Source organism: Flavobacterium gelidilacus DSM 15343 (assembly GCF_000422685.1).
Lineage (GTDB): Bacteria > Bacteroidota > Bacteroidia > Flavobacteriales > Flavobacteriaceae > Flavobacterium > Flavobacterium gelidilacus.
Genome location: NZ_KE383903.1, coordinates 538775 through 591042 on the forward strand (window position 1 = coordinate 538775; position 52268 = coordinate 591042).

General features: G+C 28.2%; 48 protein-coding genes and 1 tRNA gene (1 of these 49 cut by a window edge). 13 read left to right on the forward strand and 36 right to left on the reverse strand.

The window, feature by feature from the left end:
* Window positions 1-520: the 5' portion of a DUF4254 domain-containing protein gene (locus tag G507_RS0112175; protein ID WP_026717740.1), read on the reverse strand. The gene continues 86 nt to the left of window position 1, outside the view; the window shows 520 of its 606 coding nt (coding positions 1-520); its start codon is at window positions 518-520; its stop codon lies off the left edge, out of view.
* Between the two features lie 74 nt (window positions 521-594).
* Here G507_RS0112175 and upp point away from each other — a divergent pair, with 74 nt between their 5' ends.
* Complete coding sequence (gene upp, locus G507_RS0112180) at window positions 595-1248, forward strand: uracil phosphoribosyltransferase (RefSeq protein ID WP_026717741.1); 654 nt, start codon at window positions 595-597, stop codon at window positions 1246-1248.
* Here the strand turns inward: upp and G507_RS0112185 are convergent.
* Window positions 1243-2172, reverse strand: a complete 930-nt coding sequence (locus G507_RS0112185; RefSeq protein WP_026717742.1) for a DUF6427 family protein — start codon at window positions 2170-2172, stop codon at window positions 1243-1245. The two genes, upp and G507_RS0112185, sit on opposite strands and share 6 nt — an antisense overlap.
* A gap of 47 nt (window positions 2173-2219) precedes the next feature.
* Between G507_RS0112185 and G507_RS0112190 the strand changes: the two genes are divergently transcribed.
* Complete coding sequence (locus G507_RS0112190) at window positions 2220-2450, forward strand: DUF6341 family protein (RefSeq protein ID WP_026717743.1); 231 nt, start codon at window positions 2220-2222, stop codon at window positions 2448-2450.
* Here the strand turns inward: G507_RS0112190 and purD are convergent.
* Window positions 2442-3716: a phosphoribosylamine--glycine ligase gene (purD, locus tag G507_RS0112195; protein ID WP_026717744.1), complete on the reverse strand. Its 1275-nt coding sequence runs from the start codon at window positions 3714-3716 to the stop codon at window positions 2442-2444. The genes G507_RS0112190 and purD overlap by 9 nt on opposite strands.
* Before the next feature lie 150 nt (window positions 3717-3866).
* Between purD and G507_RS0112200 the strand changes: the two genes are divergently transcribed.
* Window positions 3867-5177 (forward strand): phenylacetate--CoA ligase family protein, encoded by a 1311-nt coding sequence (locus G507_RS0112200; protein ID WP_026717745.1) that lies wholly within the window; start codon window positions 3867-3869, stop codon window positions 5175-5177.
* Here G507_RS0112200 and G507_RS0112205 read toward each other — a convergent pair.
* From G507_RS0112205 to G507_RS0112240, 8 genes are all read right to left on the reverse strand, one after another.
* A complete protein-coding gene (locus G507_RS0112205) occupies window positions 5174-5926 on the reverse strand; it encodes a glycosyltransferase family 2 protein (protein ID WP_026717746.1) in 753 nt (250 codons plus the stop codon). The two genes, G507_RS0112200 and G507_RS0112205, sit on opposite strands and share 4 nt — an antisense overlap.
* Entirely contained in the window at window positions 5926-7284 is a 1359-nt protein-coding gene (locus tag G507_RS0112210) for an undecaprenyl-phosphate glucose phosphotransferase (protein WP_026717747.1), read from the reverse strand. The genes G507_RS0112205 and G507_RS0112210 overlap by 1 nt, the downstream gene beginning before the upstream one ends.
* A 4-nt stretch (window positions 7285-7288) precedes the next feature.
* Entirely contained in the window at window positions 7289-8272 is a 984-nt protein-coding gene (locus G507_RS0112215; RefSeq protein WP_026717748.1) for a UDP-glucuronic acid decarboxylase family protein, read from the reverse strand.
* Between the two features lie 11 nt (window positions 8273-8283).
* Complete coding sequence (locus G507_RS0112220) at window positions 8284-9594, reverse strand: O-antigen ligase family protein (protein ID WP_026717749.1); 1311 nt, start codon at window positions 9592-9594, stop codon at window positions 8284-8286.
* Between the two features lie 95 nt (window positions 9595-9689).
* Window positions 9690-10640, reverse strand: a complete 951-nt coding sequence (locus G507_RS0112225; RefSeq protein ID WP_026717750.1) for an NAD-dependent epimerase/dehydratase family protein — start codon at window positions 10638-10640, stop codon at window positions 9690-9692.
* 80 nt (window positions 10641-10720) lie between these two features.
* Complete coding sequence (locus G507_RS0112230; protein WP_026717751.1) at window positions 10721-11461, reverse strand: WecB/TagA/CpsF family glycosyltransferase; 741 nt, start codon at window positions 11459-11461, stop codon at window positions 10721-10723.
* 40 nt (window positions 11462-11501) lie between these two features.
* Window positions 11502-12464: an NAD-dependent epimerase/dehydratase family protein gene (locus G507_RS0112235; RefSeq protein ID WP_026717752.1), complete on the reverse strand. Its 963-nt coding sequence runs from the start codon at window positions 12462-12464 to the stop codon at window positions 11502-11504.
* Entirely contained in the window at window positions 12465-13214 is a 750-nt protein-coding gene (locus G507_RS0112240; RefSeq protein WP_026717753.1) for an FkbM family methyltransferase, read from the reverse strand.
* A gap of 247 nt (window positions 13215-13461) precedes the next feature.
* Here G507_RS0112240 and G507_RS0112250 point away from each other — a divergent pair, with 247 nt between their 5' ends.
* Together G507_RS0112250 and G507_RS0112255 are read left to right on the forward strand one after the other, a co-directional pair.
* On the forward strand, window positions 13462-14640 hold the full coding sequence (locus tag G507_RS0112250; protein ID WP_026717754.1) for an O-antigen ligase family protein: 1179 nt from the start codon (window positions 13462-13464) through the stop codon (window positions 14638-14640).
* Window positions 14637-15716: a glycosyltransferase gene (locus G507_RS0112255; protein ID WP_026717755.1), complete on the forward strand. Its 1080-nt coding sequence runs from the start codon at window positions 14637-14639 to the stop codon at window positions 15714-15716. Before G507_RS0112250 ends, G507_RS0112255 begins: the two co-directional genes overlap by 4 nt.
* 62 nt (window positions 15717-15778) lie before the next feature.
* Here G507_RS0112255 and G507_RS0112260 read toward each other — a convergent pair whose 3' ends face one another.
* The 6 genes from G507_RS0112260 to G507_RS17910 form a co-directional block, all read right to left on the reverse strand.
* A complete protein-coding gene (locus tag G507_RS0112260) occupies window positions 15779-16291 on the reverse strand; it encodes a hypothetical protein (protein WP_026717756.1) in 513 nt (170 codons plus the stop codon).
* A gap of 66 nt (window positions 16292-16357) precedes the next feature.
* Entirely contained in the window at window positions 16358-17353 is a 996-nt protein-coding gene (locus tag G507_RS0112265; protein ID WP_026717757.1) for a glycosyltransferase, read from the reverse strand.
* The gene (locus G507_RS0112270; RefSeq protein ID WP_026717758.1) at window positions 17353-18594 is read right to left on the reverse strand and encodes an oligosaccharide flippase family protein; all 1242 of its coding nucleotides are present in this window, start codon (window positions 18592-18594) and stop codon (window positions 17353-17355) included. The genes G507_RS0112265 and G507_RS0112270 overlap by 1 nt, the downstream gene beginning before the upstream one ends.
* 10 nt (window positions 18595-18604) lie before the next feature.
* Window positions 18605-19267 carry a class I SAM-dependent methyltransferase gene (locus G507_RS16945; RefSeq protein ID WP_051191677.1) on the reverse strand — a complete coding sequence of 221 codons (663 nt, stop codon included), beginning with the start codon at window positions 19265-19267 and terminating at the stop codon, window positions 18605-18607.
* Window positions 19268-19499: 232 nt separating this feature from the next.
* Window positions 19500-19688: a hypothetical protein gene (locus G507_RS17905; RefSeq protein WP_245575618.1), complete on the reverse strand. Its 189-nt coding sequence runs from the start codon at window positions 19686-19688 to the stop codon at window positions 19500-19502.
* Window positions 19689-19871: 183 nt separating this feature from the next.
* Window positions 19872-20039, reverse strand: coding sequence for a hypothetical protein (locus G507_RS17910; RefSeq protein WP_245575619.1), 168 nt, complete (start codon window positions 20037-20039; stop codon window positions 19872-19874).
* Here G507_RS17910 and G507_RS18000 point away from each other — a divergent pair.
* Window positions 20005-20628 carry an O-antigen ligase family protein gene (locus G507_RS18000; protein WP_415776870.1) on the forward strand — a complete coding sequence of 208 codons (624 nt, stop codon included), beginning with the start codon at window positions 20005-20007 and terminating at the stop codon, window positions 20626-20628. The genes G507_RS17910 and G507_RS18000 overlap by 35 nt on opposite strands.
* Here G507_RS18000 and rfbD read toward each other — a convergent pair.
* The 8 genes from rfbD to G507_RS0112320 all read right to left on the reverse strand — a co-directional run bounded on the left by rfbD (window position 20597) and on the right by G507_RS0112320 (window position 28959).
* Window positions 20597-21445 (reverse strand): dTDP-4-dehydrorhamnose reductase, encoded by an 849-nt coding sequence (gene rfbD, locus G507_RS0112285; RefSeq protein ID WP_026717760.1) that lies wholly within the window; start codon window positions 21443-21445, stop codon window positions 20597-20599. The two genes, G507_RS18000 and rfbD, sit on opposite strands and share 32 nt — an antisense overlap.
* A complete protein-coding gene (gene rfbC / locus G507_RS0112290; protein ID WP_026717761.1) occupies window positions 21439-21990 on the reverse strand; it encodes a dTDP-4-dehydrorhamnose 3,5-epimerase in 552 nt (183 codons plus the stop codon). The genes rfbD and rfbC overlap by 7 nt, the downstream gene beginning before the upstream one ends.
* 1 nt (window position 21991) lies before the next feature.
* Window positions 21992-22855 (reverse strand): glucose-1-phosphate thymidylyltransferase RfbA, encoded by an 864-nt coding sequence (rfbA, locus tag G507_RS0112295; RefSeq protein ID WP_026717762.1) that lies wholly within the window; start codon window positions 22853-22855, stop codon window positions 21992-21994.
* A 9-nt stretch (window positions 22856-22864) separates the two neighbouring features.
* A complete protein-coding gene (locus tag G507_RS0112300) occupies window positions 22865-23824 on the reverse strand; it encodes a hypothetical protein (protein ID WP_026717763.1) in 960 nt (319 codons plus the stop codon).
* A gap of 5 nt (window positions 23825-23829) precedes the next feature.
* Complete coding sequence (locus G507_RS0112305; protein WP_026717764.1) at window positions 23830-25518, reverse strand: DUF6909 family protein; 1689 nt, start codon at window positions 25516-25518, stop codon at window positions 23830-23832.
* A 40-nt stretch (window positions 25519-25558) separates the two neighbouring features.
* Window positions 25559-26431 carry a carboxypeptidase-like regulatory domain-containing protein gene (locus G507_RS0112310; protein ID WP_026717765.1) on the reverse strand — a complete coding sequence of 291 codons (873 nt, stop codon included), beginning with the start codon at window positions 26429-26431 and terminating at the stop codon, window positions 25559-25561.
* Window positions 26432-26438: 7 nt separating this feature from the next.
* Window positions 26439-27926 carry a GH3 auxin-responsive promoter family protein gene (locus G507_RS0112315; protein WP_026717766.1) on the reverse strand — a complete coding sequence of 496 codons (1488 nt, stop codon included), beginning with the start codon at window positions 27924-27926 and terminating at the stop codon, window positions 26439-26441.
* A 166-nt stretch (window positions 27927-28092) separates the two neighbouring features.
* On the reverse strand, window positions 28093-28959 hold the full coding sequence (locus tag G507_RS0112320; protein ID WP_026717767.1) for a murein hydrolase activator EnvC family protein: 867 nt from the start codon (window positions 28957-28959) through the stop codon (window positions 28093-28095).
* Between the two features lie 129 nt (window positions 28960-29088).
* Between G507_RS0112320 and G507_RS0112325 the strand changes: the two genes are divergently transcribed.
* The gene (locus G507_RS0112325) at window positions 29089-29292 is read left to right on the forward strand and encodes a twin-arginine translocase TatA/TatE family subunit (RefSeq protein WP_026717768.1); all 204 of its coding nucleotides are present in this window, start codon (window positions 29089-29091) and stop codon (window positions 29290-29292) included.
* A 76-nt stretch (window positions 29293-29368) separates the two neighbouring features.
* Here G507_RS0112325 and G507_RS0112330 read toward each other — a convergent pair whose 3' ends face one another.
* The 7 genes from G507_RS0112330 to rpiB all read right to left on the reverse strand — a co-directional run bounded on the left by G507_RS0112330 (window position 29369) and on the right by rpiB (window position 37031).
* The gene (locus tag G507_RS0112330) at window positions 29369-31492 is read right to left on the reverse strand and encodes a Tex family protein (RefSeq protein WP_026717769.1); all 2124 of its coding nucleotides are present in this window, start codon (window positions 31490-31492) and stop codon (window positions 29369-29371) included.
* Between the two features lie 78 nt (window positions 31493-31570).
* Entirely contained in the window at window positions 31571-32389 is an 819-nt protein-coding gene (locus tag G507_RS0112335) for an NAD(P)H-hydrate dehydratase (protein WP_026717770.1), read from the reverse strand.
* Between the two features lie 29 nt (window positions 32390-32418).
* Window positions 32419-33561, reverse strand: a complete 1143-nt coding sequence (locus G507_RS0112340) for an ATP-binding protein (protein ID WP_026717771.1) — start codon at window positions 33559-33561, stop codon at window positions 32419-32421.
* Window positions 33562-33758: 197 nt separating this feature from the next.
* Window positions 33759-34310 carry a M15 family metallopeptidase gene (locus G507_RS0112345; RefSeq protein ID WP_415776869.1) on the reverse strand — a complete coding sequence of 184 codons (552 nt, stop codon included), beginning with the start codon at window positions 34308-34310 and terminating at the stop codon, window positions 33759-33761.
* 163 nt (window positions 34311-34473) lie between these two features.
* Window positions 34474-35526, reverse strand: a complete 1053-nt coding sequence (locus G507_RS0112350) for a hypothetical protein (protein WP_026717773.1) — start codon at window positions 35524-35526, stop codon at window positions 34474-34476.
* Window positions 35527-35576: 50 nt separating this feature from the next.
* Window positions 35577-36479, reverse strand: a complete 903-nt coding sequence (locus G507_RS0112355) for a cation diffusion facilitator family transporter (RefSeq protein WP_026717774.1) — start codon at window positions 36477-36479, stop codon at window positions 35577-35579.
* 120 nt (window positions 36480-36599) lie between these two features.
* A complete protein-coding gene (rpiB, locus tag G507_RS0112360) occupies window positions 36600-37031 on the reverse strand; it encodes a ribose 5-phosphate isomerase B (protein WP_026717775.1) in 432 nt (143 codons plus the stop codon).
* 727 nt (window positions 37032-37758) lie between these two features.
* Between rpiB and rnr the strand changes: the two genes are divergently transcribed.
* The 5 genes from rnr (at window position 37759) to G507_RS0112385 (ending at window position 43105) form a co-directional block, all read left to right on the forward strand.
* Window positions 37759-39936, forward strand: a complete 2178-nt coding sequence (gene rnr, locus G507_RS0112365) for a ribonuclease R (RefSeq protein ID WP_026717776.1) — start codon at window positions 37759-37761, stop codon at window positions 39934-39936.
* A gap of 402 nt (window positions 39937-40338) precedes the next feature.
* Window positions 40339-41004 carry a head GIN domain-containing protein gene (locus tag G507_RS0112370; RefSeq protein WP_026717777.1) on the forward strand — a complete coding sequence of 222 codons (666 nt, stop codon included), beginning with the start codon at window positions 40339-40341 and terminating at the stop codon, window positions 41002-41004.
* A gap of 46 nt (window positions 41005-41050) precedes the next feature.
* Window positions 41051-41620 carry a hypothetical protein gene (locus G507_RS0112375; protein ID WP_026717778.1) on the forward strand — a complete coding sequence of 190 codons (570 nt, stop codon included), beginning with the start codon at window positions 41051-41053 and terminating at the stop codon, window positions 41618-41620.
* Window positions 41621-41743: 123 nt separating this feature from the next.
* Complete coding sequence (locus G507_RS0112380) at window positions 41744-42442, forward strand: LysE family translocator (protein ID WP_026717779.1); 699 nt, start codon at window positions 41744-41746, stop codon at window positions 42440-42442.
* Window positions 42443-42451: 9 nt separating this feature from the next.
* The gene (locus G507_RS0112385) at window positions 42452-43105 is read left to right on the forward strand and encodes a GldM family protein (RefSeq protein WP_026717780.1); all 654 of its coding nucleotides are present in this window, start codon (window positions 42452-42454) and stop codon (window positions 43103-43105) included.
* A 30-nt stretch (window positions 43106-43135) separates the two neighbouring features.
* Here the strand turns inward: G507_RS0112385 and G507_RS0112390 are convergent.
* Window positions 43136-43206 (reverse strand) — tRNA-Cys (locus G507_RS0112390).
* A 130-nt stretch (window positions 43207-43336) separates the two neighbouring features.
* On the opposite strand from G507_RS0112390, the gene G507_RS0112400 reads away from it, so the two are divergent.
* Window positions 43337-45259 (forward strand): LTA synthase family protein, encoded by a 1923-nt coding sequence (locus G507_RS0112400; RefSeq protein ID WP_026717781.1) that lies wholly within the window; start codon window positions 43337-43339, stop codon window positions 45257-45259.
* Here G507_RS0112400 and folB read toward each other — a convergent pair.
* The 3 genes from folB to G507_RS0112415 form a co-directional block, all read right to left on the reverse strand.
* Window positions 45256-45615 (reverse strand): dihydroneopterin aldolase, encoded by a 360-nt coding sequence (folB, locus tag G507_RS0112405; RefSeq protein ID WP_026717782.1) that lies wholly within the window; start codon window positions 45613-45615, stop codon window positions 45256-45258. The two genes, G507_RS0112400 and folB, sit on opposite strands and share 4 nt — an antisense overlap.
* Before the next feature lies 1 nt (window position 45616).
* A complete protein-coding gene (locus G507_RS0112410) occupies window positions 45617-46570 on the reverse strand; it encodes a PorP/SprF family type IX secretion system membrane protein (protein WP_026717783.1) in 954 nt (317 codons plus the stop codon).
* Between the two features lie 6 nt (window positions 46571-46576).
* Window positions 46577-52268: T9SS type B sorting domain-containing protein (locus G507_RS0112415; protein ID WP_026717784.1), on the reverse strand; the 5692-nt coding region annotated here is incomplete at its 5' end.

Genomic DNA, 52268 nt, shown 5'->3' on the forward strand with positions numbered 1-52268 from the left:
CATTTTCATAGTCAACGATTAATTGGTCAATCGAACTAAACATATCGCTTTTTTGATCTAAAAGAACATTCAGTTTTTCTTGACATTTTGCTCTATGTTCTGCTGAAGCTTCTGTTCTTGTAGCTTCTTCATTCATATGATAAATTTTTAAAGCTAAAATTGACAAACGATCCATTGCCCAAGCAGGACTTTCAGTGTTTATCTTAGCGTCATCTTTTACTTTAACTTCACTATATTTTTGAAGAAAATAACTATCAATATATTCAACCATATCGGTTCGAACTTGATTTGATGCATCAATTTTTCTCTTTAAAGTTAATGCTGCAACTGGATCAATTTGTGGATCACGAATAATATCTTCGTAATGCCATTGTACTGTATCAACCCAATTTTTGGCATACAATAAATGCTCAATTTGGTCTTTTGGATAAGGATTATTTATTAGTTGATCTACACTATCATGTACATGATAATCATTGATACTTTGTTCAAAAATGGTAAATGCAAATTTCGCAAACATAATTATATGGTGTTAATTTGTACAAAAATAGAGAATTTTTATACTTTTAACCTGAAAATCTAAATAATATTCCAATGCACATTCATTATATCTCTGAAGAAAACAGTATTCTAAATCATTTTTTAACGCAATTAAGAGATGTCCACATTCAAAAAGACAGCATGCGTTTTAGAAAAAACATTGAACGTATTGGCGAAATTATGGCTTATGAATTAAGCAAAACACTTGAATATAAAGACATTAAAGTTCAAACTCCATTAGGTATTAAAGAAACTACAACTGTTGCGGACAATGTGGTTTTATGTTCTATTTTAAGAGCTGGCTTAGCTTTGCATCAAGGATTTATGAACTTTTTTGATGATGCAGAAAACGGATTTGTTTCTGCTTACAGACATCATTATAACAACGATGATAATTTCGAAATATTAGTTGAATATCAAGCAGCACCTTCTTTTCAGAATAAAAATTTAATTTTGATTGATCCAATGTTAGCAACTGGTCAATCTATTGTAGCTGTTTTAAAGAAATTACATTTAGAACAAAAGCCCAAAGAAATTCACATTGCAGTAGTTATTGCTGCTCCAGAAGGAATAGCTTATTTAGAAGAACATCTTCCTAAAAACTGTCATTTGTGGGTTGCAGCTTGTGATGAAAAACTTAATGAAAAAAACTATATTGTTCCAGGCTTAGGTGATGCAGGTGATTTAGCTTACGGAAGTAAATTATAACTGTAATAAAAACATGGTAATTGAAACGAAGACTAATAAATAAAGTGTTGTTTCTTTCATCCAAATGGTCTTGATGGTTTCGATAAAATTAGCTCCTAATATAGCTAAAGGAGCTAAACTAAATATTAGATAACTGTTGTTTTTATGGTCGGATAAAACATAAATTAAAACACCTAATAAAAAAGCAAACAGTATTTTTTTATAAGTTGATTGTTGGTTTAAAGGTTTATTCTGTACCTCAGTTATTTGAGTAGAAAAAAACAACAAAGCCACTGAACTAAATACTGCTAAAGCTATGTTTTGATATATGTTTTCAAAATAACTAAAGTTAAAACTTGTGTTGATTTCACTATAAAGATCAGATATCAAATTGTTGTCTAAAATTAAGTCTACTAAAACACTTAAAATTGCAACTGCAAACAATGCTAATATTGGAATAATCCAGTTTTTGTAATTTCCAGACACGTGAAAAATAATAGAAATAAACACTAAAATTATAAATGAAATACACCAAAAATGAAACAAAGTTGCTACAAATATCCAAAAAGAAGCGTCAAAAATTTTTTCTTTAGTGTTTTTTAAGTTTTGCAAAGAAATTAGTCTCCTAAGTGCTAATAACAATAAAAAATTAGCAATTATTACGTTGGGCGTTTTAAAAATTAAAGGAAAAAGAAACAAAAAAATGGAGAACAAAAGAATAGTATAATTATTCGATTTGGTTAAGTTATTTTTTAAGGTCAAGAAATTAAGTAGAAAATAAGAGGCAAATAAAAACAGAAACAAACCAATCTTTTGAGCTATTTGCCAACCATCATTTGTCCAACTTGTTTCTTTAAATTGATACAAACCATATAAGAATAAAGTTATTATTCCTAATATTAAATAATTTATTGGTCTTGTTTTACTAAAAACACTTGCTATCATAAAGATATTTATTACTTTTGTGGTGTAAATATAACACTATTAAAAAAATGAAAGCATTTTTTGAAGGATTCGCATCTCTTTTTGTTGATTTTTTATTCAAACCTTTTGACTGGTTAAGAGAACTAGAGTTAACAAATTGGTGGATAGCAAACATTATAAACTGGGTATTTATCATCATTTGTATTGTCGCAATGGTCTATTGGACTAAAAAATTAAATATCTTCAAAAGCAATGGTGAAGATAATGATGATACAACAGCTCATTCATTCTTAGGTTAAATCGAAACCTATATCTTTTCGATAATTCATCTTATCAAAATGTAATTTATTTATGTTTTGATAAGATTTTTTTATGGCTTCATCGAAGGAATTTCCATAGGATGTAATGGCTAAAACTCTTCCTCCATTTGAAACAACTTTACCATCTTCAAGTTTAGTTCCTGCATGAAACACTAAGGAATCTTCAATAGTCTCTAAACCTGTAATCTCTTTCCCTTTTTCGTAGGCTTCAGGATAACCACCGGAAACTACCATAATTGTAGTTGCACTTCTTTCGTCAATTTCTAAAGTAATTTTGTCTAATTCCTGTTTTGCAATCGCATCAAAAATTTCAACTAAATCTGATTTTAATCTTGGCATAACCACTTCTGTTTCTGGGTCACCCATTCTTACGTTATATTCAATAACTATTGGTTCGCCCTTCACATTGATTAATCCTATGAAAACAAATCCTTTGTAATCAATATTGTCATTTTGGAATCCTTGAATAGTTGGTTTTACGATTCTAGTTTCAATTTTTTCTAATAAAACTGAATCTGCGAATGGAACTGGAGAAACTGCTCCCATTCCACCTGTATTTAAACCAGTATCACCTTCACCGATTCTTTTATAATCTTTCGCAGTAGGAAGGATTTTGTAATTTTTTCCATCTGTCAATACAAAACAACTTAATTCAATTCCATCTAAAAACTCTTCGATAACAACTTTTGAACTTGCAGTACCAAATTTAGCATCAACCAACATACTTCTTAATTCGGTTTTGGCTTCTTTTAAGTCATTTAGGATTAAAACTCCTTTTCCTGCCGCTAATCCATCTGCTTTTAAAACGTATGGTGCTTCTAAAGTTTCTAGGAATTTATAACCTTTTTCAACAGTTTCGGCCGTAAAGCTTTCATATTTTGCGGTTGGAATATTGTTTTTAACTAAAAACTCTTTGGCAAATTCTTTACTTCCTTCTAATTGAGCTCCAATTTTTGATGGTCCAATTACTGGAATTTGATTAATTTCAGAATCATTTTGAAAAAAGTCATAAATACCATTTACTAAAGGATCTTCTGGCCCAACAACAACCATGTTGATTTTATTTTGAAGAACTATTTTTTTAACAGCTTCAAAATCATTTGGATCTAAATCGATGTTCGTTGCAATTTGACTTGTTCCGGCATTTCCTGGAGCAACATATAAATTTTGACATTTATCGCTTTGTAACATTTTCCAAGCTAAAGCATGTTCTCTTCCTCCTGAACCTAATAGTAAAATATTCATTTTTGTTGTGTTTAATCTGAACTTGTTTCAGATTCTCATCTTAGTTAGTTCGGTTTAGTTGTTACGGCAAAAATACTTTGTTTTGTTTTTAAAATATAATTTTCGTTTAAAAAGTTTTAGTTTTCTTATTTTTGATAAAATTTACAAAACGTGTTTAAATTATTTGATTTTTCATTACGATTAAATGGTTTTCCAATAAAGAAAGCTACAACTGTATTTGAAAAAATTTTAGCAATTTCAGAAGGAAAATTTGAAACTTATGTAACAAAAAAACGCAATGAAATTGTAAATTTTCATCTTCAAAACAATACGTTTTATCAAAAATTAGTTGGGAAAGCTGAAATTGAAAATTGGAATACTTTACCAGTTTTAACTAAGAAAGATTTACAACAACCTTTAGCCGAAAGACTTTCAGATGGTTATTCACCAAAAACTGTTTTTGTCAACAAAACTTCTGGTTCTAGTGGTGCTCCTTTTGTTTTTGCTAAAGATAAGATGTGTCATGCGATTACTTGGGCTTCGATAATTTATCGTTTTGGTTGGTATGGAATTGATTTTAATTCAAGTTATCAAGCGCGTTTTTATGGAATTCCGTTAGATTTTATTGGAAATAAAAAAGAACGTTTGAAAGATTTTTTGGGAAATCGTTATCGTTTTTCAATTTTTGATTTGTCTGATGACTTTTTAGAAAACGTATTAGCAAAGTTTAAGAGATCAAAATTCGATTACATTAATGGTTACACAAGTTCAATTGTATTATTTGCTAAGTTTTTACAACAAAAAAACATTGTTTTAAAAGATGTTTGTCCAACTTTAAAAGTTTGTTTAGTGACTTCTGAAATGCTTTTTGATGAAGACAAAATACTGATGGAAAAGCAATTTGGTGTTCCAATTGTGAATGAATATGGTGCATCTGAATTAGATTTAATTGCTTTTGAAAACACAAAAGGGGAATGGCAAGTTAATAGTGAAACTCTTTTTGTTGAAATTTTAGATGATAATAATCAACCTGTCCCAAACGGAAAAGAAGGAAAAATTGTGATTACTTCCTTATATAACAAAGCTCATCCTTTTATTAGATATGAAATCGGTGATGTTGGTATTTTGGATGAAAAAAGCACCTTTAAAAAACCTATTTTAAAGAAATTAATTGGTCGAACAAATGATTTGGCTGTTTTGCCAAGTGGAAAAAAATCTCCAGGTTTAACGTTTTACTATGTTACAAAAAGTATTATTGAAGACGATGGAAATGTAAAAGAATTTGTAGTAAAACAAACTAAAATTGATTCCTTCGAAATTGATTATGTAAGTGAATTTAATTTAACTTCAGCTCAAATTAAGAAAATTGAAGATGCTATTGAATTGTATTTAGAACCTAATCTGAAGTTTATTTTTACAAGAAAAGACTTTTTAGAAAGAACTAAAAGAGGAAAATTGAAACAGTTTCAGTCTATGCTTTAATTTCTATACTTCATAAAACCACGATACATCCAATGTAACATATAATAAGTGGATTGAAAAACGTTTAATTGTTCAACTTCTCTATAAAATTGCCATTGATATTTCAATAAATTAGATTTTTTACGTGATAAAGAATTTTCTCTAATTCGATAAATGGCTTTTGGTTCTTGAATTCCGTAAGCAAAAGGAATTTCCTTTAAGTATTGCAACCACAAACCCATATCTTGACGTTTTCGTATTAAAGGCATTGATTTTTTTCCCAAAGTTTCAATATCTAAAAATGCCGTTAAACAACTAATAGAGTTTGATTTTAAAATATCCGAATAAGTTACTTTTTGAGGAACAATGAAATCAGAATAAATGAAATTTAGTTCTTCATCTGAACGTTTGTAAGAAGAAAACACAAAATGAATTCCGGTTTCTTGAATGGTTTTGATGCTGTTTTCGATAAAATTTTCAAACCAAACATCATCTGCATCTAAAAACGTCATGTACTTTCCGGAAACATGTTCAATTCCTTTGTTACGAGCAACTGCTGGCCCTGAATTTGATTCTAATTGATGAAGTTGTATTCTGTTGTCATTAGTAATAAAAGACTTGATTAAATCGATTGTATTATCAGAAGAGCAATCATCAACCAAAATCATTTCCCAATTTTGATGGGTTTGTTTTTGAACAGATGTAATCGTTTCAGTAATATATTTAGCTGAATTGAATGTTGGAGTTACAATGGAGACTAGGTTTCTCATTAGTATGCTTTATCATCTCCTTTAAAAATATTTACTACGGTTTGAATTATAATTTTGATGTCCATTATAAAAGACCAATTTTCAATATAGAAAACATCGAATTTTATTCTATTAATCATGTCGTCATCCGTTTCAATTTCTCCTCTAAATCCTTTTACTTGTGCCAAACCTGTTACTCCAGGCTTTACATAATGCCTAACCATATATTTTTTAACCTTATTGCCATAAGCTACATTTTGTGACCATAAGTGAGGTCTTGGTCCAACTACAGACATTTCTCCTTTTAATACATTAAAAAATTGAGGTATTTCGTCTATGCTTGTTTTTCTTATAAATCGACCTATTTTAGTTACTCTTGGGTCATTTTTTGAAGCTTCGGTTTCTGTTGTTCCATTTAACTTCATGGATCGAAACTTATAACAACTAAATTCTTCTTCATTAATTCCTGGTCTACTTTGTTTAAAAAAAACGGGGCCTTTTGATTCTAATTTAATTAATATTGCCAAAAGTGGTGTTAACCATGAAAGGACGCCTATAACTATTAGTAGTGAAAAAACAACATCAAAAGTTCTTTTTATTAGTTGAATTGTAGGATTGTGAAGCGGTGTTTTTTGTAGTGTTAAAACAGGAAATAATTCGTAATAATTTGTTCGAAAATTTTTCGAAAACACATCTGTTGAATCTGGAATAAACTTGATTTCAATTTTATTTGCATCTGAAAATTCTACCAATTCTTTCATTTGATTATTGGAAATTTCATTTAAAGAACAATATATCTCATCTATATTGTTTTCAATACAAAAAGTATAAAGTAAATTGGTTTTGCCTATTATTTTTTCATTCTTTTTTTTATCTGAAAAAAAACCTTTAAACCTATATCCATAGTCATCTCTTTCGTCAAAAATGTTTTTTAAGTTAATTGCTTCATCCGTAAAACCAACAATTACAACATTTCTATAATTATTTCCTGTAGATAATCGATATTTTTTTAAATAATAAAAAAGCAGCGTTTTTATTATTATAATTATTAAGAAAAGAACTAAAATATATAATGATATTGCTTTGCCGCTAAAAATCGCTATTTTGTAAAAAGGGAAAAAAGCAATAATAACAAGTGTAAAAAAAACGGCTTGTTTTACAATTTTAGAAAGTATTTCTACTGGTGTGGTAAAACGAAAAACTTCGTAAAATTTAGTAAAAAAGGAGACAACTACCCAAGAACCAAAAAGAAAAGTTCCAAATAATATAAAATCTATGTTTAATCCTTTAAAAAAATAAGGAAAAAGCATTAAGATCATAATTAAATCTAATAACACACTAAATGGTCTTATGTATTTTGAATATCTGCCTTTATGCATTGATTTAGTGAATATATTTTGTAAAATCTTTATGTTCTTCTTTCATTAACTCTTCTTTTGATAAAGATTTAAAATAATCATACGTTATTTTCATTCCCTCTTCTCTTGAAACTTTTGCTTCCCAACCTAGTATGTTTTTTGCTTTAGTAGTATCCGGTTGTCTTTGCAATGGATCATTCATAGGTAAAGGATGGTAAACAACTTTTTGCTCTGTTCCTGTCAATTTTATTATCTCGTCTGCAAAATCTTTAATCGTAATTTCATCTGGATTTCCAATGTTAACTGGCAAATGATAATCTGAAAGTAATAATCTATATATTCCTTCAACTTGATCATCTACATAACAAAATGATCTAGTTTGACTTCCATCACCAAAAATAGTTAGATCTTCTCCTCGTAACGCTTGCCCTATAAAAGCCGGAATTACACGGCCGTCATTTAATCGCATTCTAGGTCCATACGTATTAAAAATCCTGACAATTCTTGTTTCTAAACCATGAAATGTATGATAAGCCATTGTTATGGATTCTTGAAAACGTTTTGCTTCATCATAAACACCTCTTGGACCAATTGTGTTTACGTTTCCATAATATTCTTCGGTTTGTGGATGAACTAATGGGTCACCATAAATTTCTGATGTGGATGCAATTAGAATTCTAGCATTTTTTACTCGCGCTAATCCCAATAAATTATGTGTTCCTAAAGAACCTACTTTTAAAGTTTGAATAGGAATTTTTAAATAATCTATAGGACTTGCAGGTGAAGCAAAGTGAAGAATATAATCTACTTTTCCTGGCACATGAACAAACTTTGTAATATCATGATGATAAAATTCAAAGTTTTTGTCTTTAAATAAATGTTCTATATTTTTTAAATCTCCAGTAATTAGGTTATCCATTCCAATTACGAAATAGCCTTCCTTAATAAATCTGTCACATAAATGTGATCCCAAAAAGCCAGCTGCACCAGTAATTAATATTCTTTTCATCTAATTGAAATTTACTCTTTTTTGGTATAATTAAATAGGCAATAAAATGCAGTAAAAAAAACCACACCACGCTGTCTCCACAAAAAAGATTCCGTCAAAAATAAACTAATCATTAGAACTGCAAAAGCAATATGCATAAAATCTTTGTGTTTTATCGCTTTTTTGAGATTTACATATAGAATTATAACTAAAATTAGAAACCCGAACATCCCTAATTCTGCAAAAACTTGAATATATTGGTTGTGAAAGTTCTTTTTTTGATAGCCCTCAACTTGATTATTACCTTGAAAAACATTGTAATGAATTCCTTTTTCTTCAAGTTTTTTATAGGACGAGTTAAGACCAAAACCTTTCCAAAAAATATTATCTTCTTGTAAAAACTCGAAAAATAAACGCGTTTGATAAACTCTAAAAGAAGAGCCTGAAAAATAATCGGTTTGGTTAAATTTTTCATTATACCAAGCTTCTTTCATGCTAATAATATTGGAACCTATTTCTTTTTTATTAATTACTGTATGACCAATATTGCTTTCTTCTTTTATTTTAAATTCAAAGATTAAACGTTCTTTAATTAAGCTAAAGGAAAGAACTGACAACAATACAACACCTAAAATTATTATATTCCTCAATCGCATTTTATTTGCTGATTTAGAATAATAGAAAAAATAAATTCCTGAAAGAAGAATTGTTGAAAGTATAATGTTTTTAGAAGATAGTAAAAGAAGAAATATTAATAGAAAAACAACTAAGATATAATCGTTTATCTTTTTCAAATCTTTAGTTAAAAAATAAAAAAGAGCAAGGGTAACAAAAACAGAAAAATGAACAGCATTTAATTCTTTAGTAACTAAATTATGAAAGAAAAAAACACTAAAGTCTTTTGTTAAAAAATAATTATAAATTGCTTTTGTTAAAAAAAATACTGTTAAAACAACTATTGAATAACTATAATATTTGAGGATTTTATCTTTATTTAGGATAATAATATCTTTGCATAAAAGAAAGCAAATTGGAATAATTAATAGTGGAATTTCTTTTAGTAATGCTTCTATAGTTAGGGCTTTATCTATACTCCAAAGCCAAGAAATTATCATTAATATGTAAAGAACAATTAATAAAGATATAGAGACGTTTTTTTCTTTATTAAATCTAAATTTAAAAGAACTTATTAAAAAAAAAATAGCAATTATAAGACTATTTATAAAATTATAAAAAGGAATACTTATTAAAATAAAAATAAAAAAAACATTGATATAATTATTTCTTTTGTCTTGATTGAAATCATTAATTATTTCTTTAAAAATAGCTTGAAAATGTTTCATTACTTTTCTAATTTAAATTCTTTTTTTGTACTAGCAATATAATTAATATTAGCCAATAAAAAAGCGAGTTTAAATTAAACTCGCTTTTTAAAATATTAAATTTGATTTTCAATCCATTTATAGGTTGTTTTCATTCCTTCTTTTAAAGATTGTGAAGGTTGCCAACTCAACTTTTCTAATAAAAGTTTATTGTCAGAATTTCTTCCTCTAACTCCTGTTGGTCCTTCTATATTTTTTATTGATAAATTTTTTCCTGATATTTCGATAGCCATTTTTGCGAAATCATTAATTGAAATCATTTCTTCAGAACCGATGTTTACTGGCCCAGAAAAATCTGAATTCATTAATCTCATTACGGCTTCAACACATTCGTCAATGTAAAGAAATGATCTTGTTTGCTTACCATCTCCCCATACCTCAATTTGGCTTCCCTCTTTTGCTTCAGCGGCTTTTCTACACATTGCAGCAGGTGCTTTTTCTTTTCCACCATTCCATGTTCCTTGAGGTCCAAAGATGTTATGAAAACGTGCTATTCTAACTTCTATTCCGTAATTTCTTTGATAAGACAAATATAATCTTTCACTAAAAAGTTTTTCCCATCCATATTCACTATCTGGTGCTGCTGGATATGCAGAATCTTCAGAACATTTTGGATTGTTAGGATCCATTTGATTATATTCAGGATACATACAAGCTGAAGAAGAATAAAAAATCTTTTTCACTCCTTCTTTTTGAGATGCTCCAAGAACATTTAAGTTACATAATGCCGAATTATTCATAACGTCTGCGTCATGCTCACCCGTAAAAATATATCCTGCACCTCCCATGTCTGCAGCTAATTGATATACTTCGTCAATGCCTTTAACAACTTCTTTTGCAATTTCAGGATCTCTTAAATCTCCTAATATAAACTCGTCTGAATTATTATTTCCGTATTCGTTTTCTTTTAAATCTACTCCTCTTACCCAAAATCCATCTGATTTTAATCGGTTAACAAGATGACCTCCAATAAATCCTCCTGCACCACAAACTAATATTTTTTTCATTATATTTTTAATGTAATTATGTAAACTAGTCTACAAATATAATTTTTTTAATTTATTTTTTTGTAACTATTGTAACAATTTCACTTAATTACACCCGTTTTGTATTGTAAAATAAGTTTTAACAACTTAAATCCTTTTAAATACCTAGGAACAAATGTTTTGGGATTTGAAATACACCTATGCAACCAACCTAAGTAGATTTGATCCATCCAAGTTGGCATTTTACCTTGTCTCCCGGTTTTAAAGGCTATTGCTGCTCCTGTGCATAAGATTGCCGGATTATAAAATAAGTTTTCTTTTAAATATAATCCTAATTTTTCCTGTGTTCCTCCTCCAATGTTAATAAGAATCCATTTTGGCTTTTTTTTCTCTAATTGATCTAATAAATCAACATCAATAATGTTGTTTTTATAAAAAGGTGCAGTATAATTATATGCTTCTTCTAAATCAAATCCGGCATTGTTTAGATATTGAGTATTAATTTTACCATCAAGTTCTGAAGGGTTTATTAAAAACAATTTACCTTGATTTACTCTATCACTTTGAGATAAAAAATGATTAATAAATTCTAACCCTGATATTTTTTTTAATTTATTTTTATATAAAAAATTCCAAATCAATACCATATAACCACTATCAGGAATGACTATGTCAGAATTTAATAAAGATTCATAATAAGCTTTATCTTCTTTAATTGTAACCAAAGCAGGTGCAGCTGGAACTGTAAGTAATCCTCCTTTTTCATGAAGAAAATCAAAAACTCCTTTTACTAAACCGTTGTAAAACTTTATTCCTACTATTTGAACTGATTGATAACTCATTTATAAGTTTTTTGATTTTTATTTTATGAAAAAGAATTCCTTATTTTTCATTTTTCATCCAATCAACAGTAATTTTAACACCTTCTTCAAGTTTGTATGGTAATTTTCCACACAATTCTTCTAAATCAGACATATCATAAACCATGTATGTAATTAAATTATTTAATCTAAATGTAGTTAATGGAGGGTTTTTCCAGCCTAGAATTTGACATAAGTCTCCAATTTTAGAAACTATTTTTAACGGAAACATTGGTATTTCTTTACTTTTTTTATTGTTGAATTGCATTGAAACCATATCTGCCCATTCTTTAAGATCAATTGATGGGTAATCACTTAAATAATAATTTTTCTTAATTTTATTACCTGATGCAAAAAGTATGGTTTCCAATTGAAATACTGTATTTAATACAAATCCAAAAGATTTTTTTGGGTACTGATTTTTGGGTAAAAAAAACAGTCCTTTTTTTACAGTATCAAAAAAAGTTCTATACGGAATTTCAAAATATGGTCCCCAAATAGAAGTAGGTCTAACTATTACATAATCATGATTGGCATTTTCACCAACTATTTTTTCACCTAACATTTTACTTTCTCCATATAAATTTGGAGGACAATAATCATCAAAATTTTTAGGTATATAGTCAATTTTACAAACCATACGACTTGATGCGTAAATTGTTCTTTTAATATTAGGTCTTTTATTAATAATGTCAACTATATTTTCAACACCCTCAATATTACTTGCGTAACCGCTTAAATTGTTTTTCTCATCTAAATCTACTCTTGCTGCTAAATGAATTACATATTCAGGATTAAAGGTTTCAAAACATTCTAATAATTCTTTTTTATTTAGAATATTTCCCTTAAACCAATTGTTTAGATATTTTTGGTTTTTTGGTTTTTTTTTATCAAAATTTATTATCTCATGACCTTTTAAACATAAATAGTCTATTAAGTTAGTACCAATAAAACCCGAACCTCCCGTAATTAATATTTTTGACATTTAATTAGAAATTTTGTTTTTGTTTTTATATAAAAAATCAATTTCTATATACTTGTTATTATTTCCTAAATTAAAGTCTAACATACCATCTAATTCAAAATTTTTACTGTTTAAATAAGCATTAATTTCTGTAAATGACGGTTGGTTAACATAAAGTTGTTCTAAATTAGCTTCAATTACAATATAATCTATGCTGTTTAATGTTTTCTCGCCTCCTTTTAAAACTTCTAGCTCATAGCCTTGAACGTCTAGCTTTAATAAAGAAACCCCTTTTATTGTTTTGTTATTAAATTCTAACGAATCAATAGTTTTAATCAAAACATCAATTTTATCTAAATCATTTTCTTCTTTAGGATAATGATTATTATCATTACTAATATCTAGTATTGAGCTTATATGCCCAAATTTATTTTTATTAAATTTAATTGAGCCAACTTCATTTCCTAAGGCTACATTATGAGTAGTTATTTTATTATTTGCATTAAAAATTTTTTCAATTTTTGGATATAAATTAGGTAAAGGCTCAAATACCTCAATCTCTGCACTTGGATATAAGTAACTAGCTACTTTTGAAAACTGTCCAGAATTAGCTCCAACATCTATAATAAAATCTAACTTTGGAACTGTTTTTTTTATGTTAGAAACAACCTCAAATGATGCAAATGAAAAAAGCTTGCCTTTAATTAATTGCAAAATCCACTTTGATTTTAATACTATGAATATTTGTTTAACTAATGTTGAATATCTCATTAATTTAATCTTTATGTTTAAAGGGTGCAATTTAGTATAAAATTTAAAAGAAACATACTTCACATCTTTTTTAATTAGAACTCTTTTTAATTATATTTTTCTATTTTTGTTGAAGACTAAGAAAATAATTATTTACTTATTAAAAATCTCTTTCACTTGGTATATTGATAAATTTAATACTTTTGAATTAAGAGGTGAAGATTTAGAAAATGGATTTAAAAGTTCACTGGCAAAAGCAAATGAATAAATGAAAATAAACTTAAAAAAATACTTACTTTACTCTTCAGTTTTTGCCATATTTACAGAAGCTTTTTATTTTAATTTAATTATTGACTGGAAATTATTTTACTTAATTCTTTTAGTAAATTATTTGTTAATATTTACGTATTATGAAAAAATTATTTTTACTAAAAACTTTATTTATTTTATTCTGTTTGTTTTCATACATGGTTTGTTTTGCTATACAATTATAGGAATTCCGTTTAATTATATGCTTTCTCAAATTATTGGAATTACAATTATTGGAATATATTATTATAATTTTATACAGCTTTATAAAGTTGAAGAAATAATTGCTGTTTACCTGAAAATGGCATTAGTAATTTCTATTATTGCCTATCCTATGTATTTTTTAGGAATTAATTTTAACGCGAATAATGACCCTCGTTTAAGTGGTATACTTAAAGAACCCGCTCATTATGCAATTGTAATAATTCCAGCATGTTACTATTTTTTTAAAACAAAGAAATATCTTTCGTTTTTTATTGTTTTTGGCACCCTTATTTTATCCAATTCCTCTTTAGGATACATTGGTTGCGGGTTACTATTTTTATTACCTAATTTAAATCGAAAAAGATTGTCATATTTAGTAATAGTAATGCCTTTTATATTGATCTCTTTTATTTATATCTACAATAATTATACTTTTTTTAAAATGCGTGTTGATGACACGTATGAAAACTTAAAAGTTATTAATACAGGTAAGTTTAAAGAAGAAACAAATCTTAGTTCCTATGTTATGTTAGCAAACGTATATATCATGAAGGAAAATGTTAAAGATCACCCTTTTGGAAGTGGTATTGGGAGTCATCACTACATGCATACAGAAAATTATATAAAAGAATTAAGACCTCCAAAATATTTAGTTAAACAAAATATTCATACAAATAATTCATTTGATGCCAATTCATTAGCCATTAGAATGCTTTCTGAGTTTGGTGTTTTTGGTTTATTAGCTATACTCATTGCTATTATCGCAGGAGTTTTAGTTTTTTCTAGCAAAGAATTAATATTTTTACAAGGATTATTTATATATATATGCCTAAAATTATTTAGAGATGGTCATTATTTTCCTCCAGAATTTTTCTTTTTTTTATGTATCTTTTATATTTCCTATTTAAATCATTTTAAAAAACAAACCCCTTGAAAACTATTTATCATATAGCAGAAAGTGTAGCAAATGAAAGTGGTGGATTAAAAACAGTTGTTTTAAATTTAAATTCACATATATCGTCTTCTTTTAAGAGTCAAATTATTTGTAATAAAAAAGAAGAAAAAGATGATTTTTTAGTATTCCCTTCTGATAAATTTAAAAATTGGGCTTACTCAAAGGAATTATCTTTGTATTTAAAGCAAAATTTAGATTCACAAAGTATTTTACACCTTCATGGTGTTTTTATGCATGCACATTTTACTGGTTCAAAAGTAGCTATTAAAAATAATCTTCCTTATGTTGTTTCTCCTCACGGAATGCTTGAACCTTGGCACTTAAATGATAAAAAAATTAAAAAAAGTATTTATTTAAAACTTTTTTTAAATAAAATTATTAAAAAATCTAATGTTTTGCATGCCATTACTCCTTTTGAAAAGGATAATTTATATAAACTCACAAATCACAAAAACATTGTCGAAATTCCAAATCTAATTCATTATACCAATTTGCCTAAAATTAAAAATGCAGTAGATGAAGAAGAATATTTTATGTTTTTAGGTAGAATTCACCCTAAGAAAGGATTAGACATTCTTTTAGAATCATTTAGTAGAATTGATAATAAGAAAATAAGATTAAAAATTGTAGGTTCAGAAAACGAATATTCCGAAGAATTAAAAAGAGTATGTGAAAAATTAAATATTTCAAAAAGAGTAATGTTTTTAGGTGGCGTTTTTGGAGATGAAAAATATAATCTTTTATCAAATGCTAAAGCGTTTGTAGCACCTTCATATTCTGAAGCTATAGGAATGGTGAATTTAGAGGCAGCAGCATGTAATACTCCTGTTATTACTTCATTTTATACAGGTATAAATCCCGAATGGAATACTAATGGAGGCATAATGATTAACCCTAATATTGTTGAGCTAACAAAAGCACTAAATGATGCTTCTTCTTGGTCAAATGAAGAACAAAACAATAGGGGAATAATGTTGTCTGAATATGTTAAAGAAAATTATTCTTGGGAAAAGAAAGGTGATCTTTGGACCGAGCTTTATAAAACACTAAATTAAACAAAAAAACTAAAACACATTGGTTTTAGTTTTTTTGTTTTTTAATAAAAATAAGGTTTTTATTAATTGTCTAAAAGTGCTTCTAATTGTTCACTTCCTCCCATTGCTGGTGGGAATTTACCTCCATGTTTCATTATGTATTTAGATGTTACTTCGTTCCAAGAAACAAATTCACCAGCTAAGAAATATGTAGTAAAGTTATCTGAATCACTTAAAATAACCTTATCATTGTTTTTAATTGAGATCCCAGTAATACCTATTTCATTTTGTTCCTTATTAGTACTTAAATTTATAGATAAATTTTGAATTTTTTCTCCTTTTGGTAAGTCAATAGTAATTTGTTGAGGAAGTTCTGATCCTTTTACTACTTTTTCAACAGGTTCACCAGATAAATAATAACCGTCTTTTTTGTAAACAATAGATATTACATCATCTTTTAGATATAAACCATTAATAGTTACTGAAAATTGATCAGCTACTAATACTTTTTCATCGATTGCTTCGTCCTTTTTTGTACCATCTCCACAAGAAAAAAGCAAGAAACTAATTAAAGAAACTAAAATTATTTTGTTCATTTGTTAAAAAATTTAATATTTGATTTTATTCTGCAAATTTAATAGTTTTTTTTATTAATAAACAAGTCAATATGATTTTTTAATTAAAATATTAAAAATCGAAACTGCCCTTTTAAATTCTCCTTGCAAAAGTCTTTTAAAAATTGCGAATGTTAAGGTGTAGACCCAAACTATTAAACTATATCTATTAAATTTAGTTGCAAATTTCATTTTTGCTTTTAAATAAACTAGATCTATAAAATCTGAATTTTTTCCTACATTCTTAGTGTTTGTAGAATTACCTTGTTTATGATAAACGCTTAATATGTTAATGATCTTTACATAACCATTATTTTTTATCATTCTAAAAGACCAATCTAATTCTTCAAAATATAAAAAATAGTCTTCGCACAATAACCCAGTACTTAATAAATTGTTAGTTGTAACTAACATTGATGCTCCAATTGGAAAATCAACTTTTAAGTCAGGATTAAATTTATAATTTAATAGTGGCTTATTTAAATCCACAATAATTGAATTCCCTGTTATATAATTATAATTTCCTCCAGTAGCTTGGATTAATTCTGGATTATTATAATCGATTAAAGGGGTTCCAAAAAATATTTTGTCTTTATCATTAAATTTTGACACTTCTAAAAGAATAGAATCTACGGTGTGTTTTTTAATTATTGTATCATTATTTAATAACCATATTAAAGAATTTTTTTTGTCAAACTTTAAAATATATTTTAAAGCAATATTATTGGCAGCAGAGAACCCTTTATTTTCTTTTGCTTTTACTAAAAGAATTTTACTACTTATGTTTTCATTTAATATGCTTTCTTCATTTAAAAGAACTAAATCTACAGGTTTTTTTTCTAAAGGATATATTATGTCATGGAACTTAGTTTCAATATTACTTATTTCATTTTTAGACCAGTTTACAATTTCATCATAAGATTTATTGTTTTCACTATTATCAACTACTATTATTTGATAATTATTATTTGTGTTTTTTAAAACACTCTCTAAACACTCTATTGTGTCTTTACTATTGTTATAATTTACAATTACTATGTACATTATATATTTTGATTTGTTGTTTTGATATATTTATAATAATACAATATTATTGAACCTGTAATGAATGTTTCTACTATGTATAATGAAATTAGGCTTCCGTTTAATTGATAAATTAAAGTTAGAAAATAACATGAAACAAACATTATTACTACGGTTATCATAGATAAATATGAAATTTCTTTTTCTTTTGAATTATATAATAGTAATTGATAAAACGGTATATTTAATGCTATTATAATAGGTATAGGAATAAATTTTATTACAAAATCTATTATTTCAATTGTTTTTGAGGGAAAATATAATTCTAAAGGTAATATTAGATAAACTCCTAATAACAATGCTGATAATGTAAATAAAGCGGCAATGTTCACTTTGTTAATTAACTGTATGAAGTTTAATCCTTCTTTTTTATCGTTTTTATACTGAATACAAAATCTTGGGAAACTGACTGCAAAAAACACTGATAAATAGCTTCTGAATAATCCAACTATCATTTCTGCTATTTTGTAAATTCCAGATTGATAATTACCTAATAAACTGCTTATTATTAAAATTGGAATATTTACATATAATGAAATAGATAGATTTGACAATACAATAGAAAACTCACTTTTAAAAATTTCTACAATATTGGTTTTAGAAAAGCTGATAATATTAATTTTATTTTGTAAAAATATCTTTCTTAAAAAATAAATATTTACTACTAAATTAGACAAACCAATTATTAAAAAATAATATATGTAATCGTTTTTGTTGATAATTAATAAATAAATCAAGATAATCTGAGTTAATCTTGATATGATAATTATGGTATTTATTTTTTTAAATTGTTCTAATGCTTGATAATACCAAATTGGATTTGAAGCTAATGAAACTAAATAAATTGTTCCGAATAAATAAAGGAATACCTCTTTATTTAAAATTATAATTATAATTATAAAAAAGGCTAATAATGCTGATAATACTACAAATTTGAACTGATAAATTGCAGATAAATATTGCGTTATTTTTAAAGGATTATTTTTATTTGTACTAATCGTTTTTATACCCGTTATAAGGTTTCCAAAGTCTAAAAAAATATTTAGTATTAAAAAAATCGAGATACCAACACCTATTTTACCCCAATTTTCAATTCCACAAACGCTTATTAACCTTGGAGCAATTATTATTGGTGTAAGCAGACTAATTATTTGTCCAAAACCAAATGAGGCATAATTTTTAAGTCCTAATTTTTTAATCATTTAATCTTTCCTATAACTTATTTGCTTTAAAAAAATATTGGTATGATAAGTAGTTTTTAAAAAGCCCTAGTGTTAAGATATTTGCTATTTTAGCCTTAGTCATACCTTTTATGTGTTTAAAAGAAACGTCTTGATTTATGACTTTGAAATTTGATTTTTCTAATAGATTCTTAATGTCTTTTTTGCAATAAAAACGAACATGTGTATAATCAAACAAACCACTTTCTTCATATTTAAAACTTCCCCTTAAAAATATTTTATTAAATGCAGAATAATGTTGAATGTTAGGCATACTTACTAATATGTACCCATCCTTATTTAGCCATTTTTTTATTTTATCTAGTGTTTTATTAGGTTCATAAATGTGTTCTAGAACATCTGCTAAAATAATTACATCAAAATAATCATTGTATTCTGGTAAATCTAATTCTTCAATGTTGCCAAATATCATTTTGTCAACTGGTTTGTATTTATCTTTTCCTTTAACATCTTCAAAAAGATCAATTCCTATAGTGATTGATGCAGTTCCTTTTTCTTTTAAATAATTTAATGTTTCGCAATAAGCAGAACCTACTTCAAGTATTTTTAAATTATTCTTATTAAAGTCAGCAAAGTCTATTAAGTCTAATCTTACATTGCTATAATAATCACTGTTTTTATCTTTATAATCCATAGTAATTCAAAACTTTTTTTTCTTTTAATCCATACAAATGTAAAAGATTCTATTAATAAATAGACTCTTTGAATATAAAATAATAATATATTTGTTAATTAAAAAATGTTTACATGATATTTAGTGCTGAAAAAAATTTTAATTACTTAATTCCTTCGTTGTTTTTATTTCCTTTTTTTAAAGAAAACATATCCACCTTCTTTTTTATTTTGCTTACAATAAATACTATTTATTATTCAATTAAAAGTAAAAGTTTTTCAATATCTAAACAAACACTTTTATTAACAATTCCTTTTTGGATTATATTAATTACTTGTCTTCTTTGGTATTCTAAACCCGAAGATTTAAAACCTGTAAAAAACGGATTGTACTTTTTATTATTTCCTATTGTCTTTTTAAATATTCCTAAATCTTTTTTCACAAAAGAAAAACTTACTTTTTATTTTGAAGTATTAAAGTACGTAGTCTTATTAATTTGCATAAGTTATTTTTTAGCTTTTTTTTATTTCTATGATTTAGAACATCTTTTTCAGTACAAATATAATATTCCAAAGTTTAGAGATTTCATTTATTATGAAATTCCTTTTTTTAAAATTCATCCTACTTATTTTACAACAATTATAATATTTACAACGTCATATTCAATATTAAATCTTTTAAATTCTAAAAAATGGAGTGAGATTTTTTTTATTACTGTTGGATTAATTACTTCAATTGCTTTATTGGCTAAATTCAACATGGTTTTTTTATTTTTATTAATACTTTTTATCATTTTATTTAAGACCAAAATAAAAAGGTTTTATAAGATTATATTAGTGCTTTTATTAATTTCAAGTTCTTTTTTTCTAATAAAAAATGTACCTGGTGTAAAGAATAGATTTGTGGAAATTGTTAATAGTTATAATAAGCCTCCTGTAGGAATGTCTTATGATTCAACTAATATAAGAGTAGCTATTATAAACTGTAGTAAACAAATAGTAGAAGTTAATTTTATTAAAGGAGTCGGATTTAATAACATCAAACAAACATTTTTAGAATGTTATAAAACAACCTACGATTCAGGGTTTTATAAAAACAATATTTATTTAACGCATAATTATTTTATGTATATATTAATCTCAAGTGGCATATTTGGTCTATTCGTTTTTTTATTTTACATATATAATATCATAAAATTAACTATAAAAATTAATTCGTTTTTATTGTATGTTATGTTGTTTAATGTTTTATGCGTGAGCTTATTAGAAGATTTTTTTTACAGGCAATTTGGTTTGTTCTATTTTAGTTTGATCTTCTTTTGTTTCTTAAATAATAAAAGAGAGTTGATCTTTAAAAAGGAATCTTCTCAGACCATTCATTAATCATTAAACCAAAAACACTTTTAATCTTACTTTTATCCAAAACACTATATGCTGGTCTTTGTGCTGGTGTTGGATAACTTTTAGATGGAATTGGTTGTAAATTAATTCTAATATTATTGACTTCAAATATTTTTTTTGCGAAGTCAAACCAAGAACATTGTCCTTCATTGCTAAAGTTGTAAATTCCATAGTTGTTGGTTCTTAGTTGTTGGTTGTTGGATAAGCAAATTGTTAATAAAGCTTCTGCTAAATCAACAGCATTTGTTGGTGTACCTATTTGGTCATCAACTACAGATAACTTATCTCTTTCAGAAGCCAATCGCAACATGGTTTTCATAAAGTTATTTCCAAATTGCGAATAAACCCATGAAGTTCTAACAATATAATGTTTTTCCCAAATATCTTGAATCGCAATTTCACCATCTAACTTAGTCTGTCCATAAACTCCAGTTGGATTTGGTTTGTCTAATTCTGTGTAAGGTGTTTTTTTGGTTCCATCAAAAACAAAATCTGTAGAAACATGTACTAAAACAGTATTATTTATTTTACAAAGTTTTGATAAGTTTTGTGGCCCAAGTACATTAATTGAATAGGCTTTTTCTGGTTCTGATTCTGCTTTATCAACTGCTGTATATGCTGCTGCATTTATACAATAATCAGGAATAAACTCATTGAAAACGTCATTTACATTGTCATAATCTGTGATATCTAACTTTTTTGAATCACAAAACACAAATTCAATTTCAGGGTGTTTTTCTGCAATAAATTGAAGAGATTGACCTAATTGTCCGTTTGCACCTGTCACTAAAACTACCATACTTTTTTAGCGTTTTTTAATTCTGGTAAAATTTGATCTTTTTCAGAAATAATGCATTTGTCTATTGGAAATTGCCAATCTATAGTTAGAGATGAATCGTTAAACATTATTCCTCCTTCACTTTCTTTGTTGTAAAAATTATCACATTTATAGAAAAAAGTTGCCGTTTCGCTTAATACTAGGAAACCATGTGCAAAACCTCTTGGTACAAAAAATTGCTTTTGGTTTTCTCCTGAAAGGAAAATTGATTCATATTGACCATAGGTTTTAGATTCTGGCCTAATATCAACGGCTACATCTAAAACTTCTCCTTGAAGAACTCTTACTAATTTTGCTTGAGCATGTTCTCCTGTTTGATAATGTAAACCTCTCAAAACTCCTTTTGAAGAATAAGATTGATTATCTTGAACAAAATGAACTGTTTTACCTATTCCTTTTGCAAAAGTATTTTCATTAAAACTTTCCATAAAATAACCTCTTTCGTCTTTGATTATTTTTGGTTCAATGATAAAACAACCTTCTAGTTTTGTTTCTATAAAATTCATATTATTTTTCTAATAAACTCATTAAATGTGTTCCATAACCACTTTTTAATAAGGGCTGCGCTAATTCTTTTAATTGATTAGCGTCAATATATCCCATTTTAAAAGCAGCTTCTTCTATAGCTCCAATTTTTAACCCTTGTCTCTCTTCAATAACCTGTACAAACTGTCCCGCTTGCATTAAAGATTGAAAAGTTCCTGTATCTAACCAAGCTGTTCCTCTGTCTAAAATACTTACTTTTAAAGTACCTCTTTTTAAATATTCTTTGTTGACATCTGTAATTTCTAATTCTCCTCTGTGACTTGGCTTTATGTTTGCGGCAACCTCAACAACTGAGTTGTCATAAAAATAGATTCCTGGTACAGCATAGTTAGATTTTGGCATTTCGGGTTTTTCTTCAATAGAAAGTACATTTCCATCTTTATCAAAATCAACAACACCATAACGTTCTGGGTCATGAACGTGATAAGCATAAATGATTCCGCCATCTGGATTATTATTAGCTTGAAGTAATTCTGCTAAACCTGTTCCATAGAAAATATTGTCTCCTAGAATTAATGCTGCTTTGTCATCTCCGATAAATTCTTTTCCAATGATGAAGGCTTCTGCTAAACCATTTGGGTTTTCTTGAACTGCATATTCAAAACGACAACCTAGTTTTTTTCCATCACCAAGTAATTGCTGAAATAACGGCAAATCATGAGGTGTTGAAATGATTAATATTTCACTTATTCCTGCCCACATGAGAGTTGACAAGGGATAGTATATCATTGGTTTATCATAAATAGGCATCATTTGCTTACTTACCGCTAATGTTAAGGGATGAAGCCTTGTTCCTGAACCACCTGCTAATATAATTCCTTTCATATTTTAAGTTTATTGCTTAATTCTTAATTTTTGTTTATTATATATTTTTAGAAATGCTAACCCAATTAAATAAAATAAAATTAATAAAATTGGAAATAAAATTTTAGAATTTAATACTAATGGAACGTACTTTCTAATATTTAAAACACTACTTTCTTCTTTAATTATTTTATCTGATATAATCTTACTTGTTTTTAAAAGATGACTCTCAGAAATTAAATTGTCTTTTTTATTTACTAACTCTGGAATGCTACTGTTTTCTGAAATAGATACATTTAAACCTCCTTTACTATTTGAAGATAATAAAGAAATTATTTTATCAACTTGTTTAATTAGTGAATCGTTTGCGATTAATTTTTCTTCTAAGTTTTGTTGATGTACTTTCTGTTGTTCTAAAAAATATTGGCTTTTATTTAAATAAGTAAGAATCGGATCAATTAAATCTTCTCTTTTCCACATACCCTTTGTAACTATTGTAACTTTATGGTGATAATAGTTTTTACTAGTCATTTCAGAGTTTAATATTTTTTCTATATTGCCATCTTCTGCCATCAATTTTATTAACTCAAAATTATTTTCTTGATCTTTATTATTAATAAAATTATATATAGCTGGATATGCTTCAATTGAAATACTTGAAATATTTTCGTAATCTTTTATACCAATATTTTTAAAAAAAACGGTGTCCCCTTCTCTTAATTTAGTATTTAATTCTTCTATTTTTTTGTATAAATACTCATTACTTCCAAAGTTTGGAATAACTGATATTTCATGCTCATAATTTTTCTTCCCATCAGCTAAATAAGCTAATGCAACACCCACAATAAATAAAATAATGATAATGATAATCTTTTTTTGAATAAAGAAAATTAAATTAAAAAATGAATTTATTATGTTTTTAAAAAAACCTGATACCTTATTAAATAACTGACCTAAATCTATTTCTTGGTCTTGAGAATTTGTACTCATGTGATTTATTTTGTGTTAAAAATTTGTTCTAAGATTTTTATTGTAATTAAATAAGTTGGTTTAACTCCTGTTGTTCCTAAACCTCCAGAAGCTAATGTACTACCTGTTTCTAAAGGATTATCTGAAGCATAATAAGCATATCTAACTTTTACATTAGGATTGATACTTTTTCTAATTTTTGAGGCAGATTGTATTGCTTTTTGATAGTAAGCACCTTCCATTTCAAGTCCAATAGCTTCCCAAGTAGATTCGTGAAAGAATTTCAACAAATCTCTATTCTGAAGTGATGTTCCTAAAACCGTAACCATTGGTCCAGCAAAAACAGATATTCCATTTTCTTCAAACATTTCTTTGGTTAATTCATTTTCAAACGGATAATTATCTGCTGTTCCTTCATTAATATGAGCACAAGGAATCATTATATCGCCTTTTCCTCCTTCGAGAATTCCTGCTTTACCCATAATTGAAACTGACTCAACATTTAAGAAAATCTTTGTCTTGTCTATTTTATAAGGTTTTAATAACTCATCAATAGTTTCAAAAGCTTGTTCCCCGAAAGCATAATCCATTACGATTAAAACGGGCTTGTCTTTTTCAAATGAAGCTGATGGAAAAGCTGATTTTTTGAAATCTATTTGAGCAGTATCAAAAATTTGAACATCAATATTTGTTCCTGATGTGTCTGGTAAAGAAATCATTCCGTTTTTAAGCGCAAAATCTTCTACTTTTTTACGTAAATCTTTATTATCAGAACCACTTAAATCTTCAAAAACTTGAAATTCAGTAGCGTCTTTGTATTTTTTTCCAAGAACTGGTTCTGCAAAAATAGAATTCATCACACTGTGCATATTAGCACTAATAATATGGATTGGTCGTTCTATTAAATTGTTTTTTTGTAAAACCTCTTTAATACTATTTGCCCAAATTTCTCCATAAATATGATGTCCTAATCGCTCTCTTAAAATCGGACTAAACGTAATAGTTCTTTTGTTATTTAAAACTAATTCTTCAATAGCTAATTTTCCTAACCAATATACAATGTGTAAAAAACGCTCTGGTGCTTCTGGAGTTGCAAAATCTGGATAAATGGATTGTACTTCTGCAAAAGTTCTTCCTAAAACACTTGAAATATGTGAAATGGCTTTTTCTCTTTCAACTAAAGTCAATTTTTTATTTTGAAGAACTAATTCTTCAAGTTTTTGCCAATCACGAGTAACTTCTCCAATTTCATCTATTAAAACTCGGTCTTTTATTTTGTGTGATTCAATAAAAATAAAAGTCAAATGCGTCAAAATATCATAAATATCAGATCGACCACGTGTGATTTCTACGTTCATTTGTTCGTCGTCAATTCTATAACAATTTCTTCTTCTTTTTGGAGGAACAATAGCTTTAAAATGAGAATTAGCATATCCTTCATCTGAAGTCAAGTTTATAAAACGACATTGTTCTATTCCCACAGGAAGTCTTTCAATAACGTATAATAAGCCGCTTAATTCAACTTTTTCTTCAGCTATACTTCCATAAATTTCTGGACGTAATGACAATAAGGCTTCACGCAAAGTTTCTCCTGAAATACCCATTGGTTTGTAAAAACCTCTGTTAAAAAGGTGACGCATGCTAATGTATAACCGTTCAATAGCAGCAGATGATTCTTGTGCTCTTGAACGTGATATGTTTTTAATTTCTTTCATTTTCTGATTTTCTAACCGACAAATATAAGGTTTTTAGTTTTTAATTGGTAAGTGTAAGTAGTAAACTCATATTATGATACGTTTTATATCCTTTTGGCTGAAAATTAAATAAGGATGCTTTGTTGTCTTTAATTAAATATACATTAGGTTCTGTATCGAAATATCCAACAATATGAGGTTCATAAGTAACTCCATTAAATCTGCCTTTTTTTCCTTCCGTTGTATACTTATATTCAAATTTGTTTTCTTCAATGACTAAACTTTCAAAAGCTATCATCAAACCTTCTTTTGGGAAAATTAAATTATAACTTGTTAAATCAATTATTTGTAGTTGCTTTCCTTTTTTACAAGTTATTATTATTTCGTCTTCTAAAATATCTGTTTCAATTTCTTTTGATGAGTTAATTGTAAATATTCGAAGCTTTATTTTTGAATTTTTAACTCTTGATCTTGTTGTAAATTTAATTTCTTTTATAAACTGAAATGCTTTGTTTTCGTTTTCAAAATTAAAAAACATACCCCACATATGAGATGTTCCTCCATTTCCATATGATGTTCTTTCTTTTTTTAATACACCTAAAGTTAATTCTTGTGTGTTTAATTTTCCAATAACAACTACTTCATTTAACTCATAAACTTTAGGAGAAATATTTATGATTAAACTATTACTTTTTAAAACTGTCTTTGAATTATATCCTAAATTTGATATTTGAATATATTGTAATGAGTCTTTCTTTGGTAATTCAAATACTCCGTTTTCATCAGTATTTACCCCAATTCTTGAGTTTTCATATATAACCGCTGCATAAGCAATTGGTTTACCCGAAATACTATCCAAAACAACTCCTTTTACTTGGGCTGAAAGCGAAAATGTGGTTAGTAATAGTAAAAATAACAGTCTTTGTTCTTTCATCTTTTTTCTATTCTCTACTTAATTTATCTGCAATTTCTCTATTATCACTCAATCTTGGCAGTTTGTTTTGACCTCCAAGTTTTCCTATGGATTTCATATAGTCTTGGAAACCGTTTTTTGTGACTTTAAAAATTACCAATGTTCTCAAAACTTTACCAACAATTAAATCATCATAATAGGCATTTTGTTTTCGCATTGCCTTGTCGATTTTTAACGCAAATTCATCTAAATTATTGGGTTCGTTTTCAAATTCTATGAACCATTCATGATAAGGTAATCCTGAAGTTGGATTTATTTGTGGTGCAACCGTGAATTCATTTACTCGAACTTCTGTGTTTTCTATGGCTTCTTGCAAAGCACTTTCGACTTCTTTTGCAATTACGTGTTCTCCAAAAGCTGAAATAAAATGTTTAATTCTTCCTGAAACTATAATTCTATAAGGTTTTAAACTTGTAAATTGAACTGTGTCGCCAATATTGTATGCCCAAAGTCCAGCGTTTGTGGAAATTATTAATACATAGTTGACTCCTAATTCAACTTCTCCGATTGTGTACCTTTTTGCATTTTCGTTATGAAATTCGTTTGCTTTTATGAATTCGTAGAAAATGCCTGAATTCAATAACAAAAGCATTCCTTTTTCTTTTTGTGAATCTTGGTAAGCAAAAAACCCTTCTGAAGCTGGAAACAATTCTATTGAATCTACTTTACGACCAATTAAGTTTTCGAATTTTGCTCTATAAGGTTCATAATTTACACCACCATAAATGAATAAATGGAAGTTTTTAAAGATTTCACCAACTGGTTTATTTGCCTTTTCTTTTAGTTTTTCAAAATACATTTGCACCCAAGATGGAATTCCAGAAATGACTGCCATGTCTTCATTTATGGTTTCATTTACGATGGCATTGACTTTAGTTTCCCAATCTTCTATGCAATTGGTTTCCCAACTTGGCATTCTGTTTTTTTGTAAATAAGCTGGAACGAAATGAGCTACAATTCCTGATAAACGTCCTAGTTTTATGCCGTTTTTGTCTTCTAAAGTTGGACTTCCTTGTAAGAAAATCATTTTTCCGTCTACAAAATCAGCTTTTCCTGTTTCGTGAATGTAGCTTAAAATTGCATTTCGGGCCGCTTGAATATGAAAAGGCATTGATTCTTTTGTCAATGGAATATATTTAGCTCCAGAAGTTGTGCCTGATGTTTTTGCGAAATATAATGGTTTTCCTTTCCAAAGAATGTTTGGTTCTCCTTTTACAACTTTCTCGACATAGGTTTTTAAACCTTCGTAATCTCTTACTGGAACATTGTTTGTGAAATCTGAATGTGATTTTATTTGGGAGAAATTATGGTCTTTTCCGAATTCGGTTTCTGATGCTTGTTGCATTAAAGCTGAAAAAACTTTTTGTTGGGTTTCAATTGGATTTGAAGCCCATTTTTGAGTTTGTGAATGTATGCTTTTGGCAAATATTTTTGCTGCGAAACTTTTTATACTCATAGTTTGTGAATTAGCCCAGACAGGAATGAAAAGCTTTTTTGTGAAAAAATGTAGTTTTTGTAGTTGTAAAAAAGCGACCAAAGGAAGCTCTTTTTATGACTTACAAAAACACGTTTTTTGCAAAAAACTTGTAATGGATGGCTGGAAATAGCTTCTAAAAACATTTCTAAAAATTAATAAATTGCGTTGGGTTTATAGGAAAACCTTCTTTCCAAAGTTCGAAGTAAAAATTACCACTGTTGTTTTGAAATTCGTTACTTCCTGCTTGACCGATAACTTCTCCAGTACGCACATTGTCTCGAACAGATTTTGTTAAAAAAGATATGTTTTTATAGACTGAAATAAGTTCGTCTTTGTGTTTAATAATAACTACATAACCTGTAGTTGGTGTCCAATCGGCAAACAAAATTGTTCCAGAAGCAACCGCTTTTATTGGTGTATCTTTGGCTATTGCAATTTCGATTCCATAGTTTTTAGCAGCTGGATTATAGTTTTTAATTATTTTTCCGTTTGTTGGTGGAAATAATACAAAATTAACTTTTGCTTTTGCAGTATCAAATACGTTGTATTTATCTTCTTTGGCTACTTGATCTCTTAATTCTTGTTCTTCTTTGGTGGTTTTTACATCAAAATCTTCTGGCTTAACAATGTTATTGTTTTGCAGAGAATCCTTGTTCAATTTTGCATATTCTAGTTCACCAATCAACACTTTTTTTATTGATGCAATGTATTTGTTGTTTAATTCTACATTGCTTTGTAATGAATCGGACTTAATAGCTAAAACTATTGCATCTTGTTTTAATTTAGTTGAAGCATATCCTGGAATATACTCCCGAAGAGGTGTAAATGCAATTATATAGGTTGTTATCGATATTAAAAAAATAGCTGAAAGTGTCACTCCAACAAAGACGTTCATTAAGTTTAATTTTAATGAAAAGGTTTCTTCAAACGTGTCTTCGTTAAGGATTACAAGTCTTCGTTTGTTGAATAATTTATTTTTTAATAATTGTCTTTTGATTCTTTTTTTGGACATTTTTTAACCGTTTGTTTTACAAATATAAGAATTATGCTTTGTTAAGAGATTAGCTTATCGATAATTATTCGTTAAAAAAGTAGCATTTGTTATTTTCTTTTTATCTTTGCAGTATTAAATTTTAAAAAAATGAATACATTATCTATATTTTTAGGTGTAATTGGTGCTCCACAAATAATCTTAGTTGTGGTTATCATTTTATTGCTTTTCGGTGGTAAAAAAATTCCTGAATTAATGAAAGGTCTTGGTGGTGGTGTTAAAGAGTTTAAAAACGCCATGAAAGAAGAAGAAAATAAAGATTCTAAAAAAGACGAAACGATTACTAAAGAGTAATTACTTTTTAAAAATCTAAAAAAATAAAATCCCAAATTCCAATTTTTATGAGTTGGAGTTTGGGATTTTTTGTGTTTTATAATATCATCGTTAATTGAATCCTTTTCCTAGCTTCATCAACCTCAACCACTTTTACTTGGACGTGTTGGTGTAATTTTACAACTTCGTTAACATCAGACACAAAACCTTCTTTTAGTTGGGAAATATGAACCAAACCACTTTCTTTGATTCCGACATCTACGAAACAACCGAAAGCTGTTATGTTGTTAACAATTCCTGGTAAAATCATTCCTGTTCGTAAATCTTTTATGGTCTTTACGTTAGGGTCAAATTCGAAAACTTTGGCCGATTTTCTTGGATCTAAACCTGGTTTTTCTAATTCTTTTACAATGTCTTTTAAACCTAAAATTCCGATTTCGTCTGTGATGTAGTTCTCTAATTTTATTTGGCTGATTTTTTCTTTATTTCCGATTAAATCTTCAACTGAAATTTTTAAATCTTTTGCCATTTTTTCGACAATTTTATAAGCTTCTGGATGAACGGCTGAATTATCTAACGGATTTTTTCCGTCTTTAATTCGGATAAAAGCTGCTGCTTGTTGGTATGCTTTTTCTCCTAATCTTGGTACTTTTTTGATTTGTTTTCTATCTTCAAAAGGACCGTTTTCTGAACGATAAGCGACAATATTTTCTGCCATTTTTTCTCCAATTCCAGAAACGTAACTTAATAACGATTTACTTGCTGTGTTTATGTTTATTCCAACTGAATTCACACATCTAACAACAGTATTATCTAATTCTTCTTTTAGCTTAGTTTGATCTACATCATGTTGGTATTGTCCAACTCCAATAGATTTTGCATCAATTTTTACCAATTCCGCTAAAGGATCAGAAAGTCTTCTTCCTATGGAAACAGAACCTCGAACGGTTACATCATACGTTGGAAATTCTTCACGAGCAATTTTACTTGCTGAATAAACTGATGCACCAGCTTCAGAAACTACAAATACTTGAACGGGTTTATCAAACGCGATTTTTTTTATGAAAAATTCGGTTTCACGACTAGCTGTTCCGTTTCCGATTGAAATGGCTTCAATATTATAAGCATTTACCATGGAACGGATTTTTTTCATAGCCATTCCTGATTCGTTTTGTGGTGCGTGTGGATAAATGGTTTCGTTGTATAATAAATCTCCTTTTTCGTCTAAACAAACAATTTTACAACCACTTCTAAATCCTGGATCAATCGCTAAAATTCGCTTTTCTCCTAAAGGTGGCGCTAATAATAATTGCCCTAAGTTTCCTGCGAAAACATCTATGGCTTTTTCATCTGCTTTTGCTTTTGCTTCTTGTAAAGTTTCGTTTGAAATTGCTGGTTCTAATAAACGTTTGTAACTATCTTTTATAGCAATTTTGACTTGTTCTGTAGATTCGTTTCTTCCTTTTAAAGTGTTTTCTTCTATGAAATCAATTGCTTCATCATTATCAACCTCAACTTTTAGTTTGATGAAACCTTCATTAACGGCACGAAGCATGGCTAATAATCTATGTGACGGTGCTTTTGAAATCGGCTCTGACCAATCAAAATATTGTTTAAATTTTTGTGCGTCTTCTTCTTCAGCTTTCTTTTTAACCACTTTTGTGGTTACGGTTGCTTTTCTTTGAAACAAACGACGAAGATTTTTTCTGACAAATACATTTTCGTTAATCCATTCGGCAATAATATCTCTTGCTCCTTGCAAAGCATCATCTTCGTTTACAACATTATCTGTAATATATTTTGAGGCTTCAAAGTCAATTTCGTCATTGTTTTGAGCCATTATTATTTTTGCCAAAGGTTCTAATCCGTTTTCACGAGCTACATCTGCTTTGGTTTTTTTCTTCTTTTTATAAGGCAAATACAGATCTTCAATTTCTTGTAAATCGAAACTATTTTGAATTTTTGATTTTAGTTCCGGTAAAAGTTGTCCTTGTTCGTCAATCGTTTTTAAAATCGAATCTTTTCGTTTTACAATTTCATCATATTGTTTGGAAAGTTTGGCAATATTTTCGATTTGAACCTCATCTAAATTTCCGGTTGTATCTTTTCGGTAACGCGAAATAAAGGGTATTGTACAATCTTCTGAAAGTAATTGTAAAGTTGCTTGTATGTTTTTATCAGTCGTGTTGACAACTGTTTTTATGAATTGAATTTGGTTCATTTTGGTATTTAATTTCTAAGGTGCAATTTATGCAAATTACTTCACTTTGCTAAAAATTGTGTTGAATTTATATGAAGTTTATTCTTGTATTTTTTGAAAAGCGTGACCTATATTTTCAATCACATCTGTTATTAACATACTTTCTTCACTTTGTGATTCTAAGGTAATGTCAGCAGATAAACCATGAAGATAAACTCCTAAAATGCTTGCTTCTAAACATGTATAATTCTGGGCTAAAAATGCTGTTATCATTCCAGTTAAAGCATCACCAGAACCACCTTTTGCTAGGCCTGAATTTCCTGTTGTGTTTTCAAAAGATTCTGTTCCGTTTGTAATAAATGTTTTGTGACCTTTTAGAACTATAATACAATTATATTCTTTTGCTTTGGTTGTTGCTGTGCTTCTTCTTTCTTCTTCAGAATCATGATTTCCAAATAATCTGTCAAACTCTTTTGGATGTGGTGTTAAAACTGAATTTTTTGGCAACTGACTAAACCAATCTTGATTATTTGCTAAAATATTTAAAGCATCTGCATCAATAACTAAAGCTTTTGCTTTTAGAAAAACTGCATAAACTAACTTTTGAGCTGCTTCATTTTGTTCTAAACCTGGTCCGATTCCAATACCATCAAACAATGATAAATCTATGAGGTTATCTCTAAAAGAAAGCATTGCTTCTGGTAAAAAAGTATTTAGAGTGTTTTTTTCTTCTTCAGGAATTGAAACGGTTAGTAAACCTGTTCCTGAACGCAAACAAGCTTTTGAAGCTATCAAAGCTGCTCCCATTTTATTTTTACTTCCTGCAATTAATAAAGCGTGACCATAATTACCTTTGTGAGAGTTTTCATTTCTAATTTTGTAAATGCTTTTGAGTAAGGCTTTGTTAATTGTTTGCATGGTCAGTGAAGTTAAAACTTTATAAATTTTTATAGTATAAATTCTAAATAATTCTGTTTGTTAATTACTTCAAAAGTTGCTTCTGTGTAGGCTTTTGCATAAGCAGTTGGAATTTTTGATTTTCTTCTTTCATTCCATTTGAATTCAAATCCATTCAAGTTTCCATTTTGCTCTTCTAACCAATCTAATTCCTGTTGATCATAAGTTCTCCAAAAATAATTTGATACTGATTTTTGTGTATAATTTTGGTGTTTTATCCTTTCAGAAGCTAAATAATTTTCCCATAAAGCACCTATATCTGTTCTGTTTTCTAGTAAGGTAAAATTATTTATAATTCCGTTTCTAATTCCGTTATCATAAAAATACCAACGATTGGATTTTGTAATTTCCTTTCGCAAATTTCTACTAAATCCTGTTATTTTATAAATAACAAAAACTTTTGATAACAAATCTAAATAACTTTCTACTGTATTTTTTGAAATTCCTAGTTGCCTTGCTAATTCTTGTAACGAAACTTCTTGACCAACTTGAAATGCAATTAACTTTAACAAATCTACAATTTTATCGGCTTGTTTAATGCCTTCAAAAATTAAAATATCTTTTAGTAAATATGAATTTATTATTTCTTTTATGTAATTAATTTTATCATTCCATTCTGGATATTGTTCTAATTCTGGATAGCTTCCAAAAAGTAATCTTTCTTGCAATTTGCTATTTGTTTCTTTATAGTTTTCGTGCTTAGCAAACTCCATTTGTGCCAATGGAAATAAGTAAATTGTGTTTTTTCTACCCACTAAAGGCTCTCCTAATTTATTAGATAAATCAAAAACTGATGAACCTGTTGCAATGACTTTTATACCTTCAATTGAATCTACAATTAATTTTAAAATCAAACCTATTTCTGGAATATTTTGTGCTTCGTCAATGACTAATAATTTTGTATTTGTTAAAAGCCTTTTATAATTTGCAACGGATCGTACTTTTAATAAACTAGCATCTTCAACATCTTCTCCATTTAATTGTAAATAATCTTCTTTTGGAATTTTTTCGATATATTTCTTTATTAATTCAGTTTTTCCTACACGTCTTGCTCCTAATAATAACAAGACTTTATTAGGTAAAACTTTAGTTTCGAATTGCTTTAAAACAGCTCTTTGTATTACATTTTCCATATAAATTTGAATTAAGACCAATACAAATATAGTAAAAAAATATAAATTCCGTCAGTTGATTGACTGAATTTAGCTAAATTCCGTCAGTTGATTGACTGAATTAATGTAAATTGAGTCAATTGAAACATTAAAATAGCATTAAAGGTTTTATATACAAAACCATTTAAACTTCTAAACCCATAACCTTCTAACCTAATTTATTCACATTTCCATTTAAAATTAGAGACAGTTGAATATCTTTCTGGACGAAATTCATAATGCCACCATTCATTATAAATGGATTTGAAATTATATTTAGCTAAAGTTTCTTTGAGTAATTTTCGGTTTTGTAAAACTTCTTTAGAATGTTTTGTATACGTATGGTGTGCTTCTGGACCAAAAAAATCAAATTTTGTTCCCATATCTAATTCATTTCCAAATAAATCTACTAAAGTCAAATCGACGGCTGCACCACGATTGTGTTTTGATCCTTTTTTTGGATTGGCTACATAATTAGTTCCTGGTAGAATTTTCCACATCTTTTTTTGGACATCTAATGGTCGATAACAATCATATAATTTTATACGGAAACCCTTTTTTATCAATTCTTGATTGGCTTTCACCAATGCTTTTGCAGTGCTAATTCTTAAAAAACATTCGGGACAATCATATACTTTTTGATGTAAAAAATTGTCTGTTGTTGCATATTTTAAGTCTAAAACGAAGTCTGTACTTAAGGTTTGAATGTTGACGAATGAAGTGTCTTTAATAGTTTCAGAATTGTTTTCTCTTAGTTCTTTTACTTCTGGTAACACTATAAGAGTATCTTTTATATTTTCTATGCTTGGTAAAACTATTTCATCGTTTTCCTTTACTTCTTTTTTACAAGAAATAATTCCTAAAATACAAAGTATGAATAGTGCTTTTCTCAAATTAATTATTGTCTTCTACCTTATAGTTTCTTATCATAAAATTTAATGCTGTTTGAACAATTTCTCCCATTGAATTGGCTCTTTTGAAATCCATATCAAGAGTTACTTCATAAATTTCTTCTTGTAATTGCTGAATATGTTCAATTGGTGCAAGCTTTGTTGATTTCATGGCTTCAATTAATCGTCTTAATCTTGCTTTGGTATCAATTAACCTTTTTACAATAATAGAACGTTCTTCTATTTGATATTGTGTAATTGATTTAGGATTCAGTTTATTTTGAACTAATTCTGAAAATTTAAAATTCTCTTTAAATAAATGTGGTTTGTAAAGTTTAAAACTTCCTTCATAACTTTGTTGATCAAAATCGATGGCTCTAATTCTAAAAATTCGTTGGTCAAAATCATAAATCGGAATAACCACAAAATTATAGGAACGCATATCACCTAAAAGGCCAATCATACAACGCTCATTGAATTTTACAAACTCTTTTGCTATTTGGGTCTTTTCATTTTCATTGCAATTTTTTAAGTTTTCTTCTAAAAAAACATCTCCTGGAATTCCAACAATGTGTTCTTCAATAAGTGTGTCTTCATACACTAGAAAATTAATACTATTTGGTGAAATAATATGTTCAATTTCTAAACCAAAAATCCTTGAAGCATCAGCTTTTTTGATGTAAAAGTGGGTATAATTATCATTTAAAATATTTCTAATCTTTACTCTAAAAGGTTTTGAATTTCCAAAGGTGCAAAAGTCAATATAATCGACATTTAAATACTCTATACTTCCTTCATCTCCATCGGAATGTAATAATGTATATATTTTTTTTAGACTTCTATCTAATTCTTCTTTTTCATATTCATTATAATAAACTCTAACCCATAAAGTGTCTTTATCTTCTTTATCAAAAACAGCGATGCTTCCTTGAAAACGTAGTAAATCGTCATAAAAAACTTTGGTTTTGGTTAACCTTTTGTATTTTTCAAGATAACTTTTTAAATTGGCGTTTATTGGATAATATTGTTTCTTTAACTGTGGTTTTTCTCCGCTCATTGTCTCATTTAATTGTAAAGAAATGTAGCTTTTTTATTTGAATAATAAAATTAATCCTGTACAATTATTTCTTTTGGGTCTTCTTTTTGAAATTCAGGTTGGATATTGACATGATTAATATGAAATTTTTCAAACAATACTTTCTCTATTTGATGTAACATATAATTGAATTCACTCAATTTTATGTCTTCTGAACAATCTAAATGGGCTTCTAAGTGTAATTCTTCTTCATTCAAATGCCAAACATGAACGTGATGCAATAATTTTACACCTTTTATTTCATTTATAGTTCTAACTATTTCTTTTACATCAATATCTTCTGGTGTAAAAAGCATTAGCATTTTAGTAGCTTTCAACAGTAAATCAAATCCAACTACAATTAAATATAAAGCAATTATCAAAGTTAAAACACTATCAATCCAATAGATTTGATAAAAATACATTAACAAACCTCCTACCAAAACTGCAACAGATGCTAACATATCTGTTAATAAATGCAAGTAAGCCGATTTCATATTTAGGTTATGATCTGCGTCTTTTTTTAGTAATAAAACCGAAAATCCATTAACTAAAATTCCAAGTGCAGCTAACCAAATAACTATTGTCGGTTGAATATCATGTGGATGAAAAAAACGAGAAATTGCTTCGTAAATCAAGTAAATTGCAACTACAATTAAAGATAAAGCATTTACAAAAGCTGCAATTAATTCAGCCCGTTTTAATCCAAAAGTTTGTTCATAAGAAGCTTCTCTTCTAGATAATTTATGAGCTACATAACTAATAATTAAAGAAATAACATCAGTAAAATTGTGAAGGGCATCAGAAATTAAAGCTAAACTTCCAGAAATAATTCCTCCAACAACTTGAGCAATTGTAATAACTATATTTAGTAAAATTGAAAATAATAGGTTCTTTCCTTGTACTTGATGTTTATGAATATGGTTGTGACTCATTATTGAAGATTTTCGGATTTTCGGACATTAGATGTTCAGAAAAAGTAAGATAGTACTAAACGTTATTTTTAAAAATAACATCTGAAAATCTTTAATCTGAAAATCCGAACATCTAAATTATTATTTACAAGCTATTTTATTGACTCTATTTGCATGTCTTCCACCTTCAAATTTTGTGTTTAAAAAAGTGTGAACCATATCAACAGCTTGTTGAATTGAAGTATATCTTGCAGGAATACTAATTACATTAGCATCATTATGTTGACGAGCTAATTCAGCAATTTCTTTCATCCAACATAAAGCAGCACGAACATCTTGATGCTTATTTGCCGTCATTGCAATTCCATTTCCAGAACCACAAATTACGATTCCAAAATCAGCATTTTTTATTTGAACATCATAAGCAACGCCGTGACCAAAATCTGGATAATCAACACTGTCAAAGGTATCCGTTCCATGGTTGATTATAGTGTGTCCTTTTTCTTCTAAATACTTTACAATTGCTTGTTTATAATCTGGACCAGCATGGTCGTTTCCTATTGATATTTTCATTTAATGTGTTTTTTAGTGTGTATGTTTGATACAAAGTTAGTTAAAGCAAATTTATAAATTAAATAGAACAAGCCTTTTCTTATAAAATAGTTTAATTTACTGATTTACAGTTTATTAAAATTATCAAAAAAAGCATTGTTAATAGAATTTTACAACTACTTGATAATCAGTTAATGTTAATTTAACATCTATTGTTAATAAATTAAGATAGTTTTTTAGAAGTTTTTTAGCATTGTATTGATATTTTTTCTAATCCAAAACCACATTTTAAAATCCTACTAAAGTTTCGATTATTTTCAGAAAATTTATCAGCACAAAAAAGACAGTTATGAACATAAATTTTAAAAAAACTTATCAAGGAAAATTGTTGTTTTTGCGTTGTTAACAACTGTTAATAAAAACTAAAAATAAGTTCAAATTTAGGACTTTACAATTTCATAACATTGTTAATTACTGTGTATAAATTATACAAACTAAATATCCAATGTCTTTTTCCAAATTTTATAGTAACTATTAACAAGCTATCATAACCACCAAAAATTTAAATTTAATTAAAAATATTTTTGTTGTTTTTAATATATGTTGAAAACTTCTGAATTTTAAAATTAAACTTTGATTTTCAAAGAGTATTAAAATTTAAAAATGTTATCATTATAATAAATCTTAATACTTAATTCTGTAATCTTAATACTAATTCGTACTTTTAAACTTTATTAAGAAAAAGAATATGACAAAGAAGATTAAAAAGTATGGCAGTAAAGAAAAAGATTTTACGGCTCAAATTTTAAAAATTATAGCAAAAGATGCTAACAAAACTTTTAACTACAAGCAAATTGCTGCTGCGTTAAATTTAGATGATACCAAAAGTAGAAACGAAATTATAAAAGATTTAAATCGTTTAAAACAAAAAGGAAAGATCGAAGAACCAGAAAAAGGTAAATTCAAAATAATTGCAAAATCTGAATATTACGAAGGAATTGTCGATATGACAACCAGAAAATCAGGATATTTTGTTTGTGATGAATTAGAAGAAGATGTATACATTCCTTTCCAAAATTTAAATCACGCTTTAGATAAAGATAAAGTAAAAGTTTATGTTTATAACCGAAGAAGTTCAAGAAAACCAGAAGCTGAAGTTTTAGAAATTTTAGAAAGAGATAAAGTAGATTTTGTTGGAGTTATTGATATTCAGAAAAACTTTGCTTTTGTAACAACTGCAAACAACAAAATGTACACAGATATTTTTATTCCAAAAGATAAAATTGGTGAAGCAGAAAATGGAGATGTAGTTTTAGTAACTATGGAAGATTGGCCTAAGAAAGCTGATTCTCCTTTTGGTAGAGTTACCAAAGTTTTAGGAAAACCTGGTGAACACAATACCGAAATTCATGCTATTTTAGCTGAATATGGTTTGCCTTATGATTTTCCAGTTGAAGTTGAAGTTTATGCAAAAAATATTGATACTTCTATTTCACAAGATGAGATTGATAAAAGAAGAGATATGCGAAAAACGCTAACTTTTACTATTGATCCTAAAGATGCTAAAGATTTTGATGATGCCTTATCATTTGAAGTTTTAGAAAATGGAAATTACGAAATCGGAATTCACATTGCTGATGTTTCGCATTATTTAAAAGAAGGAACTATTTTAGATGATGAAGCTTATAACAGAGCAACTTCTGTATATTTAGTTGATAGAGTGGTTCCAATGTTACCAGAAGTTTTATCAAATTTTGCTTGTTCACTTCGTCCTCATGAAGAAAAATATACATTTTCAGCAGTTTTTCAACTGAATAATAAAGCAGAAATTGTAGATTCTTGGTTTGGAAGAACAGTAACGTATTCAGATCAAAGATTTGCTTATGAAGAAGCTCAAAGTATTATTGAAACTAAATCAGATATAATTCCTGCTGATATTTCTATTACAGGTGAATCTTATCAAGTTCCAAAACCAATAGTTGATGCAACTTTAAAATTAGATGAATTAGCCAAAATTCTTCGTAAAAAAAGAATGCAAGCTGGAGCGATTTCGTTTGATAAAGTAGAAGTAAAATTCAATTTGAATGAAGAAGCAGAACCGGTTGGAGTTTTCTTTAAAGTTTCAAAAGATGCTAATCATTTAATTGAAGAATTCATGCTTTTAGCGAATAGAAAAGTGGCTGAATTTATTGGAAAACAAAAGAAAACGTTTGTTTATAGAATTCACGATGAACCTAATGAAGATAAATTATTAAATCTTCAAACGTTGATTGGTCGTTTTGGACATAAATTAGATTTAAGAGATAAAAAGAATATTTCGAAATCGTTAAACCAGTTAATGCAAGATGTTAATGGTAAAAAAGAACAAAATTTAATTGACACTTTAGCTATTCGAACTATGAGTAAAGCTAAATATTCAACAGAGAATATTGGTCATTATGGTTTAGCATTTGATTACTACAGTCATTTTACGTCACCAATTAGACGTTATCCTGATGTTATGGTGCATAGATTACTCCAACATTATTTAGATGGTGGAAAAAGTGCTTCAGCAGAAGATTATGAAGTAAAGTGTGAACATTCAAGTTCTATGGAATATTTAGCTACACAAGCTGAAAGAGATTCTATCAAATACATGCAAGTGAAATACATGCAAGATCATAAAGATGAAGAATTTTTAGGTGTTGTTTCTGGTGCCACTGAATGGGGAATTTATGTAGAAATCATAGAAAATAAATGTGAAGGAATGTGTAGAATTCGCGAAATTAAAGACGATTATTACACGTTTGATGACAAACAATATGCATTAGTTGGTGAAGTTTCTAAAAACATCATACAATTAGGAGATGAAGTTTACGTTAAAGTTAAAAACGCAGATTTAGTTAAGAAACAACTTGATTTTACTTATTTGAGAAAAAAAGAATAAGTAGTGAATAGTGATTCGTCACTAGTTAAAAGTAAGATTTTGTTGTTCTAAATTTGTTTTAGGATTTCAAAATCTTATTTATTTTAAAAAGGGAACAGTTTTTGATTTGATTAAAAATATTTTTGTTGTAGATGAAAAATAAGTATAAATTTATTTTAATTTTTAATATAACTAGTTTATTATTAATAATTTATTCTTTGTATTTATTTCTTTTACTAAAACCAGGAGAAAGTTTTTACTATGCAGTTTTAACTATTAGTATTGTACTTTTTTTATTTTCCTTACTGTTATTATTTTTAGATTATCTCTTGAATAAATTTATAAGAGATAAATTTTTAAAAAATGGTATTGAAATAATATTTTTAATTATTATAACCTTTATCACATATAAAATTCTTTAAAATGAAAAAATTAACATTCGCATTTCTATTAATAACATCAGTAGCATTTTCACAAGTGGAAAGAACATTAGGAGATTTTACTAAAGTAACTTCTTTTGATAAATTAGAAGTTTTATTAATAAAATCAACCGAAAATAGAATCACAATTAATGGTAATGAAGCCGAAAGTGTGGAAACTATCAATAAAAATGGTGAATTAAAAATTAGGATGCCTTTTTCACAAACAATGGGTGGAGAAGATATTTCCGTGACTTTATATTACAAAAATATTGAAGCTGTTGAAGCTAATGAAGGTTCAAGAATTTCTTCTTCTGAAATTTTTAAATCTACTATTTTTGATATCATTGCTAAAGAAGGTGCTGAAATTAAAATCAATTTAGAGGTTGATAAACTTAACGTAAAAGGAACTTCTGGAGCAATTATTACAGTTTCAGGAAAGGCTAAAAACCAAGATTTATTGATAAATTCAGGTTCAATTTATAATGCAAAATCTTTGGAAACAGAACAAACTACAATCACAGTAAATGCAGGTGGAGAAGCAGATATTTACGCAACAAATTTAGTAGACGCAAAAGTAAGAGCTGGTGGAAACATTACTATTTACGGAAAACCGAGACAAATTAATCAAAAAGTTGTCGCTGGTGGTTCTATTCGTGAAGCGAAATAAGTGCTCAGTGTTCAGTAATTAGTTGGCAGTTTTATTTACGTTATAAATGAAGTACTTATTTTTAATACTATTCTTTTCAATTTCTACATTTAGTCAAGAAATTAAAAATTATTCAATTCAACTTGAATGGTTCAATCATGCAAATTTGTGTTTAGATTTTAAAGATAACAAAAGTGCTTTTAGTTCTTTTAAAAAGGCTTATGATGTTGATATTAATAGTGATTTAGGTTTTTTAGCTTATAAAAAATTAGATTCACTAAATAGAATATTAAAATCAAATCTATTAAAAGATATTTCAGGAAAATGGGAAATAGTTTCTTCAGGTTCGAATTGGGGAATTTCTCAAGGTAAAATAGGTTTAATTACTATTAAAGATTCTTATATTAATTTTGAATTCTATGATGAATCTTATTCAATTCAAAATTCAAAATTAGATTTATTAGTAGATGATTTTTTAAATTATTCATACAGTGAATTTATTTTTGATAATAATTCAATTTGGAAATTTAGTTTAAAAAATAATAAATTATATATCACTGAAATGGGAGAAAGAACAGCGTTTGGAATAAGTGATATGGTTTGTGGAAATTTTTCAATGGAATGCATAAGAAAATAGATTTTTTTAGTAAAAATTAAATTTCTTTAATTAGAAGTTAGATTTTTTGTAAATTCGTAAAAATTAGTTTTTTGATTAGTCTCTTCTACTGAACACTAATTACTGAACACTGAACACAAAAACTTGCATTTACACGATATACTTACTGCCATTCCTTGGGGACTTTTATTGGCGTTTTCAATAGGTCCAGGATTTTTTGTATTGCTAGAAACTTCTATTACCAAAGGATTTAGAGCTGCATTTACATTAGATTTAGGAATTGTTTTTGGTGATATAATTTTCATACTTATAGCCTATTTAAGTACCAATCAACTTTTAGAACAATTAAAAGATAATCCAACGTTGTTCATTGTTGGTGGTTTAATTATGTTGGCTTATGGATTGATTTCTTATATTTTATTAAAAAAGAAATTCATCAAACAACAAGATCAAGAAATTGATAATGATAACATTCAAAAGAACAATTACTTTGCTTTGTTCTTTAAAGGGTTTTTATTGAACTTCATTAACATTGGTGTTTTAGGTTTTTGGTTGATGATTATCATAACTTATGGTCCACAAATGGAAATGCAAACCGAACGAATTTCATGGTTTTTTGCAGCAATTTTATTTTTCTATTTGATGTTTGATGTCGCTAAAATTATATTAGCTAAGCAATTAAAGAATAGATTAACTCCTCAAAATATTTATAAAATAAAACGTGTCATTAGTATTGTAATTTTAGTTTTTGGAGTATTTTTTATACTTCAAGGTGTTTTTCCAAAAGAGAAAGAAAAATTAGAACAAAGATTTTTACCTAAAACTGAGATGGAATATAAATAATTTACAACTATGACTAAATTAATTGTTTCTTTAATTCTCTTATTTTCAATTAATTTAATTGCTCAAGACATTATTTCTAAACCAAAATTAAGTATAATTTCATTAGACAAAGTAAAAGTTGTTTATAGAGGAATTGATAACCCAATAACTATTGCTGTTGCAAATGCTAAAGAATATTGGGTTTCTGGCCCAGGAGTTTCAAAAACAGATGAATTAGGAAAATATTTAATTCGTCCAGGAAGTGGAAATGAATTAAAAATTATAGTGGCTATAAAATTACAAGATGATTCAATTTTTACTGAAGAGTATGTTTATAAAATAAAAGGTTTACCAATTCCAATAAGTACTTTAAATAGTCAGTTTTCAACTCAAGGATATTTAGAATTTAGTATAGATGAATTAAAAGATGCTGAAGTTGGTATAAAATTTATAGATTTCATTTATGGAAATTTTAACCCATCTATTACTCAATTTTCAATTAAAGTTCCGAGACAACCAACTATAACTATAAATGGAAATATTTTTACTGAAGAAGTTTTGCAATTACTAAAAAAAGCTAGAAAGAAAGATATTATTCTTATTAGTAATATAAAAGGAAGTTATATGGTTGGACAAGGTCTACATAGACCAATTTCTAATTTAATTTTTCAAATAAAAAAATAAAAAACCTCCAAGTTTCCTTGAAGGTTTTAGAGGCATCGCCCGGATTCGAACCGGGGTAAACGGTTTTGCAGACCGGTGCCTAGCCGCTCGGCCACAACGCCAAATTAGAAATGCAAATTTACATATATTTTGGACTAACACAAGAAAATTTAGCAAATTTTAATTTTTTAAAAAAAGTTATGCTTTTTTTTCAATTACTTTTGTGTCCTAATTTATTGATTCATAACAAAAATGAAAAAACTTAGCTATCTAAAACCTCTTTTTAATTTCTTTCTTATCGGTTTGATAATTACAACTTTAAGTAGAATAATTTTATTTTTTGTCTTTAAAGATAGAGTTACTTTAATAGAAGATTATTGGAGAATTTTTACAATTGGTCTCCGTTTTGATTTAATTATGTTGTGTTATTTATCTGTTCTACCAGCTGCTTTAATAAGTCTTTTGCCCGATTCAATTCTAAAATATCTTAATGGATTTTTTAATATATACTTTATTGTGTTTTTATTTCTGTTCTTCTTTATGGAGTTATCAACCCTAAATTTCATTCATGAATATGATACTAGACCAAATCGTTTATTTTTAGATTACTTAATTTATCCTAAAGAAGTTCTTGGAACATTAGTTAAAAGTTATTTACCTTCAATGATTGTAACTATACTTTTAGTAATTGTTGCTTTATTTTTTGCTTTTAAATTTGGAAAAAAATTATTTCATACTGTTGCTTCTTCTTATAAAATCAAGCTTATCTTATTTCCTGTTTTGGCCTTCTTTTTGTTTTTTGGAGCACGTTCAAGTTTAACAACTCTTCGTCCCATAAACGCAAGTAATGCTATATTTTCATCAGACCAAATGACAAATTCATTAGGTTTAAATTCACTTTACACGGTTGCTTTTGCTGCTTATTCTTTAAAAAATGAAGGAAATACAGATAAATATGGTAAAATGGATGAATTTGAAGCTTACAACAGGGTAAAAAAATACATGGATGTAACTGAATTTATTGATGGAGAAATTCCGTTTTTACATATTCAAAAACCAGATTCTGTAGTTGAAAAATATAATGTAGTTATCTTTTTACAAGAAAGTTTAGGAGCAGAATTTGTGGGTTGTTTAGGAGGTTTACCTTTAACACCAGAATTTGATAAGCTTTCTAAAGAAGGGCTTTTATTTACAAAACTATATAGTTCAGGAACAAGAAGTATTAGAGGAATTGAATCTGTTGTTACCGGTTTTTTACCAAATCCAGCAGAAAGTGTGGTTAAATTAAGTAATTCACAACAAGGATTTTACTCTTTAGCGGAAGCTTTTGGGAAACAAAAATATGATACAAGTTTTATCTATGGTGGTTTATCCAATTTTGATAATATGGCCTCTTTCTTTAACGGAAATGGTTTTAATACTATTATTGATGAAACTGATTTAGATGATGATGGTCAAAAACATGCTTTTAAAGGAGTTTGGGGTTATTCAGATGAAGATTTAGCTGTAAAAGCAAATGAATATTTTACTTCTTTAGGAAATAAACCTTTCTTTTCGTTAATGTTTTCAACTTCAAATCATAAACCTTATGAATTTCCAGATGGAAGAATTGAATTGTATGATAAAGAGAAAAATACAGTTAATAATGCCATGAAATATGCAGATTATTCAATTGGAAAATTCTTTGAATTAGCTAAGAAAGAAGCGTATTTTAAAAACACCATTTTTGTAGTCATTGCAGATCATAATACTAGAACTTTTGGAAAAGCTTTAGTGCCAATTCATAAATTTCATATTCCTGCTTTAATTATTGCGCCAAATATTAAAAACGGAATTACTTATGATAAAATGGCAAGTCAGATTGATATTCCATCAACGGTTTTAGCTTTATCTGGAATTACATCAAAATCGCCAATGCCTGGAAGAAATCTAATGACACTTCCTGCAAATACAAAAGGTAGAACAATAATGATGTTTAATGAAACCTACGCTTTTAAAGTTGATAATGATGTAATTATTATTAATCCAAATGCAGCACCATTACAATTTAAAGTGGAAAAAGATTCAATTTTTACACCGGTTGAATTGGATAACGAGTTTGCAAAAGATGCTTTAGCACATATTGTAGCATCTAAGAATTTGTACGAAAAGAGAAAATATAAAATGAAAGATTAATTTCTAAATTCTTCCATTTCAATAGTCACTTTAGAAACATCTCCACCAATAGGAGGATTTATTTTTGAAACAGCTATCTTTATTCTAGAAACAGCTGGAATTTCTTTAAATGTTCTTACTATAACTCTATGCGCTACATGTTCGAGTAGTTTTGAACGTATAGCCATTTCCTCAACAACAATCTTGTTTAAATGAACATAATCTACTGTATCGTTTAGATCATCGCTTAAAGATGATTTTCTAAGGTCTGATTTAACTTCTAAATCTACAACGTAATCACTACCTATTTTTCCTTCTTCCTCTAAACATCCGTGAAAAGAAAAAGTTCTAATTTTTTTTAATTTAATTGTTCCCATTTTAGTCTATTTCATTACTAGTACAAGGACAATTACTTAATCCTTGGAAAATATCATAGCCCAAAGTTACCATATGTGTTCCAGAATTAAAAGCAGAAAGTGCATTTGTTGTATATTGATACGAATAAGCAAAGTAAAAATTGTTCTTTTTTAATCCTGCCATTGGACCAATATTTAAAGGTTGAAAAAATTGATCATTTAAGAAACGATACGATATTCCTACCCAATAATAATCTTCATAATCTAAAAAACGAACTTTTACATTCACATCTGTACTAGAACGTTTATCACTTTGATAATATTGATAAAAGATTGATGGTTCGTATTCTACATCACTATTACTGTTAGACTTTATTTTATAACCTGTATAAGCAGAAAAATTTCGTAATATATTTGGTTCTTTAATTATGAATTTATCGGTGTTTTTGTTTAATAAATTAGAAACATTTGCCGCTAAATAAAAACCTTGTTGTCTATATAAAAATCCTACATCAACATTATAATTGTTTAAATCTCTATTGTTGGTTACAATGGGATCGTAAGAAAGATCAAATTGCGTTCTATCAATATAAAACTGATTCATTACAAATGACATACCAAATGATATGTACCTATTTTCGTAATAATCTAGAATTAAGTGATGCGCAAAAGATATTTTACCTCCTTTTTGAAAAGTGTTTCCGTTTTTATCGTTGTAAATAAAAGCACCAATTCCAGAACGTTGTCCTAACCGACCATCAACAGCTAAGGATTGATTATCAGGTGCATTTTTTAATCCAACCCATTGGGTTAAACCGTTTACCCTAATTTTTATGTTATCACCAATTCCAGCATAAGCAGGAGAAATAACATAAGGATTATCACCCAAATATTGTGTGTAAGTTGGTATGGTTAACTCTTGTGCAAAAGAGTTAACCATGATTAAACTAACTAAAATTTTAAAAATATTTTTCATTTTATATTATCTATAAAGAGTGAAGTTACCCGTGAATGTTCTTCCTGTTCCGTCATTTACATTTACCAAATACCAGTAATCACCAGATGGTAAATCAATGGAATCATAAGTTCCGTTCCAAGATTCTCCTAATTTTAATCGTATGATTTCTCTACCGTATCTATCGAAAATTAAACTTTCAATATTGGTATAGTTATCTACATTTTGTGGAGACCAGTAATCGTTAAATCCATTTCCATCTGGTGTAAAGAAATTTGGAATTTCTATTGGATAGAAAACGGTTGGAATTGTTACTGTTGCACTACATGGATTATCATTAGAATCATAAACAACTACTGTTTGATTACCAGTTTGACTAAAAATAAACACATTGTTTGAACCAGTATTAATTCCATTAAACACATAAGTATAAGGAGGAATTCCACCAGAAGCAACTGCTGTTATTTCATTTAAGCCTGTTTCAGTAACTATTAAAGCTACTGCATCAATTTGATCAACTGTAAAAGTTTCATTGCTGTTAAAACAACCGTTAGAATGTTCAACATATGCATTGTAGTTACCAGCAGCAACATTTGTAAACGTATTACTTATTTGGAAATTAACGCCATCAATAGAATACACTACATCATTTTGATATATAGCATCAACAGTTATAGTTACCGTATTAGTAGATTGGTTATTTAAACAATCATAAACTACAACAGCGTTTGGATCTAAATCAACTGCTGGATCTAAAGTTTGTTGAACTGAAGTCACACAACCATTAGCATCTTTTATGTAAATAGTATAAGTTGCTCCACCAGCTAAATTAAAATAATCTACAATATTAGAAGCATTTACTGCTACATAATTAGTTGTGTTATTAAAGCTTGCCATATAAGGACCAACTCCACCACTTGCAGTTACTTGTACGTATCCAGCATTATCTCCTTGACATACATCTTGTCCAAAATCAGATACAATTGCATTTAATGCTGTAGGTTGAGTAATTGTTGTTGTAAATTCAGTTTCACAACCTCTACCGTCTCTTATTTTTACTGTATATGTTCCAGCTGCTAAACTGTTAAATGTATTTGCTGTTCCAAATGTGAAAGCTGGAGAAATAGCATATTGATAAGTTCCATTTCCACCAATTCCATTTGCAGTTATACTTCCTGTTGTTGCACTATTACATAAGATATTAACTTGAGAATGTGTTTGAGTAACCGGAATCCAGTTTGTGATGTTTACTGTTACTGTTTTAACACAACCATTTGTGTGTTGAACATAAATAGTATGTGTTCCATTAGTCAAATTAGTATAAACGTTATTTGATTGGTAACTAGTCTGATTATCCAATGAATACTGTACTTGACCTACATTTGAAGCTTCTACATTTACCGTTACAATATTGTTTTGTAAGGCAGTTGTGGTTGTACAAGCATAAGTTTCAGTAGCAGTTGGTGTTAATGTAATTGGGTTTCCAGCTGGTATATAAATATTTGTTTGACAATCATTAGCATCATGCACATATATGGTATGTTCAACTGTGCTATCTAAGTTATTGAAAATTAATTGTCCTTGTACAAAACTAGTTGAAGTATCATCATCTAAACTTGTATAATATGGAGGTGTTCCACCAGTTATGGTTAATGTTGCAGTTCCATTGTTACTTCCTTCACATACTTCAAATGTATTAACTGAACTCGCTACTAAAGGAGCAGGTTCTGTCATTTGTACATTGATTGTTTCAAAACAACCATTTGTATCTTGAATTAGTACCGTATAGTTTCCAACTCCTAAACCTATGAATGTATTTGTATCAAAAAATTGATTCAATTGATTTGTAATTGCATACTTATAAGGAGGTGTTCCTCCAGTTGGGTTAAATGTTATACTTCCATTTGCTGTTCCATTACAAGTTGCAGGAGTTACAGTATAATTTGTTATGTTTAACGGGTTTAATGGTTGTGTAATTATAACTGTATTAGAAGGTTGGTCACAATCAACACTATTAACATTAACAATATATGAACCAGCACCTAATGGGCTAAAAATATTACTAGTTTGTGGACCAGTGATAATTGCCATTGTAGTACTATTTAATAAAGTATAATTATAATTTCCTAATCCACCTGTTGCATTTACCGTAATTGAAGCATTTATATCTCCGTTACATTGAATGGTAGTATTTGAAGCATTAATACTTACAGTTAATGTTGGTATTGGTGCAATTGTTACTGAATTTGTTTGTATTGCAGTACAACCATTAGCATCTGTAACATAATATTGATAAGTTCCTGGACCTACAGAGAATGTATTAGTTGAATTGAAGGTAATTCCATCTGCACTATACATATAAGGCGGTGTTCCACCTGATGCATTAACTACTAATTCAGCATCGTTATCGCAAGTTAGTGTGTTTTGAACACTTAAAGTAGCTGCAATTTGAGTTGGTTCTGTAATTGTGAATGTCAATGGACTAACAAAAGTACAATTCCAACCATCATTAATACTTATGGTATAAGTACCTACGCCTAAACCACTAAACACATTTTCAATCTGAGGTCCATAAATATCACCATCAGAGTCAGTTAAAGTGTATTGATAACTACCTTGACCTCCTGTTGCTGTAATTGTAACACTTGCGTTTGTATTGTTATAACACAATAAGTTAGTGTTTGTAACTACATAGGTTGCATCTATTGGAGTTGGAGCATTTAAGGTTATAGTTTGAGAGGTTTCACATAAGTTAATATCTCTGACGGTTACTTGATATGTTCCTGCATCTAAGCTAGTAAATATATTATTTGCTCCAAATGGTTGAATAGTTGTACTTGTAGTTGTATTTACTAATTCATATTCAAACGTTCCATTTCCACCATTTGCTTGCGCAGTTATCGTTCCTAAACCAGGAACATTACAAGTCACATCAGAAGTTTGTTGCACAACTAATGTTAATGGATTTGGTGGAGAATATATATTAATTACATTCGAGATAGTTTCACAGAAAGGAGGATCAGTTGCTATAATTTGTACATAGAAGTTTCCAGCACCTAGACCTGTTAATGTAAGTGGGTTTGTAATGGTATTGTTACTTCCAGTAGCTATAATTGTCGCTGTGTCATCAAAAATTGAGTATGTATAATTTCCTGAGTAACCAGTAACAGTTATATCAAAAGATCCGTTAGTATCCCCAAAACAATTTACCGCATTAGCATTATCGGCTACAACATTCAATACTGGTAAAGGATTAATTGTATATGGAACAGTAATAGTACTACAACCTGTTACGGTATCGGTTACTTCAAAAGTATAAGTTCCAGGAGCATTTAAAGAGAAAGTTGCAGTATTACTAGAAGTAGGTCCAACAATCGCTCCGTTAGGCAACAATTGATATGTATAATTTCCTGAACCACCAGTTACCGTAATTAAAACTTCTTCATCATTAGCACAAGTTAAAGCTGTATTTTGAGTTACTGCAATATTTGTAATAGTTGGTAAAGGATTAATAGTGATTGATTCATTAACCAAACAACCGTTAAAATCTTGAACCGTTATTGTTATAGTTTGAATAGTTCCATTATCTACAATATCAAAAGTATTAGACGTTTGATAATTTGTACCATCTATACTATATAAATAAGGAGCAGTTCCTGTTCCTAAAGCTACGTTTGCAGTTATGGTAACAACACTTACTGTGTTATTACTATTACAAGCAAAATCACCACCTGTTAGAGTTAAAGCTAAAGGATTTGGTTGAGTAACATTTATAGTTTGAGAATCAGTACAGTTTTTAGAAGAAGTCACAGTTACTGTATAGTTACCAGCAGCTAAACCTGTAAAGTTAGGACTATTTTGAGTTATAGTTGTTGTACCATCAAAAAGAGTAAAAGTATAAGGAGTATCAATATTTGTTGCGTCTAAAGTAATAGAAATACTTCCATCAGTAGCTCCATTACAGCTTACATTTTCATGTGAAGTAATAAAAGAAACAGGTGCCGGTTGTTCTAAAGATAAAGGAATGGTTATATCACATCCTAAAGTAGCATCAGTAATAATTACATTATAGTCTCCAAAACCAAGTCCAGTAAATAATCCAGTTGTGTTTGGACCGGCTACGTTAACACCAGCTATTGTTTGTAACTCAAAAGAATAATTTGTACTTCCGTTAGTTGCGGTAGCTTGAATTTCACCATCATTATCAGCACAACTAGGTTGAACTGTTACATTAGCATTTCCATTAATGATTTGATCAATAATTATAGTTTGAGCATACGAACAACCATTTGCATCAGTAATTGTTACGGTATGACTACCTGATAATAAGTCAACAATAGAAAAGTTAGTTGCATTTTCGGTGAATGGTGTTCCTCCATCGATAACATATACGTAAGGAGAAATTCCATCTACAGTTCTTATTATATTAATGGCAAAACTTCCTTCGTTTGCACAAGAATCTACTAAAGATAAAGTAATCTCAGGAGAAGGATCTAAACCTACAACAACAACATTTGAAGCTACTATACAGTTATTTGCATCTTTAACATAGACAATATATGATCCACTTTCAACATTAAAAGTATTTGTCGAAGTTCCAGTCCAAGTTCCAACTGTTGGAGCAGGATCAGTACTTAGTAAAATTTGATATTCATATGGAGCTGTTCCAAATTGACCAGTTGCAGTAACAATTCCTGCATTTAAATTACAATTATCATTTTTAACTAAAGTAGCTGTTCCAATTAATGGGTTTGTAGATTGTGTTATTGTAAAGCTTGGAGTTGCAGACGTACATCCGTTTACACTTCCTGTTCCATTTTCAGTTAATAATATATAATAGGTTCCAGGTGCTAAGACACCAAAGTTTGGAACTGATACTGGTCCACCAGGTGTCAGACTATTTCCTGTTAATCCTGTTGATATATTTGATTGAGCATAAAATATTTCATAGTCAACAGAAGTTGTTGTAGCATCATAATTATCAAACGTAAAAGAGATATTTCCATCTCCGGTTCCTGTACAAGTAACATTTTGAACTATATCTATGTTTGTAGTTAAATTTGATGGACTTGGTATTGGACCATTTGCAGTTTCAAGATAATAACAATCAGTTATTAAATCATGAACCACAAAAGTATAGGTTACTCCTGGTATTAATCCTGTAAATGTTGTAGTTTCAGGTGTTCCAACATCTGCTAATTGATATGTTGTTGTATATGGTATTGTATTAAATTCCAGTATTCCAAACTCGTATGAACCACTACTTACTAATGATGAAACTGTTATTATTGCTGTTCCTCCACTTGTACAGTCTGCTGTAGCTGTTGAAATATCTATATCTAAGTCATCTGGTGGTGATGCAATAATAATATTACTTTGTAATACAGAACAACCATTAAAATCTATAACTTCTGCAGTATAGATTCCGAAGTCTAATACAATAAAAGTATGATCTTCATTTAAAGTTGTATTGTAACTGTCTGAATAACCAAAATTACTACTCAAATAATAAGTATAAGGTTGTGTTCCTCCTGATACATTTTCAAATATAACCTCTCCAAATGAAGTTCCTCCTGGGTTGTTACAAGTAATTCCTGTTGTTGAAATATCAAAGGTAATTGCATCTGGCTGTACTAGCGTAATACTTTCGGTATCGGTACAAAGTTTAGAGTCTCTAACAATTACGGTGTAAGTTCCGGCAGCAAGTCCTGTGAATATG

Excerpts from the sequence above, each read along its gene's own strand:
- upp (WP_026717741.1), top strand. The coding sequence starts at position 595 with ATGCACATTCATTATATCTCTGAAGAAAACAGTATTCTAAATCATTTT.
- G507_RS0112185 (WP_026717742.1), bottom strand. The coding sequence starts at position 2,172 with ATGATAGCAAGTGTTTTTAGTAAAACAAGACCAATAAATTATTTAATA.
- G507_RS0112190 (WP_026717743.1), top strand. The coding sequence starts at position 2,220 with ATGAAAGCATTTTTTGAAGGATTCGCATCTCTTTTTGTTGATTTTTTA.
- purD (WP_026717744.1), bottom strand. The coding sequence starts at position 3,716 with ATGAATATTTTACTATTAGGTTCAGGAGGAAGAGAACATGCTTTAGCT.
- G507_RS0112205 (WP_026717746.1), bottom strand. The coding sequence starts at position 5,926 with ATGAGAAACCTAGTCTCCATTGTAACTCCAACATTCAATTCAGCTAAA.
- G507_RS0112210 (WP_026717747.1), bottom strand. The coding sequence starts at position 7,284 with ATGCATAAAGGCAGATATTCAAAATACATAAGACCATTTAGTGTGTTA.
- G507_RS0112215 (WP_026717748.1), bottom strand. The coding sequence starts at position 8,272 with ATGAAAAGAATATTAATTACTGGTGCAGCTGGCTTTTTGGGATCACAT.
- G507_RS0112220 (WP_026717749.1), bottom strand. The coding sequence starts at position 9,594 with ATGAAACATTTTCAAGCTATTTTTAAAGAAATAATTAATGATTTCAAT.
- G507_RS0112225 (WP_026717750.1), bottom strand. The coding sequence starts at position 10,640 with ATGAAAAAAATATTAGTTTGTGGTGCAGGAGGATTTATTGGAGGTCAT.
- G507_RS0112230 (WP_026717751.1), bottom strand. The coding sequence starts at position 11,461 with ATGAGTTATCAATCAGTTCAAATAGTAGGAATAAAGTTTTACAACGGT.
- G507_RS0112235 (WP_026717752.1), bottom strand. The coding sequence starts at position 12,464 with ATGTCAAAAATATTAATTACGGGAGGTTCGGGTTTTATTGGTACTAAC.
- G507_RS0112240 (WP_026717753.1), bottom strand. The coding sequence starts at position 13,214 with ATGAGATATTCAACATTAGTTAAACAAATATTCATAGTATTAAAATCA.
- G507_RS0112250 (WP_026717754.1), top strand. The coding sequence starts at position 13,462 with ATGAAAATAAACTTAAAAAAATACTTACTTTACTCTTCAGTTTTTGCC.
- G507_RS0112260 (WP_026717756.1), bottom strand. The coding sequence starts at position 16,291 with ATGAACAAAATAATTTTAGTTTCTTTAATTAGTTTCTTGCTTTTTTCT.
- G507_RS0112265 (WP_026717757.1), bottom strand. The coding sequence starts at position 17,353 with ATGTACATAGTAATTGTAAATTATAACAATAGTAAAGACACAATAGAG.
- G507_RS0112270 (WP_026717758.1), bottom strand. The coding sequence starts at position 18,594 with ATGATTAAAAAATTAGGACTTAAAAATTATGCCTCATTTGGTTTTGGA.
- G507_RS16945 (WP_051191677.1), bottom strand. The coding sequence starts at position 19,267 with ATGGATTATAAAGATAAAAACAGTGATTATTATAGCAATGTAAGATTA.
- G507_RS18000 (WP_415776870.1), top strand. The coding sequence starts at position 20,005 with ATGGTTTTTTTATTTTTATTAATACTTTTTATCATTTTATTTAAGACC.
- G507_RS17910 (WP_245575619.1), bottom strand. The coding sequence starts at position 20,039 with ATGATAAAAAGTATTAATAAAAATAAAAAAACCATGTTGAATTTAGCC.
- rfbD (WP_026717760.1), bottom strand. The coding sequence starts at position 21,445 with ATGGTAGTTTTAGTGACAGGTGCAAACGGACAATTAGGTCAATCTCTT.
- rfbC (WP_026717761.1), bottom strand. The coding sequence starts at position 21,990 with ATGAATTTTATAGAAACAAAACTAGAAGGTTGTTTTATCATTGAACCA.
- rfbA (WP_026717762.1), bottom strand. The coding sequence starts at position 22,855 with ATGAAAGGAATTATATTAGCAGGTGGTTCAGGAACAAGGCTTCATCCC.
- G507_RS0112300 (WP_026717763.1), bottom strand. The coding sequence starts at position 23,824 with ATGAGTACAAATTCTCAAGACCAAGAAATAGATTTAGGTCAGTTATTT.
- G507_RS0112305 (WP_026717764.1), bottom strand. The coding sequence starts at position 25,518 with ATGAAAGAAATTAAAAACATATCACGTTCAAGAGCACAAGAATCATCT.
- G507_RS0112310 (WP_026717765.1), bottom strand. The coding sequence starts at position 26,431 with ATGAAAGAACAAAGACTGTTATTTTTACTATTACTAACCACATTTTCG.
- G507_RS0112315 (WP_026717766.1), bottom strand. The coding sequence starts at position 27,926 with ATGAGTATAAAAAGTTTCGCAGCAAAAATATTTGCCAAAAGCATACAT.
- G507_RS0112320 (WP_026717767.1), bottom strand. The coding sequence starts at position 28,959 with ATGTCCAAAAAAAGAATCAAAAGACAATTATTAAAAAATAAATTATTC.
- G507_RS0112325 (WP_026717768.1), top strand. The coding sequence starts at position 29,089 with ATGAATACATTATCTATATTTTTAGGTGTAATTGGTGCTCCACAAATA.
- G507_RS0112330 (WP_026717769.1), bottom strand. The coding sequence starts at position 31,492 with ATGAACCAAATTCAATTCATAAAAACAGTTGTCAACACGACTGATAAA.
- G507_RS0112335 (WP_026717770.1), bottom strand. The coding sequence starts at position 32,389 with ATGCAAACAATTAACAAAGCCTTACTCAAAAGCATTTACAAAATTAGA.
- G507_RS0112340 (WP_026717771.1), bottom strand. The coding sequence starts at position 33,561 with ATGGAAAATGTAATACAAAGAGCTGTTTTAAAGCAATTCGAAACTAAA.
- G507_RS0112350 (WP_026717773.1), bottom strand. The coding sequence starts at position 35,526 with ATGAGCGGAGAAAAACCACAGTTAAAGAAACAATATTATCCAATAAAC.
- G507_RS0112355 (WP_026717774.1), bottom strand. The coding sequence starts at position 36,479 with ATGAGTCACAACCATATTCATAAACATCAAGTACAAGGAAAGAACCTA.
- rpiB (WP_026717775.1), bottom strand. The coding sequence starts at position 37,031 with ATGAAAATATCAATAGGAAACGACCATGCTGGTCCAGATTATAAACAA.
- rnr (WP_026717776.1), top strand. The coding sequence starts at position 37,759 with ATGACAAAGAAGATTAAAAAGTATGGCAGTAAAGAAAAAGATTTTACG.
- G507_RS0112370 (WP_026717777.1), top strand. The coding sequence starts at position 40,339 with ATGAAAAAATTAACATTCGCATTTCTATTAATAACATCAGTAGCATTT.
- G507_RS0112375 (WP_026717778.1), top strand. The coding sequence starts at position 41,051 with ATGAAGTACTTATTTTTAATACTATTCTTTTCAATTTCTACATTTAGT.
- G507_RS0112385 (WP_026717780.1), top strand. The coding sequence starts at position 42,452 with ATGACTAAATTAATTGTTTCTTTAATTCTCTTATTTTCAATTAATTTA.
- G507_RS0112400 (WP_026717781.1), top strand. The coding sequence starts at position 43,337 with ATGAAAAAACTTAGCTATCTAAAACCTCTTTTTAATTTCTTTCTTATC.
- folB (WP_026717782.1), bottom strand. The coding sequence starts at position 45,615 with ATGGGAACAATTAAATTAAAAAAAATTAGAACTTTTTCTTTTCACGGA.
- G507_RS0112410 (WP_026717783.1), bottom strand. The coding sequence starts at position 46,570 with ATGAAAAATATTTTTAAAATTTTAGTTAGTTTAATCATGGTTAACTCT.